Annotated in this window: 56 protein-coding genes and 3 pseudogenes; 15 read left to right on the plus strand and 44 right to left on the minus strand. The window is 59.6% G+C overall.

Features of this window, described 5'->3' with window-relative positions; translation table 11 throughout:
- Positions 1-154, plus strand: a pseudogene (locus tag HV770_RS27870) (IS30 family transposase); the annotation flags it as partial.
- Positions 155-205: 51 nt separating this feature from the next.
- Positions 206-718, plus strand: a complete 513-nt coding sequence (locus tag HV770_RS27875) for a type 2 periplasmic-binding domain-containing protein (RefSeq protein ID WP_175164782.1) — start codon at positions 206-208, stop codon at positions 716-718.
- A 13-nt stretch (positions 719-731) separates the two neighbouring features.
- On the opposite strand, the gene HV770_RS27880 is transcribed toward HV770_RS27875, so the two are convergent.
- The 9 genes from HV770_RS27880 to HV770_RS27920 form a co-directional block, all read right to left on the minus strand.
- A complete protein-coding gene (locus HV770_RS27880) occupies positions 732-1,676 on the minus strand; it encodes an electron transfer flavoprotein subunit alpha/FixB family protein (protein ID WP_175164783.1) in 945 nt (314 codons plus the stop codon).
- A 22-nt stretch (positions 1,677-1,698) separates the two neighbouring features.
- Complete coding sequence (locus HV770_RS27885; RefSeq protein ID WP_175164784.1) at positions 1,699-2,448, minus strand: electron transfer flavoprotein subunit beta/FixA family protein; 750 nt, start codon at positions 2,446-2,448, stop codon at positions 1,699-1,701.
- Between the two features lie 29 nt (positions 2,449-2,477).
- Positions 2,478-3,191, minus strand: a complete 714-nt coding sequence (locus HV770_RS27890; RefSeq protein WP_217468653.1) for an ABC transporter ATP-binding protein — start codon at positions 3,189-3,191, stop codon at positions 2,478-2,480.
- Positions 3,184-3,939: an ABC transporter ATP-binding protein gene (locus tag HV770_RS27895; protein ID WP_175164786.1), complete on the minus strand. Its 756-nt coding sequence runs from the start codon at positions 3,937-3,939 to the stop codon at positions 3,184-3,186. Before HV770_RS27895 ends, HV770_RS27890 begins: the two co-directional genes overlap by 8 nt.
- On the minus strand, positions 3,939-4,943 hold the full coding sequence (locus HV770_RS27900; RefSeq protein ID WP_175164787.1) for a branched-chain amino acid ABC transporter permease: 1,005 nt from the start codon (positions 4,941-4,943) through the stop codon (positions 3,939-3,941). The genes HV770_RS27895 and HV770_RS27900 overlap by 1 nt, the downstream gene beginning before the upstream one ends.
- Positions 4,936-5,808 carry a branched-chain amino acid ABC transporter permease gene (locus HV770_RS27905; RefSeq protein WP_175164788.1) on the minus strand — a complete coding sequence of 291 codons (873 nt, stop codon included), beginning with the start codon at positions 5,806-5,808 and terminating at the stop codon, positions 4,936-4,938. Before HV770_RS27905 ends, HV770_RS27900 begins: the two co-directional genes overlap by 8 nt.
- Before the next feature lie 10 nt (positions 5,809-5,818).
- Complete coding sequence (locus HV770_RS27910; protein WP_175164789.1) at positions 5,819-7,000, minus strand: ABC transporter substrate-binding protein; 1,182 nt, start codon at positions 6,998-7,000, stop codon at positions 5,819-5,821.
- A 53-nt stretch (positions 7,001-7,053) separates the two neighbouring features.
- The gene (gene tcuA, locus HV770_RS27915) at positions 7,054-8,523 is read right to left on the minus strand and encodes an FAD-dependent tricarballylate dehydrogenase TcuA (protein WP_175164790.1); all 1,470 of its coding nucleotides are present in this window, start codon (positions 8,521-8,523) and stop codon (positions 7,054-7,056) included.
- 83 nt (positions 8,524-8,606) lie between these two features.
- A complete protein-coding gene (locus HV770_RS27920) occupies positions 8,607-10,088 on the minus strand; it encodes an aldehyde dehydrogenase (RefSeq protein ID WP_175164914.1) in 1,482 nt (493 codons plus the stop codon).
- A gap of 418 nt (positions 10,089-10,506) precedes the next feature.
- Between HV770_RS27920 and HV770_RS27925 the strand changes: the two genes are divergently transcribed.
- Positions 10,507-11,436, plus strand: coding sequence for a LysR family transcriptional regulator (locus HV770_RS27925; protein ID WP_246291223.1), 930 nt, complete (start codon positions 10,507-10,509; stop codon positions 11,434-11,436).
- Between the two features lie 344 nt (positions 11,437-11,780).
- Here the strand turns inward: HV770_RS27925 and HV770_RS27930 are convergent, their stop codons facing one another.
- Positions 11,781-12,773, minus strand: coding sequence for a zinc-dependent alcohol dehydrogenase family protein (locus tag HV770_RS27930; protein ID WP_175164792.1), 993 nt, complete (start codon positions 12,771-12,773; stop codon positions 11,781-11,783).
- Between the two features lie 17 nt (positions 12,774-12,790).
- Between HV770_RS27930 and HV770_RS39585 the strand changes: the two genes are divergently transcribed.
- Together HV770_RS39585 and HV770_RS27940 are read left to right on the plus strand one after the other, a co-directional pair.
- Positions 12,791-13,030: a winged helix-turn-helix transcriptional regulator gene (locus tag HV770_RS39585; protein WP_343048338.1), complete on the plus strand. Its 240-nt coding sequence runs from the start codon at positions 12,791-12,793 to the stop codon at positions 13,028-13,030.
- 186 nt (positions 13,031-13,216) lie between these two features.
- On the plus strand, positions 13,217-13,459 hold the full coding sequence (locus HV770_RS27940) for a hypothetical protein (protein ID WP_175164794.1): 243 nt from the start codon (positions 13,217-13,219) through the stop codon (positions 13,457-13,459).
- On the opposite strand, the gene HV770_RS27945 is transcribed toward HV770_RS27940, so the two are convergent.
- Positions 13,456-14,094, minus strand: a complete 639-nt coding sequence (locus HV770_RS27945) for a TetR/AcrR family transcriptional regulator (protein WP_175164795.1) — start codon at positions 14,092-14,094, stop codon at positions 13,456-13,458. The genes HV770_RS27940 and HV770_RS27945 overlap by 4 nt on opposite strands.
- A 237-nt stretch (positions 14,095-14,331) precedes the next feature.
- Between HV770_RS27945 and HV770_RS27950 the strand changes: the two genes are divergently transcribed.
- Positions 14,332-15,615: an epoxide hydrolase family protein gene (locus tag HV770_RS27950; RefSeq protein WP_175164796.1), complete on the plus strand. Its 1,284-nt coding sequence runs from the start codon at positions 14,332-14,334 to the stop codon at positions 15,613-15,615.
- Between the two features lie 7 nt (positions 15,616-15,622).
- The gene (locus HV770_RS27955) at positions 15,623-16,123 is read left to right on the plus strand and encodes a DUF4148 domain-containing protein (protein WP_246291226.1); all 501 of its coding nucleotides are present in this window, start codon (positions 15,623-15,625) and stop codon (positions 16,121-16,123) included.
- A gap of 84 nt (positions 16,124-16,207) precedes the next feature.
- Here HV770_RS27955 and HV770_RS27960 read toward each other — a convergent pair whose 3' ends face one another.
- The 3 genes from HV770_RS27960 to HV770_RS27970 all read right to left on the minus strand — a co-directional run bounded on the left by HV770_RS27960 (position 16,208) and on the right by HV770_RS27970 (position 20,177).
- Positions 16,208-18,397: a xanthine dehydrogenase family protein molybdopterin-binding subunit gene (locus HV770_RS27960; protein ID WP_175164797.1), complete on the minus strand. Its 2,190-nt coding sequence runs from the start codon at positions 18,395-18,397 to the stop codon at positions 16,208-16,210.
- Between the two features lie 159 nt (positions 18,398-18,556).
- Entirely contained in the window at positions 18,557-19,504 is a 948-nt protein-coding gene (locus HV770_RS27965; protein ID WP_175164798.1) for an MBL fold metallo-hydrolase, read from the minus strand.
- 265 nt (positions 19,505-19,769) lie between these two features.
- A complete protein-coding gene (locus tag HV770_RS27970; protein ID WP_175164799.1) occupies positions 19,770-20,177 on the minus strand; it encodes a winged helix-turn-helix transcriptional regulator in 408 nt (135 codons plus the stop codon).
- 65 nt (positions 20,178-20,242) lie between these two features.
- On the opposite strand from HV770_RS27970, the gene HV770_RS27975 reads away from it, so the two are divergent.
- Both HV770_RS27975 and HV770_RS27980 read left to right on the plus strand, forming a co-directional pair.
- Positions 20,243-20,584, plus strand: coding sequence for a nuclear transport factor 2 family protein (locus tag HV770_RS27975; RefSeq protein WP_175164800.1), 342 nt, complete (start codon positions 20,243-20,245; stop codon positions 20,582-20,584).
- A gap of 14 nt (positions 20,585-20,598) precedes the next feature.
- The gene (locus HV770_RS27980) at positions 20,599-21,381 is read left to right on the plus strand and encodes an SDR family oxidoreductase (RefSeq protein ID WP_217468658.1); all 783 of its coding nucleotides are present in this window, start codon (positions 20,599-20,601) and stop codon (positions 21,379-21,381) included.
- A gap of 111 nt (positions 21,382-21,492) precedes the next feature.
- Here the strand turns inward: HV770_RS27980 and HV770_RS27985 are convergent.
- Positions 21,493-21,873: pseudogene (locus tag HV770_RS27985) on the minus strand (acetate--CoA ligase family protein); the annotation flags it as partial.
- Positions 21,874-22,504: 631 nt separating this feature from the next.
- Here HV770_RS27985 and HV770_RS27990 point away from each other — a divergent pair.
- From HV770_RS27990 to HV770_RS28010, 5 genes are all read left to right on the plus strand, one after another.
- Complete coding sequence (locus tag HV770_RS27990; protein WP_175164802.1) at positions 22,505-24,001, plus strand: aldehyde dehydrogenase family protein; 1,497 nt, start codon at positions 22,505-22,507, stop codon at positions 23,999-24,001.
- A gap of 26 nt (positions 24,002-24,027) precedes the next feature.
- The gene (locus tag HV770_RS27995) at positions 24,028-24,873 is read left to right on the plus strand and encodes an oxidoreductase (RefSeq protein WP_175164803.1); all 846 of its coding nucleotides are present in this window, start codon (positions 24,028-24,030) and stop codon (positions 24,871-24,873) included.
- Positions 24,874-24,963: 90 nt separating this feature from the next.
- Positions 24,964-25,839, plus strand: a complete 876-nt coding sequence (locus HV770_RS28000; RefSeq protein WP_175164804.1) for an aldo/keto reductase — start codon at positions 24,964-24,966, stop codon at positions 25,837-25,839.
- 312 nt (positions 25,840-26,151) lie between these two features.
- The gene (locus HV770_RS28005; RefSeq protein ID WP_175164805.1) at positions 26,152-27,543 is read left to right on the plus strand and encodes a cytochrome ubiquinol oxidase subunit I; all 1,392 of its coding nucleotides are present in this window, start codon (positions 26,152-26,154) and stop codon (positions 27,541-27,543) included.
- Between the two features lie 36 nt (positions 27,544-27,579).
- Positions 27,580-28,560: a cytochrome d ubiquinol oxidase subunit II gene (locus tag HV770_RS28010; RefSeq protein WP_175164806.1), complete on the plus strand. Its 981-nt coding sequence runs from the start codon at positions 27,580-27,582 to the stop codon at positions 28,558-28,560.
- 296 nt (positions 28,561-28,856) lie between these two features.
- On the opposite strand, the pseudogene HV770_RS38930 reads toward HV770_RS28010, so the two are convergent.
- The 22 genes and pseudogenes from HV770_RS38930 to HV770_RS28115 form a co-directional block, all read right to left on the minus strand.
- Positions 28,857-29,110 (minus strand): annotated as a pseudogene (locus HV770_RS38930) (tryptophan--tRNA ligase); the annotation flags it as partial.
- Between the two features lie 1,947 nt (positions 29,111-31,057).
- Positions 31,058-31,771, minus strand: a complete 714-nt coding sequence (locus HV770_RS28015) for a hypothetical protein (protein ID WP_175164807.1) — start codon at positions 31,769-31,771, stop codon at positions 31,058-31,060.
- A gap of 482 nt (positions 31,772-32,253) precedes the next feature.
- Positions 32,254-33,546: a DUF1173 domain-containing protein gene (locus tag HV770_RS28020; RefSeq protein WP_175164808.1), complete on the minus strand. Its 1,293-nt coding sequence runs from the start codon at positions 33,544-33,546 to the stop codon at positions 32,254-32,256.
- A gap of 22 nt (positions 33,547-33,568) precedes the next feature.
- Positions 33,569-35,239, minus strand: a complete 1,671-nt coding sequence (locus HV770_RS28025) for a type IV secretion system DNA-binding domain-containing protein (RefSeq protein ID WP_175164809.1) — start codon at positions 35,237-35,239, stop codon at positions 33,569-33,571.
- Positions 35,240-35,241: 2 nt separating this feature from the next.
- The gene (locus tag HV770_RS28030; protein WP_175164810.1) at positions 35,242-36,726 is read right to left on the minus strand and encodes a hypothetical protein; all 1,485 of its coding nucleotides are present in this window, start codon (positions 36,724-36,726) and stop codon (positions 35,242-35,244) included.
- An 11-nt stretch (positions 36,727-36,737) separates the two neighbouring features.
- Complete coding sequence (locus HV770_RS28035; protein WP_175164811.1) at positions 36,738-37,337, minus strand: phospholipase D family nuclease; 600 nt, start codon at positions 37,335-37,337, stop codon at positions 36,738-36,740.
- A 222-nt stretch (positions 37,338-37,559) separates the two neighbouring features.
- Positions 37,560-38,222, minus strand: a complete 663-nt coding sequence (locus tag HV770_RS28040; protein WP_175164812.1) for a hypothetical protein — start codon at positions 38,220-38,222, stop codon at positions 37,560-37,562.
- Between the two features lie 44 nt (positions 38,223-38,266).
- Positions 38,267-38,560 carry a hypothetical protein gene (locus tag HV770_RS28045; RefSeq protein ID WP_175164813.1) on the minus strand — a complete coding sequence of 98 codons (294 nt, stop codon included), beginning with the start codon at positions 38,558-38,560 and terminating at the stop codon, positions 38,267-38,269.
- Complete coding sequence (locus HV770_RS28050) at positions 38,550-39,356, minus strand: lytic transglycosylase domain-containing protein (RefSeq protein ID WP_175164814.1); 807 nt, start codon at positions 39,354-39,356, stop codon at positions 38,550-38,552. The genes HV770_RS28045 and HV770_RS28050 overlap by 11 nt, the downstream gene beginning before the upstream one ends.
- Positions 39,343-40,353, minus strand: coding sequence for a P-type DNA transfer ATPase VirB11 (virB11, locus tag HV770_RS28055; protein ID WP_175164815.1), 1,011 nt, complete (start codon positions 40,351-40,353; stop codon positions 39,343-39,345). The genes HV770_RS28050 and virB11 overlap by 14 nt, the downstream gene beginning before the upstream one ends.
- A 1-nt stretch (position 40,354) precedes the next feature.
- Positions 40,355-40,615, minus strand: a complete 261-nt coding sequence (locus tag HV770_RS28060; protein WP_175164816.1) for a hypothetical protein — start codon at positions 40,613-40,615, stop codon at positions 40,355-40,357.
- A complete protein-coding gene (locus tag HV770_RS28065; RefSeq protein WP_175164817.1) occupies positions 40,615-41,868 on the minus strand; it encodes a TraB/TrbI/VirB10 family type IV secretion system protein in 1,254 nt (417 codons plus the stop codon). The genes HV770_RS28060 and HV770_RS28065 overlap by 1 nt, the downstream gene beginning before the upstream one ends.
- Entirely contained in the window at positions 41,865-42,641 is a 777-nt protein-coding gene (locus tag HV770_RS28070) for a TrbG/VirB9 family P-type conjugative transfer protein (RefSeq protein WP_175164818.1), read from the minus strand. Before HV770_RS28070 ends, HV770_RS28065 begins: the two co-directional genes overlap by 4 nt.
- Positions 42,642-42,658: 17 nt before the next feature.
- Positions 42,659-43,048, minus strand: a complete 390-nt coding sequence (locus tag HV770_RS28075) for a TrbG/VirB9 family P-type conjugative transfer protein (RefSeq protein ID WP_175164819.1) — start codon at positions 43,046-43,048, stop codon at positions 42,659-42,661.
- Between the two features lie 22 nt (positions 43,049-43,070).
- The gene (locus HV770_RS28080; RefSeq protein WP_175164820.1) at positions 43,071-43,778 is read right to left on the minus strand and encodes a VirB8 family type IV secretion system protein; all 708 of its coding nucleotides are present in this window, start codon (positions 43,776-43,778) and stop codon (positions 43,071-43,073) included.
- Positions 43,772-44,863 (minus strand): TrbL/VirB6 family protein, encoded by a 1,092-nt coding sequence (locus HV770_RS28085; RefSeq protein WP_175164821.1) that lies wholly within the window; start codon positions 44,861-44,863, stop codon positions 43,772-43,774. Before HV770_RS28085 ends, HV770_RS28080 begins: the two co-directional genes overlap by 7 nt.
- Position 44,864: 1 nt before the next feature.
- Positions 44,865-45,173: an EexN family lipoprotein gene (locus tag HV770_RS28090; RefSeq protein WP_175164822.1), complete on the minus strand. Its 309-nt coding sequence runs from the start codon at positions 45,171-45,173 to the stop codon at positions 44,865-44,867.
- A gap of 189 nt (positions 45,174-45,362) precedes the next feature.
- Positions 45,363-46,013: a TrbJ/VirB5 family protein gene (locus HV770_RS28095; protein WP_175164823.1), complete on the minus strand. Its 651-nt coding sequence runs from the start codon at positions 46,011-46,013 to the stop codon at positions 45,363-45,365.
- Positions 46,010-46,246 (minus strand): DUF3717 domain-containing protein, encoded by a 237-nt coding sequence (locus tag HV770_RS28100; protein WP_175164824.1) that lies wholly within the window; start codon positions 46,244-46,246, stop codon positions 46,010-46,012. The genes HV770_RS28095 and HV770_RS28100 overlap by 4 nt, the downstream gene beginning before the upstream one ends.
- Before the next feature lie 257 nt (positions 46,247-46,503).
- Complete coding sequence (locus tag HV770_RS28105) at positions 46,504-48,594, minus strand: VirB4 family type IV secretion/conjugal transfer ATPase (RefSeq protein WP_246291231.1); 2,091 nt, start codon at positions 48,592-48,594, stop codon at positions 46,504-46,506.
- A 415-nt stretch (positions 48,595-49,009) separates the two neighbouring features.
- A complete protein-coding gene (locus tag HV770_RS28110) occupies positions 49,010-49,294 on the minus strand; it encodes a VirB3 family type IV secretion system protein (protein WP_175164826.1) in 285 nt (94 codons plus the stop codon).
- A gap of 9 nt (positions 49,295-49,303) precedes the next feature.
- Positions 49,304-49,687: a mating pair formation protein gene (locus HV770_RS28115; RefSeq protein ID WP_175164827.1), complete on the minus strand. Its 384-nt coding sequence runs from the start codon at positions 49,685-49,687 to the stop codon at positions 49,304-49,306.
- Between the two features lie 430 nt (positions 49,688-50,117).
- Here HV770_RS28115 and HV770_RS28120 point away from each other — a divergent pair, with 430 nt between their 5' ends.
- A complete protein-coding gene (locus tag HV770_RS28120; RefSeq protein WP_175164828.1) occupies positions 50,118-50,408 on the plus strand; it encodes a DNA-binding protein in 291 nt (96 codons plus the stop codon).
- Between the two features lie 71 nt (positions 50,409-50,479).
- Here HV770_RS28120 and HV770_RS28125 read toward each other — a convergent pair whose 3' ends face one another.
- The 7 genes from HV770_RS28125 to HV770_RS28155 all read right to left on the minus strand — a co-directional run bounded on the left by HV770_RS28125 (position 50,480) and on the right by HV770_RS28155 (position 55,930).
- Entirely contained in the window at positions 50,480-51,472 is a 993-nt protein-coding gene (locus HV770_RS28125; RefSeq protein WP_217468654.1) for a fatty acid desaturase, read from the minus strand.
- Positions 51,438-52,157, minus strand: coding sequence for an autoinducer binding domain-containing protein (locus tag HV770_RS28130; protein ID WP_175164830.1), 720 nt, complete (start codon positions 52,155-52,157; stop codon positions 51,438-51,440). Before HV770_RS28130 ends, HV770_RS28125 begins: the two co-directional genes overlap by 35 nt.
- Before the next feature lie 14 nt (positions 52,158-52,171).
- Entirely contained in the window at positions 52,172-52,435 is a 264-nt protein-coding gene (locus HV770_RS28135) for a hypothetical protein (protein ID WP_175164831.1), read from the minus strand.
- 327 nt (positions 52,436-52,762) lie between these two features.
- Positions 52,763-53,812 (minus strand): hypothetical protein, encoded by a 1,050-nt coding sequence (locus HV770_RS28140; RefSeq protein WP_175164832.1) that lies wholly within the window; start codon positions 53,810-53,812, stop codon positions 52,763-52,765.
- 255 nt (positions 53,813-54,067) lie between these two features.
- Positions 54,068-55,096: a tRNA 2-selenouridine(34) synthase MnmH gene (mnmH, locus tag HV770_RS28145; protein ID WP_175164833.1), complete on the minus strand. Its 1,029-nt coding sequence runs from the start codon at positions 55,094-55,096 to the stop codon at positions 54,068-54,070.
- A 238-nt stretch (positions 55,097-55,334) separates the two neighbouring features.
- Positions 55,335-55,652: a type II toxin-antitoxin system RelE/ParE family toxin gene (locus HV770_RS28150; RefSeq protein ID WP_175164834.1), complete on the minus strand. Its 318-nt coding sequence runs from the start codon at positions 55,650-55,652 to the stop codon at positions 55,335-55,337.
- Entirely contained in the window at positions 55,652-55,930 is a 279-nt protein-coding gene (locus HV770_RS28155; protein ID WP_175164835.1) for a ribbon-helix-helix domain-containing protein, read from the minus strand. Before HV770_RS28155 ends, HV770_RS28150 begins: the two co-directional genes overlap by 1 nt.
- Positions 55,931-57,021 lie beyond the last annotated feature (1,091 nt).

Below are 57,021 nucleotides of genomic sequence, written 5' to 3' on the forward strand. Positions count from 1 at the left end.
AAGGCAGTACTTCCCCAAGGGCACCGACCTGTCAATGTATTCGCAGGCCAAACTCAACGCTGTGGCAAGGCGACTGAACGAGCGTCCAAGGAAGACGCTGGACTACGAAACCCCCGCCGAACGGTTCCAGCAAACTATTGCATCCACCGGTTGAATCCGCCCGTTCAATGCTGCCGGTCTCGTCGCCGAGTCCGCTGCCAACGACGTGTGGGACGTTGCATTCCTTGGAATCGATCCGCAGCGTGCAGCACACATCGCATTCACCGCGCCGTATCTACTGATCGAAGGAACATATGCCGTGCGAAAAGGGACGCCTTTCGTGAGTGTCGCAGATGTCGATCAGCCGGGTGTGCGCATCGCCGCAGCGCGCAACTCTGCCTACGACCTCTTTCTCAAACGTACGCTCAGACACGCCGAACTGGTCTACACAGATACTTCTCAGGCCGTTGTCGACTTGATGCTTAAAAAGGAACTGGATGCGGCAGCAGGCATTCGCCAGCCTTTGATCGCGGCCGTGGCGCTGCACGAGGACATACAGGTGTTGGCTGATCAGTTTATGTCTATCGAGCAGGCGATGGGTATGCCGCTCACCCGCATCGGGGTAGGCCACCGTTTCCTCTGCGATTTCGTGGAGCGGGCGAAGTTCTCTGGATTTGTCGAGGCGACGCTGCAAAAGTACGGTGCGACGGGAGCTACTGTCGCGGCGAGCGCCGAATAGTCCAGCGGCTTGGTTAGCCCCGCGAACGCATTTCGTCGATCCAGCCAGGCACCGCACCAAATAGATCGCCCACCAGACCGTAATCGGCGACGCTGAAAATCGGCGCTTCCGGGTCCTTGTTGATCGCGACGATCACCTTCGAGTCTTTCATGCCGGCCAGATGCTGGATCGCACCCGAGATGCCGACCGCCACGTACAGTTGGGGAGCGACGATCTTGCCGGTCTGGCCGACCTGGTAGTCGTTCGGCACGAAGCCCGCATCGACTGCCGCGCGCGATGCGCCCAGCGCCGCGTTCAGCTTGTCGGCCAGCGGCTCGAGCACCTTCGTGTAGTTCTCGCCGTTGCCGAGACCGCGGCCGCCCGAGACGATGATCTTCGCCGACGTCAGTTCCGGACGGTCGAGCTTCGTCACTTCACGGCTCACGAACTGCGCAATGCCCAAGTCCGCTGCCGCTTCGATTTTTTCCACCGATGCGCTGCCGCCTTCGGCTGCAACCGCATCGAAGCCGGTCGAACGCACCGTGATGACCTTGACCGGATCAGCCGATTGCACCGTCGCGATTGCGTTGCCCGCGTAGATCGGACGCTCGAACGTGTCGGCGCTATCCACTGCGGTGATGTCGCTGATCTGCGCGACGTCGAGCTTCGCCGCGATACGCGGCGCGATGTTCTTGCCGTAAGCGGTGGCCGGCGCGAGGATATGCGTGTAGTCCTTCGCGATGTTCAGCACCGTCGCTTCGACGTTTTCAGCAAGGCCTGCTTCGAGTTGCGGCGCATCGGCCAGCAATACCTTCGACACACCCGCGATCTTCGCCGCCGCATCCGCTGCCGCCTGCGCGTTGTGACCCGCGACCAGCACGTGGACGTCACCGCCAATCTTCTGGGCCGCCGCAATCGTGTTCAGCGTCGCGGCCTTGATCGACGCGTTGTCGTGTTCAGCAATTACCAGATTCGTCATTTCGTCCGTCTCCTTGTTCTACTTAGAGCACCTTGGCTTCAGTCTTCAGCTTCTCGACCAGCGTCTTCACGTCCGGCACCTTCACGCCAGCGGAGCGCTTGGGCGGCTCGGCGACTTTCAGCGTCTTCAGGCGCGGCGTCACGTCCACACCGAGGTCTTCCGGCTTGATCGTTTCGAGCGGCTTTTTCTTCGCCTTCATGATGTTGGGCAGCGTCACGTAACGCGGCTCGTTCAGGCGCAGGTCGGTGGTGACCACGGCCGGCAATGTGAGCGACAGCGTTTCAGCACCGCCATCCACTTCACGCGACACGGTTGCCTTGCCGTCGGCAACGACGACCTTCGAGGCAAACGTCGCTTGCGGCAGATTTGCCAGCGCGGCGAGCATCTGACCGGTCTGGTTCGAATCGTCGTCGATGGCCTGCTTGCCGAGGATGACCAGTTGCGGCTGCTCCTTGTCGACCAGCGCCTTCAGCAGCTTCGCCACCGCCAGCGGCTGCAGCTCTTCGCCCGCTTCGATCAGGATCGCACGATCCGCGCCGATTGCCAGCGCCGTGCGCAGCGTTTCCTGCGACTGCGTCACGCCACAGGACACGGCGATCACTTCGGTCGCCACGCCCGCTTCCCTCAGACGCACCGCTTCTTCAACTGCGATCTCGTCGAACGGATTCATCGACATCTTCACGTTCGCGATGTCGACGCCCGTGCCGTCCGACTTCACCCGGACTTTCACGTTGTAGTCGACCACTCTTTTGACTGGCACCAGGATTTTCATCGTTCCGTCCTTTCCCTTCCATCTCGTCTTCACAGGTAATACTTATGCGCTAGTTCCCGGTGATTCTCACGGAGTTCAGCGCCCGCGCCCTGCGCGATCATATGACCGTCGCGCAGCACATAAAAGCGATCGCTGACACGCGCGGCCATCGCGATGTTCTGTTCGACCAGCAGCATCGTCGTACCGCGCGCCTTCAATTCGAGCATGATCTTGCTGATCTCACCGACAAACAGCGGCGACAGTCCCGCGAGCGGTTCATCGAGCAGCAGAATACGCGGCCGCGATAGCAGTGCCCGACCTATGGCGACCATCTGTTGCTCGCCACCCGACATCGTTTTCGCTTTCTGACCAACCCGCTCCCGCAGACGGGGAAAAAAATCGAACACCTGCTCCATCTCGGCATCGTCGATCCGCGAGCGCGTGACGGCACCCATCCGTAGATTTTCGAGAACAGTCATCTCGGGAAACAGTTCGCGCTGCCCCGAAGCCTGGACCACGCCAGCCGCAAACACCTTATGTGAAGAGCTGCCGCGCAACTCCGTTCCCCCGACCTTGACCGAGCCGCTCCACGGCCGCACGAAGCCACACACGGCGTTGAGCAGGGTGGTCTTGCCGCTGCCGTTCGCCCCCAGCACGGTGACCACTTCGCCTGGCTCGAGTCGAAGATCGATGCCATGCAGTACCGGAAGTTTCGCGTAGCCGGCCGTCAGTCCTGAGATATGCAGCGATGGGGTATCAACCAAGGTAGGCCTCCAGTACGGATTCGTTCGAACGGATCTGCGCGGGCGTACCAGTCGCAAGCAACTGACCATAGTTCAGCACCGCGACCTTGTCCGAAGCCTGCATAACCAGGTTCATGTTGTGTTCGATCATCAGCACGGTGACGCCCCGCGACGTGACCTGCCGCAACACCTCAGCGAGCCGGTCGCAGTCGGCCACCGAAAGTCCCACCGCGGGCTCGTCGAGCATGATCAGTTCGGCTCGTGCAGCGAGTGCCCGTGTAATGTCGACCTGTCGTTGCAAGCCAAACGGCAGTTCCGAGACGAGGCGGTCTGCGTGGGATGCAAGCTGCATGTCGTCCAGGAGTAGCATTGCCCGATCCACCGCTTCGCGTTCGGCCCGGCGTGCAGACGGGAAGCCGAGCAGCGTGCCAAGGAACCCGGTGCCCAGCGTGCCCTGCATGCCGCACAGCACGTTCTCGAGTACGGTCATATCGCCGAACAGGCCGCCACCCTGGAATGTGCGGCGCACACCGGCTTTGGCAATTGCATGCGTCTTTCTGCCCGCGAGTTCAATACCGTTAAACTTGACGCTTCCCTCACTAGGCGTGACGAACCCCGTGATCGCGTTGAACAGCGTTGTCTTGCCGGCACCATTCGGTCCGATCATCGAGCAAACGGTCGCGGCCTCGATATCGAGCGACACATCGGATACCGCGACGAGCCCCGCGAAGCGCACCGTGACGTTATTCACTGAAAGTGCGGTCGTCATCAGCGGTCTCCCGATGAAACGAACAGACGTTCCTTGCAAAACGGAAGCCGTGCCGAAAGCACACCGCCGAGACCTCGCGGCGACACGCGCAGCACCACGATCAGCAGCAGGCTGAAGATGATTTCCTCGTAGCCCGCGAAATTGCGCAGGAATTCCGGCGCGCCAGTAAGCAGCACGGCACCGAGCACCGAACCCCACAGGCTGCCGAGGCCACCAATCATCACCATCGAATATTCGATCAACATCTCGCCGAGGCCGAAATTTTCCGGCGCAATGCGCGACGTCAACATGGCGAACAGGCCGCCCGCGACACCCACCACACACCCGCTCAGAGCGAACGCCAGAATCGTTGCTTGCGCTGGCGCCACACCTACGGACATAGCGGCGAGGCGGTTGTTGCGAATCGCGACCAGCGCGCGCCCGAAGCGCGATCTAAGGATGTTCCGTACCAGCCACAGCATCACTGCCACAGTAACAATGAACGCGAAGTACAGCCGCGTCTGCGAGTCGACTGCCATGCCGAACAGTTCCGGCGTCGGGACGAGAAGGCCGGTTGAACCTTGGGTCACCGTATCCGCGTGGATATAAGCCCAGCGCAGCAATTCGCCAAACGCTAACGTCACGATCGCAAGGTAGTAGCCGGACAGACGTAACGCGGGCAGTGAAACGAGCAGCCCGGCAAGCGTGCCGGCCAATGCGCTGCCCAACACGACAAGCACGAACGAATGCGTCAGATGCGTCGCGACGAGTCCCGCGGCATAGGCGCCCACGCCGTAGAAGGCGGTGTTGCAGAACGCTAGCTGGCCCAGATAGCCAAGCACGAGATTGAAGCCGACAGTCACCAGCACATACACAAGGATCAAATTGATTACGTACTGGATATAGTCGTTCGTGACGACCGGCACCGCGGCGAGCAATGCAACCAGCAGGATCAGCGGCACCGCGAGCAACCTGCGGCTATACCGCGTGCCACGCACCGCGTGACGGGAGGCGAGATCAGACACGGGCAAACTCCTTTCTGCCCAGCAAACCAGACGGCTTGACGGTCAGCACGAAGATAATCACGAGATATGCGCAGATATCGATCATCCCTGTCGACACGTAGCCGCCCGATAGCTGTTCGAGTATGCCGAGCAGGAAACCGCCGAGCACCGCACCGCCCACCGTGCCGAAACCGCCCAGTGCCATCGCCGCGAACGCCTTGATCAGGACCCCCGCGCCCATGTCCGGGTAGAGCAGCGTGATCGGCGCGATCAGGATGCCGCTCGCCGCCGCCATCATGCCTGTGACACCCCAAATCATCCGATTGAAGCCGACCACGTCGACTCCGACCATTGCCGCCCCACGACCGTTTTGCGAGACCGCCTGCGCGAGCCGACCAGGTTTCGAGCGATAAAAGAACAGCAGGAACGCACCGACGATTACGAGTGCGGCGAGCGTGATCACGATGTCCTGGGTGGTCCACACAATGTCCCCCAAAGTCACGGGCGGATACGAAAACACTGCCGGCATCGATATCACGTCGCGGCCCCAGAATATCCGCGCAATGCCGCGCAGCATGAACGACACGGCAACCGTCATCATCACCACCGAAGTGTGCGGCGCGCGCGCCATCGGCTCGATAAACAGGATATTGATGCCGACCGACATTACACCGAGCACGACTAGTGAACAGAGCGCGGCTAGAGCGTAATTTCCGTTGAACAGGTGCATGAACACGTACAGCGAAAAGGCACCGGCCATCAGCATGTCGCCCTGCGCAAAATTGACGACAGTCGTGCATCGAAACAGCAGAGTCATGCCTAATGCGACAAGCGCGTACACACCGCCCTGCGATATGCCGCTGAGAAAGAGCTGGATCAGCATCATAGTCCCCTGGTTACTTCTGAAGCGCTTGGACGACCGTTGCCTTGCCGTTCACGTAGGTCAGCATGCTGCCAGTCTTCAGTCCCGCGTGATCGGTAGCCGTGAAGGTCAATGGCGCCGCCATTACGCCGGTGTCGAAACCATGAAGATTGTTCAGCGCCGCAATGAATCGCTCGCGCGTCAGGTCGCGCCCCGAATCTTTAAGCGCTTGCACGACGGCCACTGCGCCGCCCATACCCAGAAACGTGAAAGTCTCGGGCTGCCCCCCGCTGCCGTAGCGATTGACGAGCTTCAGCCATGGCTGCATCCGCGCATCGTCGAGCGGCGCGACAAGCGGATAGAACACGTAAAGGTTGTCGGCCGCATGCGGATTGCCCGCACGCTGACGCGTGTCGTCAAGCGAGACGCCCTGGCTTCCGAGTACCGGAACCTGAAGGCCGTACTTGTAGGCATCACGCATGAAGATCGCGAGTTCGGCGGGATAAAGCATCGCCAATACCACCTGCGCGCCGGACGTTTTGACCTTCAGCACTTGCGGCGTCGCATCGCTGGTGCCGCGCTCCATCGACAGGTCCGCTACCGGTTGCAGATTGAACTTCTGCTTCAACTCCGCAACGGCAGGATCGCGGTTCGATTTGCCCCAGTCGTCCGAATGGCTGATGATCGCAACTTTGGTCGTGCCCGCCCGCGACATCGCGAAATCGGCCATGCGACGTCCAACAGCATCGGTAGTCGCGACGGGTTGGAAGATGTTCGCGGCAAACGGCGTGGAGATCATCACACTGGCCGCCCCGAGATCCATGAACGGCACGCCGCTTTTGATCAGTTCGGGCCGCGCCGCGAGTACGACTCCACTGCAGACGCCACCATGAATCATGAACACCTGATCCTGCGAAACCAGTTTGCGAACTGCCGCAATGCCTTTCGACGGATCGCAGGACTCATCTTCCCTTACGATCTCGATCTTGCGACCGTTGACACCGCCCGCGTCATTTGCCTGCTTGTAGACGGCCTCGGCGCCATACACCGACTTGCCGTACAGCGACGCCGCACCGGTCATCTCGCCGAACAGGCCGATTTTGATCGTGTCGTTGGTCACGCCTGTTTCTGCGTACGCCGGCATCGAAACGATCGATACGGTGGACACGAAAGCGACGGCAACACCAATCCACCGCACGAAAGTGCGTGTTTTCATGATCGTCTCCTAGATTTTTGTATGAAGTTGGGTGCTGTGACGGGCTGCCTTCGTCAGCGTTCGCGGCTGCGTTGCGCCAAAGCGGCAGCCCGCTCGCCCGCGGTCTTGCCGAACACCGCGCCGCGCATCACCGACGTCGCACCGGTATAGACCTGGTAGTACAGACCCGCAGCCTCGCCTGCGGCATACAGACCCTCGATCGGACGTCCATCGCAATCGACGACCTCCGCGTGACGATTGGTCTTGACGCCGCCGTACGTGAAACAGATGCCAGAAATGATTGGATATGCGGCGAACGGTCCTTTTTCAATCCGGCGCGACCAATTGGACTTTTTGGGGAACAGCCCGTGTGTCGCGAGGCCGTCGACCTCCAGCGCCTTGAACTCGCCCTTCCCACATGCGTCGTTGTAGGCTGCGACTGTCGCTGCGAGTCGCTCGGACGCGAGCCCAAGCTTGTCCGCCAATGCATCGACCGTGTCGGCCGTGATCGCCGGTTGATCGGTCCTGATGCTGCGCTTCCAGTTCGGCACGTCGTCAATGGAGGCGTCGTAAATGACATACGCGATCCCGCCCGGCTGATCGGCAATCGCCCGTGAGATATGGTCGTAGTGAACGTCCACCGGGCCCGGCGCTTCATCTACGAAGCGGTTGCAGTCGCGGTTCACGAGAATGCCGTATGGGAAATTCATCACCAGCGCTTCGGGTTGCGCGGAGCGCGGGTCGAGAGGCTCGGCGTGATACGCACTGAAGTCGCCCGCCGGCGCTGCGCCCGCGTCGAGTGCCATGCGGATACCCTCGCCGCGATTCTGATATCCGCCCCGCGCCACAGGACGCAGGTAGCGGGCCGCACCGCCGATATACTGCGCCAGCATTTCCGGATTTCCCTCGAAGCCGCCGGAGCCAAGCACCAGCGCTGCGCTGTTAAAAGCGATGCGCCCCCTCGCGCCGGAACAGGCGAGCAGAAACCGGTCGTCAGGCGTACGAGACAGCGACTTAGCGGTGGTCTCGTAGAAAATCTGGACGTCGAGCTTCAACGCGTGGTCCCGCAATGCCTCGATCAACGCGAGACCGCCGCCAACAGGCATCAGCCGCGGCGCGGCTGCCGTGATGAAATAAGTCGGCAGCGTGTCGAAGCGCACTCCGAAGGTCTTGAGCCATTTGACCGTCTCAGCTGCGCGTCCTGCCAACTCGGAGATCAGTTCCGGATCAGGCATCCCGTGCGCCTTTACGAACGACGGCCAGAACTGATACGGCTGCGCAACCTGCTCGATGATGTACGGGTCCAGATGGTCGCCCGCGTTTTCGGCGAGCCGTTCCTCAAAGTCGGCGCTGACCTCGTCTTCCGATGACATTCGGAAATACGCCTCCGTCCAGCGGGTGTTGCCACCAAACTCCTCCTCCGGCGCGCGCTCGAGTACCGCGACGCGAGCCCCCGCGCTGGCCGCCGCCACGGCGGCAGACAGTCCTGCAATACCGGCGCCGACTACGGTCACGTCGAACAACTGTTGGTGCGATTCGGACATGGTGTCCCCTATCCTCTTATCGGTTTAACTCCTCGTCCCGCCGCCAACGGGCAGCGGGACGACAAACTGCACCCGTTACGGCTTCAGTACTTGCGGATGAACGGATCCGGCATATCGAGATCGGTCGAGATCCATACGCTCTTCGTTTCCAGATATTCCTTCACCGCGTCGATGCCCCCTTCACGGCCGATGCCGCTGTCCTTGAAGCCGCCAAACGGCGTCGTATAGCTCGTCGACCGATAGTTGTTTATCCACACCGTACCGGCGCGAAGCTTTTCGCTCATCAGCATGGCGCGCTTCAGGCTTTGCGTCCAGACGCCGGCCGCAAGGCCAAAGCGGATATCGTTGCCAATTCGCAGCGCATCTTCCTCGTCCTTGAACTTCATAACCGCGAGCACGGGACCGAACACTTCCTCCTGGGCAATGCGCATGGAGTTATCCACGTCGACGAAAATCGTCGGCTCGATAATTTGCCCGCAACCATATTCCGGTCCCTGTGGCGCACGCCCTCCAGCGATGCAGCGCGCACCTTCTTCCTTGGCGATGTTGATGTAACGCATCACCTTTTCGAACTGTGGACGCGTGGCAACTGGACCGACCTGGATACCTGGTTTGGACGGATCGCCGACCTTCGCGTTGCGCGTGATCGTCAACAGTCGCTCGACAAACTCATCGTGGATGCTCTCCTGAAGCAACAGACGGGAACCGGCCATGCAGGTTTGGCCGCCGGCGGAGAAGATGCCAGTGATCACGCCGTTAGCTGCTTTTGCGAGATCGGCGTCGTCGAAGACGATATTCGGCGATTTGCCGCCCAGTTCCAGCGACACCCGCTTGAAGTGCTTGGCGCCGAGTTCGTTGACCTTGCGGCCGCCCTCGTCGCCGCCGGTAAAGGCAATGCGCGGCACCAGCGGATGCGTGACCAGCGGTTCGCCCGCTTCCTGGCCGAACCCGGTGATTACGTTGAACACGCCTGGGGGGAACCCCGCTTCGACGAACAGGCGGGCGAGTTCGAGGAGCGATACCGACGTAAATTCCGAAGGCTTGGCAACAACGGTGTTCCCCGCCGCTAGCGCCGGCGCGAGCTTCCATGCCGTCAGTAGCAACGATGAGTTCCATGGCGTGATGGTGCCGACCACACCGATCGGCTCGTAGCGCGTGTAGTTAAACACCTTGGGCTTGTCCATTGGGATAACCGCGCTCTGGATCTTGTCCGCGAGACCGCCATAGTAGTAGAAATACTTTGCGACGTACCGCACCTGCCCCGCCACCTCGCTTTGCAACTTGCCGTTGTCACGGCTTTCGACTTCGGTTAGGCGTTGCGCGTTTGCATCGATCAATGCGCCCAAGCGATGCAGCAGCATGCCCCGGTCGCTCGCCGACATGCTTCCCCACGGACCGCGCATTGCTGCGTCGGCCGCACGCACCGCGGCGTCGACATCTTCGGCATTCGCCTGAGGAATCAGTGCCCACGGTTCGCCTGAAAACGGATCGAGGCTCTCGAACCATTTGCCCGAACGCGGTTCGACAAAATCGTTGTTGATGAACAGCCCGTATTTCTCGCTCATTTCACGTCCTTTCGCTTTTGAAATCCTCAGCCTTGGCAAATCGCGCATCTCAGCTTTGCACCGTTTCCGTGGCTTCAGTGGTTGCTCCGGTGACGTCATCCTGACAACCCGATGGATCATCTTCAAACGAAAAATCGTCACAATTTAGTGACTGTTGCTCATGTACCGTTGGCGGTCCAAACGCTGCAAGCCTTGCGGCGCGGATGTTTGACGGCACCCCAACACCGTCATGGGACAGTCTCGGACGAGTGAGTTTCCGCATTGGCACCAGGGTTTATGCCGATCGATGAGTGCGATGCAGTCGTTGCTCTCAGGCGCTGTGTTGTGCATTCCATACGTGTAAAGTAACGCCTGTCGTCAGCCGATCGATCAAAAATAGTTGGAGGTGGAGACAGGAATGCGCAGGAAGATACCGACCTTGGGCGCACTGATCGCGTTTGAAGCGGCCGCGCGGCATGAGAGCTTTTCGCGCGCGGCGTCCGAACTCGCTCTTACGGAGGGCGCAATTAGCCGCCAGATATCGCAGCTGGAAGACTATCTCGGCTTGCCGCTGTTCAACCGCGTGAAAAAACGCCTTACGCTAACGGCGACAGGACGTACCTATGCGACGAAAGTACGTGAAGATTTAAGCCGGATAGAGCGCAATACGATAGCGGCAATGATCCCGCAGGATGTCAACAAAGTCGTCGAGCTTGCGGTGATGCCGACGTTCAGCGCGAAGTGGCTAATTCCTCGCCTCGGCGAATTTCAACAGATCCATCCCGACATCACCGTCAATCTGAACGAGAGACCACATCCTTTCCTGTTCGGCGATTCGCACCTCGATGCAGCGGTTCACTTCGAACATCCCTCCTGGGCGGGCACCGTGCAGGTTCACCTGTTCGAAGAGGAGCTGGTGCCGGTGTGCGCACCAACGCTCAAAAATATCGAGCAATGCGAGAAAGCCGTAGATCTCGCCAGCTTCACACTGCTCCATAAGACCTCTCGCGAAGAGGCGTGGCCTCGCTGGTTCGAGGCTGCGAACGCGAGACGTGATTTCGATTTTTTGCGCGGCCCCCGCTATGACCTGTTCTCGATGCTGATTGCTGGAGCGTTGAGTGGAGTCGGAGTGGCACTAGTCCCGCGCTTATATGTCCAACAGGAGATCGCGGACGGGCGGTTGATCATTCCCGTCGACAAGTCGATCCGAGGTCTGAAACGCTACTGCCTCGTCTATCCGGAGCACAAGGAAATGTCGCCTTCGTTGCGGTTGTTAGCCGACTATCTGCTCGAATGCGCGGCGCAAGCACGCGACGCGTCGTGCGCGATGTCGCTTGACACAGAAAGCGAAAATGTATCAGGGAAGTGAAAAAAGGGGCTGCCGCAAACGCTGAACAAATCTGGATGCGGCTGAAGTCAACCGCCCGGAACATTAGGGTGTTGTCCTCGGCCGGCGCGCGGAGCGCCGCTGTGCGTCGGTGACGACGCCGGTTTTGTCTCGATCGTCGAGCGGCCGTCGACCCACTTCGGCCCTCCAGCTTTCCCGAAAGCGGTCACACGTAAGCAAAAATCGACGATGCCGCCCGAGCCATGCCGCTGCTGTACGTCGCTACCGCGCAAGCTTATTCCGAACTTCAAGCGCGTTCACAGCACGCGTCGGAAACGACGAAGGCACTTCCGGTGCCTTCGTCGTGCGAGGTGCCAGAGGCTCGTTCAGTTCACCGTGACAACGATCTTCCCAACTTGCTCATTCGATTCAAGGAAGCGCGTTGCATCCTGGATTCGATCGAAGTCGAATGTCCGGGAGATCAAAGGCGAAAGAGCGCCGGATTCGAGACCCTCGTTGATAAACGCCTTGGCGCGCTCCAGCAGTTCGTCGTTGCTCGTGACCTCGATGTAGAGATAGCCCTTGAAGGTCAGACACTTGCCGAGCAAAGCGAACTGCGGAAACACCCCCTCGTCGGTGCTCAACGCGCCGTACTCGAGGAGGATGCCACCGAACGACATACACTCCGCAAGTTGAGCGATTCCCGGGCCGCCGATTGGATCGAACACGACGCGCGCTCCCTTCCCATTCGTGATTTCCTTCACTCGGGCCGCCAGGTCCTCCTCAATCGTGGCAATCACGTGGTGAGCCCCGGCATCCTGAAGCGGCTGCGCCTTCGCGCTGGTGCGGGTCGTTGCAATAACGGTTGCACCGACGCGCCGTGCGATCTGGATCGCAGCGATGCCAACGCTGCTCGATGCCGCTGACACGATCACGAAATCGTCGGCGCCCAGTTTCCCTTGCGCAACCAGCGCACCCCACGCCGTAACGTACTGCATCCACGATGCAGCGGCCTGTTCGAAGCTTAGCCGCGCAGGATGTTTCACAACATACTTGGCCGGAATGTTGATCACTTCCCCGTAAGTTGGCCAACGCGACATGTCCAGGGTCGGAATGACGCTCACGGCATCGTTTTCGGAAAAATCAGTAACGGTTGCACCCAGCGTCTTCACGGTGCCCGCGGCCTCGTAGCCGAGCTGGGACGGAAATACTGCTTCTTGAAGATATCGGCCGGAGCGAAACATGACCTCGGCACGGTTGAGCCCAATGGCCCTGACGGTAATTTGAACTTCGTCTACAGCGGGTGCGGGAACGTCCACGTCTTCAATGCGCAGGACGTTCGCATCGCCATATTCATGGAAACGGACAACTCGGGTCATAACCAACTCCTTGTGGGGTGAACTCAGCCTGGATCGCTGGGCATTCACTCCATTGTTTTGCGACGCGCCCGGAACCGCAATACTTCTATTTGCTAACGAAAGGCACCATGAGGTTCAATGAGTTAAAAAGGCACTTGCCCGGCTGCACACCCCGCTTACCTGTGAAGCAACTGCGTGAGCTCGAGGAAGATGCCTTCATTACGCGCACCGTCTATACTGTCGTGCCTCCCAAGGTCGAATACGCTTTAACGGGATGAGGGATGCACGATCGGCGCCATACTCTTGCAACTCAACGAATGAGGAGTGGGTTGGCTTGAACGGCGTGGTTTGCGACAGAAGACTGTCAAAGCGGATTGAACGAACAGAGCTCGTCCAATGCGCCCTCTGCGCCCCATACGAGCTCGGGCGCGCGCGTCCGACTGTGCACGAATCAGCCGTCAGCAATGAGCGACCGGTTTTGGGCGAACTCGGTCAGCGCGTTCGAGCGACCACGCGAGTTCGTTCGCAACTTTTTCTTTCATTTGCACGATCTGCGCGCCCTTCCACTTTTCACAACACACGGAAACCGCGAACCCGACAAAAAAATTGAAAAAGCCGGGCGCAATGAGATCGCAAGTTTTCACGAACCGTGGCAGCGGAGAGAAGAGCTGAGCGTCGGCGACGGGCTCACGCTTGCGCACTGCTAGGCCTTCCCGGTTTGATGAGTGGTTCGATCTGGAGCGGGTATGAACTGCATCGCGTCCGCCACCACTGCCTCAAGCATGGCACGCGTAGCGCCGTCGCGTGCCTGAACGTGCAGACCTTGCAGTACAGTCATCACGAACCGTGCGAGCCGCTCGGCGTCCGTGCCCAATGGCAAATCGTGGCCCTTGACCCCGCGCTCGATGCGCCGTCGAACGCCCGCCTGCGCGTCGATCCGGCGTTGCCGCAAATCCTCCTCAACGATACTTGACCCCGCGGCACAATTCGCCGCTGCACCTGTCAGAAAGCAGCCGCGTGGATGTTCACTCGACGTATAGATCCTCACGGCCTCGAGCAGCATTCGCTCAAGCGCTTCCCGCAAGGTGATTGAGTCGTGGAGAAATCGATAGATCCTCGCCGAGTACTGTTGGGTCCAGTAATCCGAAGCTGCGCGGAATAACGTTTCCTTGTTGCCAAACGCCGCATACACGCTAGGCGCAGTCAGGCCAGTTGCATTCAGCACGTCGGCCATCGACGTTGCTTCATAACCGTGCTGCCAGAACAGGTTGGTGACCGCCTGCAGGACAGCGTCCTGATCAAAGCGACGACGAGCCGGACGGCTGGGTTTAATCTTATCCATAGCGATCATTATACGACTTAGGTCATGTCAAGAGGGTCCGATGTAGCGTTGGGCGTCGCGGAATATCGTTCTTTTAAAGCAAAAATGAGCCGAAGACCATTAGTTTTTCTCGGTGAATCGATAAGAAACAAGAATCGTCAGCTTTTAACGTTTTTCTATAATGATCGTTATAGCTAATTCAAACCGGTCAACGGGGACTTCGAACTGGCTATCCGATCAACGAACATCACCAACGCTATGACGACTACCGAACTTTCAATCAAGCGCCGCTCCTTTCTCAAGGCAGGCGCCGCCGCGGGTGCCGCGGCGCTTGCCAGCGCACTCACCGCTTCAACCCCGGCGCGCGCCGCGGTGCGCGGCATCGAATTACCCGCCGCAACAACCGAGCCGACGCCATTCCAGATTCATGTGCCGCAGGCGCAACTCGACGACCTTCGCAGCCGTCTTGCCAACGTCATCTGGCCGAACAAAGAACCTGTCGATGACTGGTCGCAGGGGGTACCGCTCGCGAGCATGCGTGAACTGACGGACTATTGGCGCGATCACTACGATTGGCGCCGCGTCGAAAGCCGCCTTAACAGTCTGGGCCAGCATCGAATCGAGATCGACGGTCTCGGCATCCATTTTCTGCACATCCGATCGAAGCACGCGAATGCGCTGCCCCTCTTGATGACCCACGGCTGGCCCGGCTCAATCGTAGAGTTCATGAAAGTCATCGATCCGCTGACCAACCCGACCGCCCATGGCGGGCGTGCCGAGGACGCGTTCCATCTCGTACTGCCGACTCTGCCGGGATACGGGTTCTCGGATAAACCGACCACCACCGGATGGGACGATGCGCGGGTCGCGCGCACGTGGAATACGCTGATGGTCAAACTGGGTTACCAACGCTACGTCGCGCAAGGAGGAGACTGGGGAGCGTGCGTGACGACCGCGCTGGGCCAGCAACAGCCGAAGGAACTCGCCGGCATCCACCTCAATTGGGCATTCGTATTTCCAAAGCAAATACCCACGAGCGGCCTGCTGCCGGACGAAGAACAGGCAGTCCGCGACGTCGCGCAGTTCCGCGAAAAGGAAGGTAGCTACTACCACCAGCAGGCCACCAAACCGCAAACCATTGGCTATGCGTTATCGGATTCGCCCGTTGGGCTCGCGGCATGGATTTACGAAAAATTCCACTCTTGGACGGACAGCGGTGGCAAGCCGGAACGTGTGCTGACTCGCGATGAGATGCTCGATGACATCACGCTCTATTGGTTGACCGATACCGCTGCCTCTTCTGCGCGGATGTACTGGGAGAATCAGGGAGATCTCTATGCTGCCGGCCAGGTCAATGTGCCCGCTGCGGTAAGCGTGTTTCCTCACGAAATCTTCCGTGCTCCGGAACGCTGGACGCGCGACACGTTCCCACAGCTCGTCTATTTCAACAAGGTCGAGAAAGGTGGCCATTTCGCAGCTTTCGAACAGCCTGAGATATTCGTTCGCGAGTTGCGTGACGGCTTCCGGAAGATGCGTGCCTGAGCGCGAAATGCACGATTGCGCGCGTTACGGTGCCAGCGCTGGCCGATCAACGCAACGATCGATTAGCGCCGTTTATCAATTGCCGGCGCAGTTCGAATTGGGCGCCGTGACGCGTACTCCGTATATTGCAAAGCAAGGACGCACACTCCCGTTCGCGTCCATCCTTGATAGAGAGTTGAACATGAAATCGCTTATCCTCACGTTGGTCGCAGCGTCCTCATTGATCGCCTCGGCCACCTCGTTTGCCGGCGAGTCGGCACCCCTGACACGCGCGGAAGTTCGCGCTGAACTCGCGGATGCTCGCGCGGACGGTCACGTTGGTGTGGTCGATCGCTACGATCACATCGGCCCTTCGGTCGTGCAGTCGGAAAGCGCGAGCCGCGAGTCGATCGCCAATAGCGAGAAAGAAATCGACCGCAGTGGCTTTGGCGGCGTTCGTTCGCACAATGAAAGTGGAACGGCCGTGCGTCACCCCGCCCCCTTTGAACAAGTCTTCTTCGGCCACTGAGCGGGGCGACACAGAGGCGCCGTGGCGACGCCGCGTAGTCCGGCGATCGCCCCGCTTCTTAAACTGGGTGAACGCAAACGCCGGTCATACCTTCAACATCGCGGGATTGATCGGCAGCTTGCGGATACGCGTGCCGGTGGCAGCCGCCACTGCATTCGCCACGGCCGGGAATAGCGCCGACGTGCCCGCTTCGCCGATGCCGCCCGGCGCCTCGGCACTATCGATGATATGCGTTTCGATCGCCGGAGCCTCGTTAATGCGCATGACCCGATAGTCGTTGAAATTGCCCTGCTCGATGCGACCGTTGCGGAACGTGATCTCGCCCCAGAGCACTGCCGACGACGCAAAGACGATGCCCCCTTCGATCTGCGCACGAATCGTGTCCGGATTCACGGTATGTCCGCAGTCGACTGCGCAGACAATCCGACGGATCCGAACTTGTCCTTGCTCGTTCACTTCGACCTCGGCGACTTCAGCGAGATAGGACGCGAATGCAAACTGAACGCTAATGCCCCTGCCAATGCGGACTCCGCGTTTTGCTGCGGGCAACGGCGTTGTCCAGCCGGCTTCGCTTGCGGCAGTCTCCAGCACACGTTTTGCGCGAGGCTGATGCGCCAGCAGCGCACGGCGGTATTCGAACGGATCCTTGCCGGCAGCATGCGCAAGCTCGTCCATGAAGCTCTCCACGACGAACACATTGTGCGTGGGGCCGACGCCACGCCACTTGCCAATCGGCATCGGCGTTTCGTAACGAACGTAGTTCACCTTCACGTTCGGAATGTCATACAGCAGATTGATCGCGCCGTTGACTGCGTCGGGATCGACGCCATTCTTGAACGTACTTGGCAGATAGCGCGCCATCACCGCGGCGCCGGTCACTTTGTGAGCCCAAGCCTGCGGTTGCCCACTCGAATCGAGAAGTGCCTCAAAGCGGTTCAGGTAGTACGTCCGCGGCAGCCCCTGCTGGATATCCTCTTCCCGCGACCAGACGAATTTGACCGGCCCCTGTACCTGCTTCGCAAAACGAACCGACTGTGTCACGTAGTCCACTTCGAGACGGCGCCCGAACCCGCCACCAAGGTATTGATTGTGCACGCGGACTTTTTCCAACGACAGACCGGTGACCTCGGCCGCAGTAGCCTGCGCGCGCGCCGGCACCTGGGTACCGCACCACACGTCGCAGCCGTCCAGTGTCACATGGACCGTGCAATTCATCGGCTCCATTGTTGCATGAGCGAGAAACGGCAATTCATACCGCGCTTCGATGCGATTTCCCTTTCCGTTCAGCGCATTCGCAACATCTCCGATATGCTGTGCAACCACGCCGTCGTTCGCCGACGCCTGTTCCATCTTCGCGATCAAGGATGCGTTGGAGAATCGTGCGTTGACACCGTCGTCCCATTCGATAACCAATGCCGCCAGCCCCTGCTTGGCAGCCCACATATGGTCGGCGACCACCGCAACCGCGTCGTCGATTTGCACAACCTGCTTCACACCCGCAATCTGCAGGGCTCGCCGCGCGTCTACGCTCTTCAGCCTGCCGCCTACCACCGGACTAGCTGCCACCGTCGCGATGCGCATTCCCGGCACTCTCACGTCGATGCCAAAGCCTGCGCTACCGTCTACCTTGGCGCGCGCGTCGAGCCGCTTGACGGGCGTACCGACCAGCTTGAAAGTACGCGGATCCTTCAGGGCAACGTTGTGTGGCAAGGGGAGCTTCGCTGCAAGCACGCTCAGCGGGCCATAGCTCAACGTGCGTCCCGTCGGCACATGCCTGACTGTGCCATTTTCAGCGCGACAGCTGGCTGGGTCTGCTTTCCAGTTCATCGCCGCGGCGTTGACAAGCAATACGCGACAAGCGGCACCGGCCTGCCGCATCGGTAACCATTCGCTTCGCGTCGATGCAGATGCCCCAGTAATCTGACTGCCGATCACCGGGTCGCGATACAGAACGTCGTTGGCGGGCGCGTGTTCAAGTGCGATGTTGTCGAGCGCGATCTCCAACTCCTCCGCAATCAGCATGGGGATCGATGTGTAAGAGCCCTGCCCCATCTCCACGCGCGGCATGATGAGCGTGACCTGCCCCGAGGGCGCGATTCGAATGAACGCGTCGGGTGCGAACACATTTGCCTCGGAACTATCCGGGACGATCGGCGCCGCATCGACTGCGGTCGGAAAAGCGATACCGAGCATGAGCCCCCCGCCCGCCGCCGAGAACATCTTCAGGAATTGACGCCGCGATAATGGTGCGCGCGCGGGTGACATGTTAGACATACAGTAAATCCCTCGTCGATTGCGGGCAGTCGCTCAGCTGCCGTTGCCGTCAACGGTAGCGTGCGTTACGTCGAGGATAGGCGCCATGAACGCGCAATTGGGGTGAATTCTTGTGAAATGACGTGAGCGGCGCGGCCAGGTCGCGCCGCCGAGGGAACGTCAGTACATCGGCAGATAGTCCACCGGCACCCAGACATAACCTTTGCCCGCTTTGCGCAGATGGCCGATACCCGGGAACGAGACGTGCGCGGTTCCAACCAGGTAGCCACGCTCAGCCGCCTCGTCGAAAATCCTGCGGCGCGACACGATTGCCTCCTTGGAGTCGTTATCGAAGGCGATGGCGATCGACGGATTGTCGAATTGAACAGCGGGCAGATGGATGATGTCGCCGCAGATCAACATCGTCTGACCGCTGCTGTCCACGCGATAGACCGTATGTCCTTCAGTGTGCCCCGGCGCAGGAACGCTACGAATGCCCGGGATCAGTTGAGTTGCGCCTTCGAACGGCTGGAAGTGGCCAGCCTGGATGTAGGGCGTCAACGCCGCGGTTGCCTCCCCAAAGCGGAAGTCGTTGGGCGCCCGCTTCGCGTTTGCTTCATTCAGCCACTCCGCAGCCTCGTGCCGGTCCGCTCGTACGATCGCATTCGGAAAGGTCATTTTTCCGTCGGTCACCAGACCGCCGACGTGATCCGGATGAAAGTGCGTGACGTAGATTTCGTCAATCTGCTCCGGCCGATAACCCGCAGCTTTCAGATTCGCCAGCAGATGCCCTGCTCCCGGGCCATACCCTCGATCAAAAGTTCCGAGCCCAGCGTCGATAAGCACCAGCTTCGAGCCGGTGTTAATCAGGTAGGCATTGATCGACATGTTGATCGGGTTCGAAAGGAACGCACGCTTGAGTCCCTGATTGACTACCGCCGGGGTGGTGTTCGTCATCAGTTTCGCGACCGGCGCAGCGAATGTGCCGTCGGAAATCGTGGTCACCTCGAAGTCGCCGAGCATGATCCGGTAGTAGCCTGGCGCGGATGTCTTGACCATCGACGCCGCCGCATAAGCAGGCACGGTCATGACACCGAGCAGTGCACCGGTCACGACTAGAATTAACATCCTCGAAGACCGTAGAACCTTGTGTTTGTTGAGCATTCATTTTCCCCTTGCTTATCGGTCCGACGCGCGCGCCGGTTGGCGACGTATGCGCCATTCCGCTGCCTCGTTCGTGCGTAGGGCACTGGCGAAGCAACAGAGCTTATCGACGATGCTAAGTGGGCGACGCTGGCTGGGGAATGCTACTAAAGAAGCATGCCGTGGCGTGGACAAGACGGATCAGTCCGTGAACAAAAATTGATGCTTGCGTGGTCGCAGACCGCGAATGTCAGCTTTGTTCCGCGTTAGCCGCAGCAACCGCGTGAGGAAGATCGCGACGCAATTCGGTCCAACGCAGGATTGCATCGAGCGCTGGGCATAGCGCCTGCCCGACCTCAGTGAGGCGGTACTCCACCTTGGGAGGCACTTCGGGATAGACGGTGCGTTGCACGAGACCGTCATTCTCCAGCTCACGCAAATGCTGGCTCAGCATTTTCTGCGATACGCCATGAATTCTGCGCTCGAGTTCCGAAAACCGCAGCACCGGCTCGCTGAACAGATGGAAGATGATGATCATCTTCCAGCGGCCTTCGAGAACACGCAAGGCATCCTCGACACCAGCAGCTGCCGCCTCTGGTGCCCAATCATCGTACTTACTCGCAGGTAAGTACGCCACTTTCTCGTGCGTACTTGTCATGATGTCACTTAAGGAGCGATCCTTCGCATTCGCAAATCAATGCCACAAGGCCGAAAGGAGTGCACTTGCAAGTTCAACTACCGCCGCTGATCGCGGCCTACTTCGATGCCGTCGACGCCGAAGCAATTGAGGAACAGGTCGCCTGTTTTTCGATCGACGCAAATGTCAACGATGTCGGCGAACACAAGACCATGGCGGGACATGATGCGATCCGCAAATGGCTTACCGACACCGCGAAAGCATACCGCTTTACTGTAACTCCTGCTGATTGCCAGGAATCGGGAGAGAACGTCTGGACCGTCCAGACAGAGATCGCCGGCAGCTTCCCGGGCAGTCCGCTTCCCTTTGCATACACCTTCACCGTCGCTGAAGGCAGCATTCACACACTGTTGATCGAGCAAAAATGACCATGCCAGTCCTGATCGAATTATCCCGGGAACTCGTGGGTAAGCGAGCGCTCGTCACTGGGGGCACCAAAGGAATGGGCGAGGCGATCGTGCGGCGTCTGCGCGCAGCGGGTGCCACGGTCTTCACGACAGCGCGCACCGCCCCAGCGACGCTGGAACACGAAGATCTTTTCATTGCTGCAGACATTGGCACAGCGGAAGGCGCGGCACGCGTTGTCGAAGCAGCGCTCGCACGACTTGGGACTGTGGATATTCTCGTCAACAACGTCGGCGGCTCTTCCGCCCCCGCTGGCGGAGCATTGGCGCTCGACGATGCCCTTTGGCAGGCCGCACTCGACCAGAATTTGCTTGCAGCCGTGCGGCTTGACCGCGGGCTCCTGCAACCGATGCTGGCGCAAGGTTACGGTGTCATCGTGCACATCTCGTCGATTCAGCGCCGTCTGCCGCTATACGACGCAACACTGGCCTACGCGGCCGCGAAAGCCGCCTTGACCAACTATAGCAAGGGCCTGTCGAACCAGTTCTCGGGGTCCGGCATCCGGATCAACACTGTGGCGCCAGGTTTCATCGAAACGACGGCCGCTACGGCGCTCATCGAGCGAATCGCCAGTGCATCGAACACGGACGCCGATGGCGCACGTCAGATACTGATGGACTCGCTCGGTGGAATTCCGCTGGGCCGTCCCGGACGGCCGGACGAGGTCGCGGAACTGGTCGCATTCCTTGTCTCCGAGCGCGCTTCGTCGATCACGGGCAGCGAGTACGTGATCGATGGTGGCACGATTCCAACTGTGTAAAGTTAGAAAAATGAGAGCCCCGAACGATTTCGTTCGGGGCTCTTGTGCTGCCGCTCCTAAGATGCCGCGATCCGCATCTTTCGAATTGGACCGGGCCAAACCTCGGTTGCCTCACAACGGTCCAATGACGGCGACACCGTCGGCGGCTAGCACGCTCTCACCGGCGCGCAGAACGAAAACCGGGTTGATCTCCGCTTCGATGAGTCGCTCGCCAAGCTGCGCAGCCATCCGCGAGAGCGCGGCGAGCGCAGAAACTGTGGCATCGACATCCGCTCTCGGTTGGCCGCGATAACCGTCGAGCAGCGGCCACGTCTTTCGCGACTGGAGCATCGTCAATGCCTCCTCGTGCGATAGAGGGGCGCTTGCGGGCAGCAACTTCGTCGTCGTATCCTTGAATAGCTCCGCTGTGACGCCGCCCATTCCCAGCAGGACCGCCGTGCCAAGCGAATCTCGATGCAGTCCAAAGATAAGCTCAATTCCACCTGTCACCATTTGCCGGGCGTCTATCCTTAACGAAGGCTACCCGCATCGCACATCGATCAGCGTCCGCCACGCCAAGGCAGGAAGCAGAGATCACGCGTGTCGCGTTTCGCACCACGATGGACGAGTGGATAGTCCACGGACACTGCCGCGCGACGTGGCAAGCCGGGATCACATCTATCGCAGCGCTGCGACTAAAGCAGGAACCGAGCTACACATTCAAGATCACTTTCGCCAGCGAACATTTCGACCAGCCGCAAATCGAAGTAAATATCGCACCCCTTCTCCCGCCTCTTGGCGAATAGATTCGCAAACGGCTGGCTGCATCCTGCGGCCCAGACGGTGCTCGCTGGAACGTCACATTTCGTCTGTTCCGTAGGCAACCCATCAACTATTTCCTTGACGACAAAAGCGCAATCGCGCTCCAGCCCTGTCCATTGACGTGGACGCGCACGCTTAACGGAAATTCACAACGTTGCACTGTATCGGTTCAGGCCGCACGCGCATTATCAATCTGGTCGATACCTTCGAGCTCGCCTGACCTGTCGTGGCGGCCTCAGCTAACAAGGGAGCCCGCGCCACCCGCGCGTGCTCTTTCAGCACAAGAAGGAATCTTTCCCAACCTTTATGCGGGCTCAGCGATATGAACGCATCCGACACATCATTAAACGGCTCGATTGCCCTCTACGGCGATTTCGATAAGCAGTACATCTCTGGACGGTCCCGCTATGGAAACGGCAACGGCGAAATCCGGGACCTCGATCCATATACGAGTGCCGTCCTCACGGAAATTCCGGTGGCCAGCCGCTCGGATGTCGATGACGCATTTCAGGCGGCCCATACAGCGCAAGTCGAATGGGCTCGAACGAGCGCGGCCGAGCGCGCAGGAGTCCTGTTGCGCGCAGCCACGATCATGGAGCGTCGCAAGGAGGAGATCGTCGGCTGGCTGATCCGCGAGTCGGGGAGCACGCGCATTAAGGCAACACTTGAATGGCAGGCCGTCTACGCGATGATGACGCAGTTCGCCGGCTACCCTTATCAGGCTAAGGGTGAAATCCTACCCGCAGACGTGCCCGGGAAGGAGCATCGGGTGTATCGCCGTCCCATAGGGGTGGTGAGCGTAATCAGCCCGTGGAACTGGCCACTGCACCTGACTACCCGCTCAATCGCTCCAGCCTTGGCACTAGGCAACGCGGTCGTCGTGAAGCCGGCGAGCGAAACGCCCGTGACCGGCGGGCTGCTGCTCGCGCGCCTCTTCGAAGAGGCCGGTCTGCCGCCCGGTCTGCTGAATGTCGTGATCGGCAACTCGTCGGAGATTGGTGATCATTTCGTGACGCATCCGCTATCGCCATTCGTTTCTTTCACTGGATCAACGCCGGTTGGCCGACATGTAGGTTCCCTTGCGATGACGGGGCCGACCCTGAAACGCGCAGCCCTCGAACTGGGAGGCAACGCCCCGCTCGTGGTCCTCGAAGATGCGGATCTGGAACTAGCGGTTCATGCGGCGATTGTCGGCAAATTTCTGCATCAGGGACAGATTTGCGTGGCCACCAACCGGATCATGGTGCATCGCTCGATACATGATTCCTTTGTTGAGGCCTTTGTGGCACGCGCATCCGCACTCAAAGTCGGCAATCCAAACGACGCGGATACGGTCATTGGTCCAGTCATCAGCCAGCGTCAAGCCGACGCACTCAAACGGTTGCTGGCCCGAGGTCTCGAACAAGGCGCCAAGCCCGTACTCGGCGGCCAATTCAATGGGTTGGTTTTACCGCCACAGGTGCTGACGGGCGTGCAGCCTGAACACGAACTCGCACAACAGGAAAGCTTCGGCCCCATTGCGCCAATACTGAGGTTTAACACCGAAGAAGAGGCATTGGAGGCAGTGAACGGCACCGAATTCGGCCTGTCCAGCGCGGTGTTCACCCGCGACCTGGAGCGCGGTGCACGCTTCGCGAGTCACGTGGAAGCGGGTATGACCCATATCAACGACTTCACGGCCAACGACTATCCGAACACGCCGTTCGGTGGCGAAAAGAATTCCGGACTCGGCCGCTTCGGCGGACAGTGGATCATTGACGAGATGACCCGCACACACTGGGTTTCCGTGCAGCACGCACCACGGACATACCCGTTCTAACGCACCGCCCCAAGGAGTACCGCATCATGCCTCAAGACATTCGCAAGACCTTCTTCATCACAGGTGTGAGCACCGGCTTTGGGCGCGCGTTTTCCGAAGCGGCGCTGGCCGATGGCCACCGCGTTGTCGGCACGTTGCGCAACGAGCAGGCCCGTGCGGAATTCGAGCAACTGGCACACGGTCGCTCGTTCGGCCGCCTGCTTGACGTCACCGACACAGATGCCATCGCACCGACTGTGGCAGAAGTCGAAACGAACATTGGTCCGATCGACGTGTTGATCAACAACGCCGGCTACGGTCACGAGGGTACGATCGAAGAATCGCCACTTGAAGACCTGCGCCGTCAGTTCGACGTCAATGTGTTCGGCGCAGTCGCGGTAATCAAGGCCGTGCTGCCGTTCATGCGCGAACGCCGCTCGGGGCACATCATCAATATCACATCGATGGGCGGCCTCGTAACGTTCCCTGGACTTGGCTATTACAACAGCAGCAAGTTCGCGCTGGAGGGCCTGTCCGAAGCGCTTGCGAAGGAAATGAAACCCTTCGGCATTGCCGTCACAGCGGTCGAACCGGGCGGTTTCCGGACCGATTGGGCAGGCCGGTCGATGATCCGCGGCGTACGCAGCATAGCCGACTACGACGCCACCTTCGAGCCTATCCGCAAGACGCGTCAGGAGCGCAGCGGGAAACAGATTGGCGATCCGTCCAAAGCCGCACGAGCCATCCTGACGCTTGTGCAATCGGTCAATCCGCCATTCCATTTGCTGCTCGGTAGCGACGCACTTGGTTTCGTGCGAGAAAAGCTTGCGAGCCTCGATAGCGATATTAAAACGTGGGAACCACTCACGCTGTCGACCGACGTTGACGCTTAGATTGCGTCAACGCCTGATATAGGCATGCCCTGGCCAGGCCTGGAAGCGCACCTGTCTCCGCCCTATCCCGTCAAATTGAAGGATTTCACCATGTCGAATCACATTTCCGCTGCACATGCCGGTCAGTTCATGGTCGGTGGCGATATTCCCGTCAACCGTCTCGGCTTCGGGGCAATGCGCATTACCGGCCCCGGCATCTGGGGCGAACCGGAAGACCCACAGGGCGTCCGGGACACGTTGCTGCGCTTGCCAGAGATAGGCGTCAATCTTATCGACACCGCCGACAGCTACGGCCCATTCGTCAGCGAAAATCTGATTCGCGAAGTCCTGCATCCGTACACCAACATGTTGATAGCGACAAAGGGCGCGCTCACCCGGCCTGCCGCGGACGCATTCTGGGAACCGGTTGGACGCCCGGCTTACTTGCGGCAATGCGTGCGGATGAGCCTGCGACGATTGAACGTCGATCGCATCGATCTCTGGCAACTGCATCGAATCGATCCAAAAACACCTCGTGAAGAGCAATTCGAGGTGGTCGCCGAGATGCGCAAAGAAGGTCTGATTCGCCACGTGGGTCTAAGCGAAGTTAGCGTCGAGGATATCGAGACCGCCCAAAAGTACTTCCCGGTAGCAACCGTGCAGAACGAGTACAACCTCGTCAATCGAAAGAGCGAAGCCGTGCTGAATTACTGCGAGCAACAAGGTATCGGCTTCATCCCATGGTTTCCGCTCGCCGCGGGCGATCTTGCGCGGCCCGGCTCAGTTCTGTCGGATATCGCGGAGCGGCTCGGTCTCACGACGTCGCAAGTCGCGCTGGCCTGGATCCTCAAACGGTCGCCAGTGATGTTGCCGATCCCGGGAACATCACGCGTGAAACACCTGGAGCAAAACGTGGCGGCGGCGGCAGTCCCGCTGGCCAAGGCCGACTTCGACGCGCTCGAAAAGGTGGCGCAAGCAAGCACGTAGAACAAGCGCGGCCTCAGCGCACGCCGAAGTGATCCGGACAGCGGCGACCGGTGGCATGGCAGGTATGTGTGCCGATGGTGGCAGCACAGCCTGAGTTCGGACAAGCAAACATCACCGCAAGGCGGGACGTCGCTATGCGGCGCCCGCCGCCATTATTGCTTCTTGTACGGCTGCGCCGATCCCCTCGCCACGCTCTAGACGTTCGTCCTGCTTGACCGCCGTCGGGCAGCGCCGAGTACGGCTCGAGGTTCGCATTCGCGGCGATCAATCCGTTCACGCGTGCTTCGTGCGCTTAAACTGGGGATACCCACCATGGATTTTAGTGACGCAGTTGATCTGTCACGCGTGCAGTTCGCAATGACAGCGATTTTCCACATTCTGTGGCCAATCCTGACGATCAGCCTAGCTGCCTTCCTCTTATTGATCGAGCTGCTATGGCTTAAAACTAACGACGTCATGTACTACCGGCACGCGCGATTCTGGAGCAAGCTGCTCCTCTTGAACTTCGCCGTTGGCGTGGTAAGTGGAATTCCGATGGAGTTCCAGTTCGGTACCAACTGGGCAGGATTCTCGAAATATAGCGGCCAATTCGTAGGCAACATTCTCGGATTTGAGGGCGCGATGGCTTTCATGCTGGAAGCCGGCTTTATCGGTGTGATGCTGCTCGGCTGGGGACGCGTGCCTCGCGGTGTGCACCTGTTCGCCACCGCGATGGTTGCGTTGGGCTCCAGTCTCTCCGCGTTTTGGATCATGGTTGCCAACTCATGGATGCAGACGCCCGCTGGTGTCACGGTAGTGAACGGCAAAATCGTCGTGACGGATTATGTCGCCGCTATTTTCAATCCGGACATGGCATGGGGCGTTTCGCATATGTGGATGGCCGCAATCGAGACCGGCATGTTCGTGATCGCCGGAATTTCCGCCTACAATCTGCTGCGCAGGCGGCATACCGAGTTCTTCGTCCGCTCGTTCAAAATCGCATTGCTCGCGCTGCTGTTCGTCGCTCCGATTCAAATCTGGCTGGGCGACTCGAGTGGCGGAGCCGTGTTCGCATCGCAGCCCGCAAAGGGTGCCGCTATCGAAGGCCATTGGAAGACTAACAAACCCGGCACTGGCGCCCCATGGTCGCTGCTGGCGTGGCCGAACCAAAATGAGCAACGCAATGACTGGTCGATCGAGGTCCCGGGTCTATTGAGCGTTATCGCCACACACTCTCTGGATGGACAGGTGAGGGGGCTGATGGAGTTCCCCGCTACGGACCAGCCGCCCATGTTGCCGTTGCTTTACTACGCATTTCGTGTGATGGCGGGAGTCGGCTTCGTAGTTATGTTACTGGCCTTCTGGACAGTCTATGGGCTCCGCAAGATGCGTGGCAGTCTCGATGGGCTATTGGCTCAGCCGAAGCTTCTGCTCGCATGGGTCTTATGCATCCCGCTGCCCTACCTCGCTGTGGAGTGCGGATGGATCGTCCGTGAAGTGGGAAGGCAACCATGGGTGGTGTACGGTTTGCTTCGTACCAGCGCCGCGGCGTCACAAGTCGGCGCATCTGCGGTGTCCGGAAGCATCTCGATGTTCTTCGCGTTTTATCTTGTGCTTTTGGTCACCTTCTTCGCCTTGGCTCGGGCGTGGCTACGCAAAGGTCCGGACCTCACAATCCTTCCGCCGACTATCGTCCTCACACAGGCCGTAGTTACAGTCGACTAATCTTAGGCGGCCACTTTTCGCAAGCGAGGATGTCCCATGGAAAGCACCACTCATACAATGCTCGCGATCACCTGGTTCGGCTTACTGGGTCTGATGCTGGCGTTCTACGTCGTGACGGATGGCTTCGATCTCGGGGTTGGAATTCTAAGCCTTCTTAGGCGAAATCGCGAAGACCACGACGTGATGGTCAAGACTATCAGCCACGTATGGGACGCCAATGAAACCTGGTTAGTCGTGCTAGGTGGCGCGCTGTTTGGTGCGTTTCCCGCCGCATACGCATTGTTGCTCCAAAACCTGTACATGCCGGTGATGGCGCTGATCGCCGGATTGATCATGCGCGGTGCGGCAATCGAATTCCGTCACAGCGTGGAGCACGGCCGACTGTGGGATACGGTGTTTGGCGTCGGCAGTCTCGTCGCGGCGGCGGCGCAGGGTATTGTGCTCGGGAAAATCCTGACTGGCCTGTTACCTGGTGGTCTCAGCGGGCTCTTCGTGACCGTTTCGGCAGGCGGCGTGGTTGCGGGCTATTCGCTGCTCGGCGCAACGTACCTCATGAAGAAGACGGTCGGCTCCATCGAACGATGGGCGCGGCGCATAGCGCTGATATGCGCCTTGCTGACGGTCGCGGCCGCGCTGCTGATGACGGCGGCGACGTGGTTTTTCAGTGGCATCGGTCACATTCGCTGGACTCAGCCTGGAGTCTTCCACCTGTTGATCGCACTCGGTTTCGCAGCAACACTATGCTTCGCTTATCTCGTCGTTTCGCTCAATAGTGGCAACACATCCGGACCATTTCGCGCGTCGGTTGCCTTGTTTCTCTTCTCGTTCGCCGGGCTCGCCATCAGCCTGTTTCCCGATTTCATTCCCGGTAAGCTAGGCATTGTGGATGCCGCGTCCGATTCGCCGACGCTGATCTTCATGCTCGTGGGCATCGGACTGATTTTTCCGGTGATGATCGGCTATAACCTTTTTCAGTACTTCATCTTCCGTGGGAAGGTCACCCGTAGACCGCATTGAAACTGTCATCGTTGCGTCGATACGGTGTCAACAGGCGACCATACGAGTCCCCAGGGGCGGCAGAGCCTTACCGGGCAATCGTTTGGAGCGTGAGAAATAATTCGTCACCGGCCTGCGCCAGGGGCGCCGATTCCTCAGGTGGAAGCCGAATCTGCGGACGCGGACGTAGCCGACGGTACTCGGCCGTCTGAGGCAGTTCATGCACGCTCCGAGTGCGACGCCCATCCGGCCAAGTTCCGCCGGATAGCAGTCACTGGTCACCGCCTCCGGCAGGACGGGACAAGCCGGACCGCTCTTCAACGCTCGAAGTAGATCAAGCCCAAAGCGCTTTTCACCTCGGACAACGTCTGGCCCGCCACATCTCGGGCGCACACCGTGCCTCGTTTCAGGATCGCAAGCACCGCCGCCCTGTCTCTCGCTAGCTCGCGACAGCGTGCACAAATCGGTTCAATAAGCGATTGGAGGCGCTCGTTCAGCACTCGGTTGACCGCGCTATCACCCAGTCCAACTAGCCATACTTCAACTTCAGTTCGTCCACCTTGGGCGCGTCGTTCGCCTCTTCCTCGGTTTGTCCGGAAATGAAAGGGGAGATAGCCGCAATTGTGTACCCTTCATCTATGGCCTGAAGCAGCGATTCGATGGTTCTGAGCGACGTCGGCAAGTTGCACCCTCTCGCCGCCGTCCCTCACGGATACGCAGTGCAGTCGTGCTCACTGCTCCTAAATTGGACCCTCGCACAGATCCAACGTCGTGCCTCGCTGCGGCGGCGCAGAGCCCCGCTGCGGACCTTGGCATCCACTTCCCGGGCAGCCGCGCGTCTTCTATCGCGTCGACGCCTTTCTCGATCAATTGCTTGAGAAAAACGACTAGCTGCGCCCCGTGACTTCTGCCAGCAGTCTCAATCGCTGCTCGATCGCCGCCTCGACGCGTACGGCGATGACGTGCGAGCTGTTCCCTGACTTCCTTCTCAACCTCTACTACTGATCGCATGTGCGCCGCGGACCGGCGCATTCGCGCGCTGTTTTACCACAATCCTACCGAGTGGCGTCCGGGAGCGCTGATCGCTGCCCGGACTCGCGCCGCGTCGACAGACAACGGTGCTCCACGCCAGCTCTCATCCCCGCGCCACGGTGAGTAATAGAAGCTACCGACTGTACGTCAATGCGGACACCGGCCCATCCATCACAACAGTGCCACGCCCCAGTCTGTGAAGATGCATTTGCGAAAAGCGCATCTGAGATCCGGCTAATTAGATAAGTTTTCCTATATTCACAGCTCCCTATGCCCGCAACTCCTATCCTTCGCGGAGCGGGCTGTCCTTCCGCCCGGGCAACCGACTTGTGTCGGACCCAAGACAGAAACTTTTGGCTACCCCAACGACCTCCTATGAGGAACAACAGCCAGGTACGTTAGGATTACGAAATCTCGCCGGGGAGGTCTATTGCCCCGCCATCCAACACCACATTTTGTGACAGCACGACTTATCGCCATTGAATTTAGTGGCCGAAATTGCGGAATCGGCTGTATCCGGACCCGCTCGAAGGGCCGATGGAAGTCGAAAGTACGTGAAGGTCAGGCTTCGTTCTCTCATGAGCTCACGCGCCCGCCCGTCGCTGCGGAACTGCTTTGATGTTCGGCTTGGTTGCCGGAGAGATCTGGCAGTTAGTTGCGTCTAGTCCCCTTTTGCCGATCGACAACGGTGAGCTTTTCCCGGATCGGACACGAGTGCACCACATTCATAGCGTGGTTGATCGGGCCAACGACTTGCGGAACTCAACAATTCCGCGTTCCCTTTCCAAGCTGCAAGCTGGTACGCGGCATCGAGTCCGTCATCGGCGGATCAATGCCGTCATCAAGCAGTAGCGCATCGGTGACGGATTCGAGATGAGCCTTGCGCGCCTATGTAGGGGCAAACGCGTCGCGTCCATCGTTGACCAGCCGGCGCACGTGGGCATTTTCGTACGCAGCCACCGCTTATCGTGTTCGGGTCATCAAAACGGCGGCGATTACAGATCACCCGCCGCATTCTGAGCCGCGTTCTACGCGGGCCCTCCAGTGGATCCCGAACCACGATTTGCGGAGTGCAGGTAGGCAGCAGCCCCAATTCGTCGTTTTCCTGCAATTGCTCGACGCGCCTCCAATGCCGCCCAAGGTCAGCGTCGATCGCGTGACAGACTACCGCAACCGTCAGACATCACTCACCAAGCAAGTCTTTACGCGACTGATCGCTATTGCCCGTTGGAGAGTAGTGAAAAGAAACGGTGATTAAGAACCGACACTTATTGCTCGATCGCCCCGACACTTATTCGACTTTGCATGACTGTTGATGTGGACAAGGTTGCCCGACGACGCGTGCAAACACCGCAATGCTGCGGATTTCTGCGTTTGGATGTGCTGGATGCGCGCTCACCGTGCCATTCGGCCGCTGCACGGCCCATCCGGAAGTGCCCGTTCCTCGCGGCAAGCGGGTCGTCAGAGAAAACACTTGAAGATAGAACTATCGGGCAGGTACCAGCTGCTGGCGCGCAAGCCTGAAACAAACGTCACGGTCGAGAGAAGGATCGTTCTGCTTGATCTGGCCGGCCCGGATCTGAACCTGGCGCTCGAACTCGGCGGCAAGACCGGCGTCTCCGTCATCCGGCGCCGACCGCGCCGGGTCGGGGCATTTTGAGACGCGATTTTTCAGGCTTTCGAGCCACAATTGGCCACGGGCATATTCGCGCGTGTTGCGACGGCACTGTTTGGCGTCAGCGGCTCTACGCAGTTGCTGGCGCAGCGCAGCCTTGCTGCGCTCGTGCCGCAACCACTTGGCGAGGCCGAATGCGCCGAACAGTGCTTCCGGTAGATATCTGATTGCGGCAAGCCCTTTAAAGCTACCGTCCTCCCCGCGCTCGCAGCGTGATCGCGCCGAGGTCAACCCCGCTGCCTGCAGGTCACGCGTCGCGCGCTCCGCACGACGCATATCAAGCCCGGCTTGGTCGGCGAGAAAGCGCAGCGTCAAATTCTGCATCCCGCGTCCCGCTGACGGGACACCTACGCGCATGGTCACCAGATCGAGGTATTTGAGACTCGCGCGCAGCAGCTGCACGCAGGCAACGCTTCGTTCAGTACGTTGCTGGCGTGTCGAGCCGTTTGCCCGGTTCAGACTCGGCAACCAGTCATCCGGCGCGTCGAGATAGCGTCCAAGGCGGTGCATGAGTTCGCTAAGCACACGTGGAATCCCGCCCGCCCCTGTCCTCGGAGGGGTGGGTAGCCCGGGCGGGAGTGCCGCGACCCGACGAGCATGCAGGTGACCGGACATTCCGGGGCAGATGCAGCGTAGGCTCAGAAAACCGGGCAGCGAAACGCCCTTCGCCTGCGTCGCCTCATCGAGCGTAGTGTCGCAGACATTGCGTCAGGAACGGAAAGGAACCGTCTGGCCCCTTTGGGTACTCGTCGATTCATGGGGTCACTCATCTTTTGCGATCAAACGCTCACCGACGACGCTTGACACCGAATGAGTAGTTGCTAGAATCGACTTCGCTCACTGAAGTTGATGCATCTAGCACTCTTTCCTGTGCTGGCTGTCGTCAAGAACGACCCTCGCTGCCAGGCGAGGGTTTTTCTTTTGTGAGTTCCGTTTTGTCGTGCGCTATGCACTCCTGCTGAACATAGAAAAAATTTCCAGTCGATGCGGAGTCAGTAAGCCGCTTCTCACCGTGCAGTCTCCTGCTTCGATGACGATGCGGCCGCAGACGCACAGACTTCGTCCAACGCGTCTGCGGTACGGGTCCATGGTTTCGCAGCCCGACCCAACGACGGCGGCGGCAACTCTGGCATCTCCTCGCCCGCACGCCAGATCCATGACGGCATATCGCTGTCGTCGATCAAGCTCGACAAAGCATCCTCGTCTTGCTGTTCGACGCCGGGCGGCTGCACATACAGCGCAACGGGCTTCGGTAGCACATCAGCCAGCACCGCGCAGGCGAGCGGCTTGTTTTCCGCCAGGTTGTAACGAAGGCCCTTTACGAAGCGGCGCTTGTGCGCCGTGAGCGCATCGAGCATCAGCTTGTCGTAAGCGTGCTCGAATGGAATCCAGTTGGACGACACGACCATGAGGGCCAGCGTCTCGATCGTTGCGATCCCGGTCGGACTCAGCCCGAACGTTGCAATGAACACGAGGTGCGCCTCCTCAATGCTGTCCCACAGTGCCAGTTCATTCGCAAAGCGCTTCTGCAGTCGCCGATGCAGATCCTCACTCAGCAAGAACGGAAAGTCAGGAAGGTGTTTTGCGACGATCTTGAAGCCATAGCGCGACTCCGTAATCTCCTTCACTTCTCCGATCGCGATCATCAGTTTGCGGGCTTTCCTTTTGATGGCCAGCTCTGCCATGTGAGCGATGCGGCGCTGTGTAATGCCAGCCGCATGCTCCAGCGAGAACGACTCTGGCACATACAGTGACCGCCCCAGCGGCTCCCCCCTGGACACCTTGCCGGCCGCAGCCTGCAGCAGGAATTTGCGCACGACGTACCATCTGCGCTTGCCCTCCATCGCCGGATACCAGCGATTCAGCCCAGCTTCTTCCCAGAGGTAGTGCAAGGTGCCGCGCAACGTCAGCTTTGCGCCGTCTGTGCGAACCGTGTCGGCCGCTACGCCTGAAGGTGCCGGCGCCGCTTTACCACCGGACTTCGACAGGCTGAAATCGAGCCTGAGCGTGGTAATACCGTCCTCGATGTTCTCCCGAATAGCCTCACCTTTCACCTCGCCCAGTCCGGAGAGTTCCGCCGGCGGCTCGTAGGACGCACAGTCCGGCGCATGTGCACCTCCCGTATTCGGCATGCGCTTGATCACATAGTGTTCGCCGACTTTTGCGACATACATCGGGACGCCGACCGGCGTACACATGCACAGTGGCCGAACCTTCTCGCCGTGCGCATCGGCAAGATACGTCTGCATGTCGCCGGCATTAGCCGCAACAATCACGTCGTCGAATCGAAACTGGCTCATGGCGTTACCTCTATCGATGTCTCTACGACTGCGTTGAAGGAAGGGTCGCGCCGATGATGATTGCATTCGCCCCGGGTTCGCCCTGCGAAGCAGGCGCTGGATTAACAGCTTCCGGAACAGCGGTTGACGGAAGAGCGTCGCGCCGGAGTGCCTCGATGTAAGCAGGCACACGCACCGGATAGTCGCGCACGCCGAATCGGATCTTTGCAAGAGGCCAATCCTTGCCGTATTTCAGGTAGCCGTTCAGGTCGGGCAGGTTCGATATCTGCGACGACGTGACGACATGCTCCGACTCTCGCCGGCGCTCGCGCGTATTGATACGCAGCTGTCCCTGTACGCCGATCGGGTGGCGCTCCACTTCGTGCGTGCCGATCATCTCGGACATGCGTTTCGTCGTCAGGGCATTGGCGCCGCCCATCGCAAGCAGGCTACGGAAGCACGACAGCACGGCCTTCGCGGGAAGTTCGCCCAGCTGCATGTCCATCTGGACGAGATCTTGAACACCTCCAACCACACACAGTCCATGTTTGCGCCCCTTCGAGACCGCAGCCTCGAAACTGTAGAGGCGGCCGAGCGAGGCGAGTTCGTCCTTGTATACCCACAGTCGCCGGTCGAAAGTCGGCGCTTCGCTGAGGATCATCGCGTAGATCAGATCGAGCCAAACCGGGATCGTCGGACCCAGCGCCGTGCGCTGGTCCTCACGCCACGTAAGCCAGATGTTCCCGCCGTTTTCATTGCTCATCCAGCGCCGGATTGAGAAATCGCCATCGGGAATGCGCCGCAGTGGCCGGATGTACCTGTTCAGCGTAAAGATGATGCTGGCCGTCGCCCGGTCTGCATCCTTAGCGAAGAACCCCACCGAATCCGTGTCTTCGAGATACTTCTGCAACACAGGGCGCTGCTCACGCACAAGCAGATCCGTCAGCGTCACCATGTCGCGCATGTCGTCCTGATCAAGCTTGTTCATCGTGTCAGCGAGCACTGCACGCGCATACCCTGCCCATTCTTCGGCCTGATCCCCGTTCTGAGGCGGAATCGCCGAATGCGCGAGGCGTTCGAAGTCGAAGCCGTGATCGACCTCGTTGAACAGCGACCAGCCGACGCATCGAGCGTCGTACGGGTTGATCACCACATCGCCAGGCAGATAGAAACGCGACATGAGCGAACCGTTCGGATCGACCACCACCATGCGGTCATCACGGCGCAGTGCCGACGCGACCAGGCCATTGATTGCCTGACTCTTCCCGGTGCCGGGCGCGCCCACGATGATCAGGTTCTGCGTTTCCAGATCGGTCGGCATCTCGACACCACACACCGCGACTGGCGCGCGCGGTGCATCGCCATGCTTCACGGCCTGTTTGCGGTACTGGTTGTTATGTCGCGTGATCCGGTTGCTCAGCTGATGCCGGTTTTCCATCTTCGTGCCACGGATGAATCTGGCGTACCGGTAGCCTTCAAAGCCGTTGAACAGGTATTCATGACACGCCCATGCGGCACCCGCTGCAAGCGCCACACCCGGCACAGCACCCCAGAAAAGCAGGGGATCACGCACGGCCGCCATGAAGCCATTGATGATTCCGGCCGGGAACGGAAACGGCGAATGACCTGCCAGGGTGAAGGACACGCAAAGGCCAAGGACAAGCGCGAGCACTGCGCCGGTCAACTGCATCATCACGACCTCGTGCTTTTGCATGATCAGCCTATTCCGTGTCCTTCACGTTGCTTTCCCGGCCGGACGGCCTCCTTCGCCCGCTCAGAGACTGCCTGCTTGCCGTCGCGCGTAAAGCCCGCCGACTCGCGCAGGTTTCCGAAGAACTCAGCTCGACGCTCGAGCTTTTCATGCGCATTCAGCTCCGAAAATTTCTTCCTTGGCCCTGCCTCCGCACGCACGGCACTGGCCCCTTCCGCCTGCTGCGTCTTGCCCGCGTCAGCCGGCTTGCCGGCAGCTGGAGCGCCCCGGTCGGCGGCATCCTTCGTTCTGTTTCGGCCAGGTTTCCTGAAACCCGCCACCCCGTCGGCGGACTTCCTTGCCTCCGGTGTCTCGCCACTGTTCTCAACTGGCGCAACGGACAGCGTTCGCTTTCCGGCGCCCATTTCGATGACGTTCGACTTTTCCGCCGTCGGTTTCTCCGCGGCCTTCTCGGTTACCTTCCCGACGGGCGCCGCCATACTCTCCCCACTGCCGCGCGCGAAGAACGCGTTGCGCGCCGCATCGATCGCGGCCTTGTCAGACGTCGCCGCTTCTGGCGCCCTGCCGGCGTGGGCCTCTTTCGTTTCACGCAGCATTTCGAGCGTGGCTTTGGCCTGTTGAGCACTAACCCCCGTCGTCTTCGCAACCGTATCGACCGTCGCTGCAAATTTGGCCGGATCTTTCAATGTCTCCAGAGACGTATCAATACTGATGCTCTCTTTCGCGGCCCCGGCCGCCGCGTCACCCACGCCCGCCGCCACCTCTACCGTACGGTCTGCGGCCTTCTGCGCGGCCTGCTCCGCGACGGGCTGCGCCGCGGTCTTCTCCGGCCCCTCGATCGCACGGCGCACCTGCGCCCGTAATGCCTGCTCCTGTGCATCGAGCTTGATCTCGGCAAGCTCCAGTTCCCGACTGCGGGCTTCCAGCGATTTCGCCCAGCCATGGAGCGTCTTGGGGTAGGTGTGAGCGGCGCCCTTGTCGTCGACGCGCGCCTGCGCTTTCGCGAACATGTCGGCAACTTCCTGCCGGCTCCATTCGCGCGCCACATTCAGATCCTTGTTCGCATGCAGGATCTCGGCGGTCTTCTTCGCATCGATCAACGCCAGCTTGTTCAGACCCGATAGAAGCGACGCCCGATCGGTAATCTGCTCGGCCCGCTGCACCTGCTCGACTTCTTTTTCGGCTAACGCATGTTCGAGCGCGCCGCGCATCGCGGCCGTGTCGATCAGCTCACCATCTTTCAGACCGAAGCGTGTCTTGAGCGCATTTGCATCGGTCGCGAGCTGCCTGTCTTCACGGCGCTGCTGGTCCTCGCGCTCGACTGCCTGCGCGACTGCGTGCGGGTCCCTTTTAAGCCAGTCCTGCCGGTACGCAAGATTTTTCTGGCGCGCTTCGAGGCTCGCCCGGCGCGCTGCGAGCGCCTGTTCCTGTTCCGCGAGCTGTTGCTGACGCTCCTTGTCGCTAAACCGCAATACGGTGTCTTCAAACATAAAAACCTCCGTCAGTTCGACGCCTGCCCGGACCAGGGGCGCCCTTGGTTAAACCGGCTTTGCCAGTGCTGCTGATACGCCTGCGCGACCACCGGCACATGCCACATCACCACGGCGTTTTCGCTGTTGTACCTGGCGGCCGACGTCGTGAAATTGAAACTGCCCGTCTCGACCGATTCACCGTCGATCACCATGAATTTGTCGTGATGGATGGGATAGATATTGATCGTGCGCACTGGAACACCTGCGCCGGATAGCAGGGTGAGCGCCATGCGACCTTTGCCGCTGCGATCCTCAACAAGATTGCTTTTCTCATCCGCGACCACGGCCACATCGACGCCTCGCCCGTGCGCGGCGATCAACGCGCGAACTATCGCTGGCGACGTGAAGCTATAGGCCGCGACGCGGATCGAGTGGCGTGACGAACAGATGGCATCGAGCACCAGCCGCTCGGCAGAACCCTCCGGCGAAAATCCCGTGTCGATCTCGGGACCGTCAGGCGCTACGCATGCGGCCCGGGCACTGCTCGAGTAGGTCAGAAGGGGAAAGACAAGAACCGCAAGGGCCGACGTGATGGCTGCAGATCTGAGAGAACGGTAGAGTCTGCTCATCCTCACCCTCACCGGCCCTGACCCAATAACTCGACGTGCTTCGCCACGGCAACGTCAACACTACGAAAATTGCCCTGCGTCTCGCCACCGTGCCATAGGATGTGTCCAGGTTTACCCTGAATAATGCAGCTGGCAATCCGCCAGCCAGTCGGATGAACCAGTTCATACCGACCCACCCGTGTCCAACCATGCGCTGCCGCGTAAGTCATCCCCACCACCCGATCAGTAATGAATGCGTGTCTGGAACTGGCCGGCCTCGTACACGTCGACCGCATTCGGCGACTGTGGTTGTTGCCAGACGATGTGGTCATACACAGTGACGGTGACGGGATCGCCGTCGTCTCCGCCACCGTCACGCCCGCTTCGCCCATCTCGCCTGCTCACAGCGGATGCATCACCCGAGGGATCGCCGTACACCTGATACGCACCGACCTGGCTGCCCACACAGGCCTGCGGCCCGTAATACGCGTTATCGCTACTGAGATCCGCCACTGAAGGCCTCGGCGTTCCGACCAGTGCGAAACCACTCGTGCCACTATATGGACGAGCTCCGGCCTTGCGTTGCCCTTCGGCCACCCAGGCGCCGGCCGCCGCGGCCGTCGTGCCCGCAGGGCATGGATCGTACGGCGTGTTGTCCTGACGGACGGTCATGTCCGAGTCTTTACATTGCGGCCAGCCACGCCCGTGGCGGAGATCGTTCATCAGATGATCCATTGCCGCCCCGCAGGTGGTGGGTGCCCACGGCCCGCCATTCGATGACGGGTTGCCCAGGCAGATCACAATGCGGCATCCGTAGTCGTCGTCGGCACGGGCCATACTGGCGTGACCGCCTGAAGCGAGAATCGACATGACCAGCATCAGCCTGCTTCCGTTTTTCATCGTCATACCCCACCTCCTTCCCAGGTAAGCGCCTTGCGCCCGACCCTCATCTATCGCCAGGCACCCCACGTGTTGCGCACGGCCAGACCCAGCAAACAGAACGGCGACGCGGCCACCGCACCCAACCACATCAAGACAAGCACGGGCGGCAGCAGGATCCAGACACCGCTCTCCCGCATCAGTCGCGCCATCAGATAAAAAGACATCGGCACCATGAGCGCCGCGAATTGCACTCCGGCCCCAGGCAAGTGACGCCACCATTGCGACGCCGCCACGGCCGCCGTGACGGCATAGCCGTCCAGCACCAGGGCCGCAGCGAGTAGCCGATGCCGGTTATTGATCATCAACCGCTCCGGTTGCCCGCACTGCCTTGCGCGTATCGCTCACCTGGCCGGTGAGCTGGCCGCTGATCTGTCCAGTGACCTGTCCATTGGGCTGACCGTCTTCGTCATCGTCCCCATAGGTCGTGAACCAGTCGTCTTTGGCCGCAGACTTTGCGGCGCGCTCCGGCCGTGCGGCCGCGCGTCGTGCGGATCCACCTGCAGGGCGAACGTCTGGAACAACCTCGATCGGCTGCGCCCCCTGCACACCGGACGCCGGGACGGCAGCCGCCACCTTTTGTGCATAGGCGGCGCCCCGCGTCAGATCGCCGCTGTAATAGCAGGACAGCGCCGCACGTACCGCGTCATCAGCCTGCGCAAATTGCGGCTTCGCGCGGGCATAGCACGCCTTGAGAATCGCGGCGCCGGTCCTGAGGTTCGTGCATGGCTCGAAAATGCTCTCTGCGGTCTGTCCGTAACGCGCCAGAGTGTGTACGTTGACCTGCACCAGTCCCATGCTGTAATTCCAGCCACCGGCGTCAAGCGCCTTGACGGTGGCCAAGGCTTCCGGAAGGTTCTTTGGCTGTCGCGCAAGATGTCCACCGACGACGCCGATCGCGAACGGATTGCCGCTGCTCTCAACGGTGGCCACACGTCCCAGCAGCGCGTGATGAACGTCAGGGGCGCACTCCTGGGCCAGAGAGACAAAGGACGCCGGAACCGATGAAGACGCGGCCTGCGTATCCGCTTGTGACGCCTGAGCGGACAGCAACATCAGGCTTAGCGACAGAGGTGCAACAAGCGATTTAATGGGCGACATAGAGCACCTTGCTGATTCCCCGCACCCCGTCGTCATAGCGATGCATCTGCACCACGACGTCGATGAGACTGCGGGCATAGTCAATAATCTCGGCGCGCCGCAAGGTCGAACCAAAGCGCATGACCATCTGCGCGAGCCGTTCGAACATGTGCTCGGGGCTCGTTGCGTGCAGCGTCGTCATCCAGCCACCGTGACCGGAATTGAGCATTTCGAGTGCGACGTATGCTTCAGCGCCGCGCAGTTCGCCCGGGATCACGCGATCAGGCGACAGCCGCAATGCCCCTTCCATCAATTCAACTGGCGTTACCTGTGCCGTACCCTGATTGCCACGCGAATACACCAGGTGCACCACATTCTGTTGCGGCGGCCTCAGCTCGAGTGCATCCTGAATGGTGACGATCCGTTCGTGCGGCGAGATCTCCTTAAGGAGCATGTTGATGAGCTCGGTCTTGCCGGCGAAAGTCGGCGCGCTCACCACAATGTTCTTTTTCGTCTGGACTGCGAGCCGCAGGAAGGCGGGCCAATCTCCGTCGCGATACAGCATTGACAGCTTCCTCGCCGTGTCCTCGGAATCGGGCAATGGTTCATTGACCCGATCGAAGGCTCCCGTGTCGATGTAGTGCTGCATCGTCAGATCGAGCGTCGACGGTTTGCGGATCGCGATCGCGATCGTGCCGGGCGGCACAGCGGGCGGCTGAACCACCTGAATCCGGAAGTCGCGATTAGCTTCTCCCGTCAGTTCCGAGGGGATCGAGGCCGCAAGCAGCGGGCGCCTCGCGTCCGTCTCCTGATCCGAGTGATGCGCGACCAGCTCGGCAAAGTCCCGCAACGTGCTCTCAGTCAGAACGGGGGTGTCTACCCGTTCCATGAAGCGCCTGCCCCGCCTGGACACCCATACGGCGCCCGGCCCATTTACCACGATCTCCGAGACATCGGCGTCATCGAAGAGTGGCCGGATAGACGCAGTGCGATTGAAGAATGCCGGCACGATCGACATGTCAGCGCCCCCGGATGCGTTCAGCGCGAGCCACCGCGCCGGCCTGCTGCACGGCCGGTCGATCGAGGCACACCTGCGCATCGAAACATTGGCGGGCGACGGCCTTAAGCTTCGCCTGTGCGAGCATCAGATACCGTCCGCCATCCCGGGTGAAGTCCCTGAAGATCTGTGCCTGCAACGCGTCGGCAACCGCGCCGTCCAGCTGGCGGCGCAGTTCGTTAGCTGCGGCCTCACATTGAACGTGCGAGAGATCCGTTGCCATCAATCCTCCTCGCCGCCCGGCTTGCAATAGTCGGAAAAGTCCAGTTCGTGCTCCACCTGAATGCGCACGCGCGTGCCCTGGTCGTTTTTGAGTGTCGGCCGGATATTGACGTAGCCCCCCAACAGCTGCTGCGAAGACTGGGCCATCGACGACTGGACGTTCTCGCGGTACATCGCAGATGAGTTATTGCGGTCGGAGGACGACACCCCGTAATTCGATGCGCCCGCGCCAAGGATCGCCAACGCTGCGCTCATGCCGAGGATCTGGCCGACGTGGTTATCCACTTCGGCATCGATGCCAGCCGATCCGAGCTGATCGGCAACCGGTGAGTCAACATGGATCTTGACGCCGTCCGGACGCAAGGCGACGGCGCTCGCGATAAAGGTACGTTCCTGCCCCTTGCGCACGGACGAATTGGGTTTGCCTGTAATGCGCGTGCCCCACGGCAACAGCGGAATCCGGCCCTGCTCCCCATAAGCATCCCGATCCAGCATGATTGTGATTGAGCCAGGCAGGTCCGAGATAATGCGTGGCACCAGGTGGCCCTCGAGGATCGCGCCCGGCTCCATCCTGCATTGCAGGTTGTCGACCTTTTGCGCCTTCGACGTCGAATCGCCCGCGCTCGAAACACTGCGCGCGAAGGCCGAATTCGGGTCGTTCGGCCCGTCGCCGCCAGAACGACGGCCTACCCCTGTCTCACTCTGCTGACCATCAGCGGAAGCAGAACCTGCATCGTCCGACCCATCGCCCCCCGTGTCTGACCCAAACAGACCCGATTTCATCCGCGCCTCGTGCATTGCCTCCGCTTTTCTGCGTGCCTGCTCAGCTGCTGTGGCCGCCTGACGCTGACGCTCCGCAGCCCGTCGCGCTTCGTCCGGATCAACGCCCGAACTTGACGCTGGTGCCGACGAGGCTGCCGCCATCGACGCCGGAAGTTTCTGCCGGCCAGCATCCAGCGGCGCGGCCTTCGTTGTGTCTTCGTCAATCTTCGGCTTGTCGGAACTGCGCGACGGCGTCGGCGCGTCATGCTTCATCGCGTAGAACCCACCGGCACACAGCAGGAACAGAATCACGCCGGCGACCGTAAAGAAGGTCTGGCGCCGGCCGCGCGCAGGATCGGCCGCGAGCGACGTCTGCCGCAGCGCATCAGCTGCGCGCCGGCGCTCGCTCAGGCTGTCGCCTGCACCGCCCGGCTCGCCGCCTGGCGGCCCGCTGTCATGCGGACGATCATTCGGGTTGTCAGGCGTATTCAATTTCCGCCTCCCCAGGGTGAACGCTGCGCCTGCGTCGCCTGAGCCTGCGTCGTGCGCGCCACGCACAATGTGCGATCGCCGTCGCGCAGCGTGAATTTGTCAGCCATCTGCTCGACCACCAGGTACGGCCCTTCCCTGCGCATGGGCGCAAGCGCCTCGGTACCGTCCCGGTCCACTACGTAGATGCTCGGCTTGGGCTTGCCGATCGTGGTCAGAAAGTAAGTGAACTGCCCATCGTCAAACACACGCTGCAGCCCGAACGAACTTTCGTCACCCGACACCTGATAATTCCTGTTGACCATGCGAGGTTGCGCATAGGATGTGTCGGAGACACCGCCCGAGTCGTCGCTCCACCCATCGTTTCCGTCAGCCGGATAGATGAAGCGCACCGCATAGGTCGCGCGGTCCGGATTCTTCGAACTGGACAGACGGAAGTAATAGACGTGATTGCTGGTCGTAACCGTCAGATTGGTTCTCGCATCCGGCTCGACCGGTTTGAGCACAAGATGATTGCGAAACTTCAGAACCTGCCAGCCGATAGAATCGCCGATCGCCTTGTTAAGGATCTTCTCCCCCGGCGCGAATTCGATCGTCGTCGCGTATCCATAGACACCGGTGATTTCATACACCTGGTTCGGATCGAACTGAAGCTGGCATACCCGGTTGTCAGTGATCACACAGCGCGGATTTTTGGCCGCTTGTGCATTCACACCCATCAAGGCGCTCGCAAGACCAAGCGACCATGCCAGCATGCCGTGACGAATCGTTTTCATGTCGTTCCCTATCCTGTTTAATACGCCGAGGGCGTCACAAAATGCACGATATGCGCGGCCCGCAGCGCATCGTCAATCGACACAATCTGCAGGTGGTAAGTACCGCGCGTCGTAGTGACATTCGGCCTCATCTTTTCGCCCGGTCTGTCTGCCGTCACCTGCCACGTGTCGCCCGTCCGTCGAACATGAAAAACCGGTGCCGTGCTCTGCGCGAAGGTCTTGATGTGTTCGTCGCACGGAAAGGCAATCGCCAGCAAGGTTCTGTCAGCAACCGCCAGGTCGTAGATCTGGTCCGGTATGTACGGCAGGCGCTGCACATTGCCTGCCGTCCCGCGCAGAACTGGATCAGCAGCCGTTACTGCGTGCGCCACGGTCGACAACGCCGCTGCTATGACCACTGCCGTCAAGGCGCTCCCGACTGTTCGCATCTCACCCTCCAGATGAAGCCGGCGCACCCGGCTCTGTGTTCGGCTCGAAGCCGGTCACCGTGAATCCCGTTCCGTTGATGTAGCGGTTCTGGGGCGTCAACGCCTGTTTCACGAAGTCGTAGCGGAACAGCACATGCCAGTACACCGTCTTGTTGTCGCCGTTCCCGTCGTTGTAGGTCGTGAATGTTGCTTCGGCCTTGTGATCGTCCCGGTCGAGAATGCGCACGCGAACATCCTTGACCCGGCGCACCGTCGTCTCGGCGATGTTGTAGTACGGGTTGTCCCTGTTCTTGGCGTCCATCTCGTGGTTGAAGCTGTCCGCAACGTTCGATGCAGAATGCAGCCTGACATAATCAATATGGTCCTGGCGAAACGCGCGATCGAGCGTGTAGCGTTCCGTCACGTATCGGGCAAGTTCGCTTTCGATCACGGCATCTTTCGAACTGAGCACCGCAGGTGTGCCGATCTCGCTTTTTGCGACGTGGTTGTGCGCGTCAAGGGTGAGCACCACGGGCGGCACATACGCCTGATTGGCCTTGTCGTAGGCCATCGAAGCCAGCGCAAGGCCCGCGATCGGCCACGCTACCAACGCAAGCAGGTATGCCCGATTCCGGGATAGGCGAATCGCTTCATAGGATTCGGCTGGCGGTGCGTCAGCCGCTGCCGCATTCCGTGCCCTGGATGATTTCTGAAGAATCGCGCTCACCATTGACCTCCATCAGATGCGCCGCGCGAAGGTCCTGTGCCTCCTGGGCCGCCCGGTTGACCGGCACCCGATGGGCTCGACACGCCTGAAGGGCTCGTAGCGCCGCCCGAGGACAACGCCCGCTCGATTCGCGCAAGCTGGGTGCCGTGAGCAGTCTGGGTGTTGCTGATACTGGTCAGTGCAGTCGCCGCGCCTGGATTCGCGCCGGCGCCGCCTCGCCCACCGCCCGAAAACTTCGACATGATTTGAGACATCATGAAGCCGCCGATCATGTCCGCCATGCCGCTGCCGGCGGCGCCGCTCGATGTCAGGGCGGACGCCAGCGGGCGAATGGTAAAGGCCATGAAAAGCGCTATTGCGCCGGCGATAATGATTGCGGCGAATGCATCTTTTGCCGTCATCGCATTGGGGTCCATCTTCGAGACAAACTGGTCGGTGATATCGAAGCTGAATTTCACGATGACGCCGAGCAGGATGCCGACCAGTGCAAACTTCGCCATTGCCGCGAACCAGCTCATTCCAAATCCACGCGTACTGTTCCACATCAACGTTGGCACGAACAGCGGGAACAACAGCATCGTGACTGCAAAGCCCATGTCGGAACCAACCTTCAGGACGAGAGCAATCAGGACCATTGCTGAATTGACGATCTGCAACGCCAATCCAAGAAGAACGATGCCGATATTGAGCATGGACTGCTTCATCATCTGGCCCGATGCGTCTGAAAACTTGTTGTAGTCGTTTTCGAGATACTGTGTCATCGACTGTCCGCCCATCAGCGAACTTACGGTGTCGTCGCGTAGCTCCTGGAATGAGTGAAAAATCTGTCCGGCCAGCCCGCCCCAGTTCAATGCTGCAAACACGAACATGATCGTGAGCAGCATCCTCACCAAAGGCCATACGTCCGCCGGATCGCGCCCGGAATGAACCCGCATAACCTTCACCGCTACCCAGATCATCGCGAGGTACAACGCGGGTTGCGTGACCGCGTGCCCCAGCACCGGGTAGTTGGTCGACAGAAACGCTTCCGTCCGCGAGGGAATGCTGTCGAACAGCGTCTGGATGAATTGATCTACCGGATCGGCCATGTCACTTGCTCGCGCCGAAGAACCTGTCGTTAACCGCTGCGGCTGCCGCCGTGCAATCCCTTGCTTCCGGGGTGTCGGCGCCGACGCCGATACCGTGGTTCTTGCATTCAGCCAGTCGCTGCTTCATCTCGTCCTGATGCGCGAGGTAATACGCTTCGGTCTTCGGCTCGAACGCCGGCACAGTCTGCGCGGGGGGTTCGGTAGTGCCGTGACCCGTGCCACTGGTATGCACGACGTAAATGATCAAGCCGCCGAAACCAACCGCTGCTACCGCGAGAAGGAACCAGGTGAGTTTGCCTGTCCACGTCATATGTCTGTCTCCCGTTTCAGTCACCCTGTGCGCCGGCAGGCTCACGGTGCACGAGTTACACCTGATGGCCGATCGGATGAAAATCGCACGCGCACGGCGATTTCGATATCGCGCCGGAATGCGCACAACCGGCGAGACACATGGCCCCTGCCATCAGAAGGGAAAAAGCGATGAGTCGCATGTCGTTCCTCACTTCGATACGTTGTGAAAGAACTTCGTGCGAGCCGCCGTCGCCTGATTACTTTCATTCACCTGGTTCGCCGTCAGATTCGCATTGATGGCCTGCAATTTCGTTTGTGCGGACTGCGCCATGCCCAGCTCGGCCGACATGCGGTTCTGCAGATCGGCTGCGTCCTTGACGTTCTGCGTCGTGTCGACCTGTTGCGACAGGTTCTGGAAATTACGCAGGTGCGTTTGCGCCTCGTCGTACAGCGACTCTCCACCAGCCAGCGCCGACCGAACCGAATCGGTGCTCATCCTGTAGTTCGCGCCCTCGCCCTTGTCCGCGAAGTCATCGGGTGACATCGTGTTCATCACCTTTTCATACGTCGCCTGTCGGCTGCCGTAGATGCCGCTCTTCTGCTGCGATACAACGTCCTGCCAGCTGCCAGGAACAATTGACGACGCGTCAATTGCATCGGTCAACCCCTGGCCGCCGCGCCCGTATGAACCGGTTACCGCGCCGTATTGCTGCTTGAGCGTGTCGTATTGCTGCTTGAGCTGAGCCAGTTGCGCGGCCAGCGCGGTCCACGTCCCGGCGTCACCGACGGGAACGCCCGCTGCGAACGCTGACATCGATATGGCCATCGCTGCGGTGGCCGTCACAAATGCACCTTTCATCTCTGCACCTCCGCATCCTGTTGCACAGTTGACACCCGCACGAAAGCGCGCAAAGCATCGCGCTGCAGGTCGTCGAGTTCGTTATCTGCCACCACGCGATGGTCAGCGATCGTCTCGCCGTAAAGTCGCGCCAGCGCACATCCCACGGCGCTGCCGGCAAACCCGGCATCCGATGACGCGCGCACACGCCACCAGTGGATTGCCCCTTCGATTTCACCGAGCGTGAACCGCATGCCGCCGCTCCTGGTTGTCCATGCAGTACATCCTGAAGCCTCGCGCCCACGACCACGCATACACAAAACAAAGCGCGAGTACGCCGTACTGCTGCGATTCCCACGCCATCCAGAACCAGAACGGTTGCCCTGCAAGTCCACAGATGCAGGCCCACTTCCGCCAGTGTTCGCGCCGGTCCTGCGACAGGAAAACGCTCGCGGCACCAAGTACGCCGATTGCAATCTGTCCGATCACAGGGTCACCTCCACGTCTCAGGTCAAACGTTGTGCGTCCGTTCAGCTAGAGCCCGCGCCATGAACACCGGAACCCACCGGCTCGGGTCCGTTGTGCCCAACTCGGCGCGAACACGATTCATCAGTTCAACCGACCTGTCATTCGACGACAGCACGGCAACGAGCTCAGGCATGTCCGACATATCAAACGAGGCGCGCACACTGACTCCGTTGCCCTTCTTGATAAGCACCTTGAACTCCTCCGGCACGGCGCGCTCGATAAACTCGAACTCGCTCTGCGAAAAGTCGAGGTTATCGATGTAGTCCCGTCGATCGGCCTTGTCGTTCGCCAGATAGAAACTCGTCACCGCCTGGTTCTTCACAGCCGCCACGGGTCGATAGAGCGCGCTGGGCTCCGGCGTAATGAAGAGCGTCGCACAGTTGCGCCGGCGGAATGTTTCCCGGTATGTTTCGATCTTCTGTTGCCAGAATGCGTTGCGGATCAGCATCTGGGCTTCGTCCCACACGATGATTGCGGGTGATCCGTCGAGCGACTGTTCGATACGATGCGTCAGATAGTTGAGCAGGACAGGAAGCTCCGGCTTCGCTTCCTTGTCCTTCATCAGCTCCCGCATCTCATATCGGTAGTGACGGTGCGTTGTCACGTCGAGCGTGTCATGCTCGTTGTCGAAGACTGGAGCATTCGCGCCACCGCTGTGCCATACCGCAATCGCCTGGTACAGGGCTGAATTCTTCGCGCCGAACCGCCAGGCGAGATTGCGCAGGCGCCGGTCTTCGAACCTGGTCAGGTGGTCGTTGAAGTTGTCATTGACCGCCGTGGCAATGCGTTCGATATCATCGACAGTAAGCACATAGCCGTAGCACGTCGCCATCATCTGCAGCAGCTCGCGCAGCATCGCGCGATTCTGTTCGGTGTCGGGCATCTTGCAGGGATTGCCAAGGGACCGTGACAGGCTGAGTACGATGTCGGCGGCGCCCATCGCCTGCATGAACACGGTGCTCCCGTTCTCCCGGTCGAACCAGTGCACCCGTGGCTCGAACTTGTCGGCCTGGCTGGTGATCGTCGCGACAAGCAACGTTTTGCCGGTCCCCGTTTTCGCCCCGAAATTGCCGTGCGCGGGCACCATTCCTGGACGCTCTTCATGCAGATTGAGGAAGTAGCCGGTCTGACCTTCCGTCGGCAGAACCATGAGGCATTCGCCCCAGAGGTTTCCGTCGAAACGCCCTTGCGGAAAGCTGTGCAGCGATGCAAAGCAGGCGAACTCGATCGTCTCGACCTTGCCGACCCGGCCGTTATGCCGCTTGCTGGCACCCGGTATCTGCGACCATACGGCACGCTCCATGCCGGTCGTCTCGACAACCGGCTTCACGCCCCAGTTCTTGAAGCACTCGCCCGCCTTTCCCACGGCATCGTCCAGCGCCTCGAGCGCCTTCAATGCGGCTTCCTGCGAGCGCCCTTCTACCGGCACGTGAACGAGAACACTCATGTGATGCGTGCCGAGCACGGCCTTATTGGCCGCCTGCCGCATACGCAACGCGGTGATTTCCGCCGACATGCCGGCAGTCGTCCGGTCGTGCGACAGCCGGGCCTCACTGGTCGACGTCGCCATGCTGGCGTCAAGCTTGTCGATCGGGAAAAACTTCTGCGTGACAATCAGTTCGGCGGGCAGCCGCTGGAACCGGTCAGCCATCCCGGCGACAGCGCCATCGGGCCAGCGCGACATGGCGAGCACCTGTCCGATGCGGCGATGGTTGAGCCCGTTGACTTCAAAAACGTCTTTCCCCAAGATCGGGTTGCGGCCGAAATGCAGATACGAACTCGCGATCGCCTGGGCCAGGTTGTACGAGTCAGCGAGCACGGGGCCGTCTTCCTGCGTGAGCAGATAGCGCAGGAAGCGCGCCATCTCGCAACATGGTCCGATTTCCGTTTCGACGCGGCCCAGCCGGCGAGGCGCGTAGTGTGCCAGCGATTTCATCAGCGAGTTGACCTTCTCTTCAAGGTCACGCGCCTGCCGCGACTCCGTTTCAAGCCTGTCGTTGGCGCCAGAAGGATTGATCGCATTGAATACGCGATCGAGCCGCCCCACTACCCCGCTGTAGTGCCGGTAGCGCACGATGGCGATATAGATTTCGTGCTGATACAACGACCGCATCTGGAAACGCGCCTTCAGCTTTTCATTGAGGAAATTCGGAAACCAGTTCGAATACTTACCGGCGGGCCACCGGTTGGCCTTGCGCCGGATCTCGTACACGTAAATGCCCACGTTGCTGTCAGCAATCGACTCCAGCGCGGTGTTTCGCTGATGCTTGTACGCATCGACGCCGATGTCATCCAGCATTTCCGCGTAGAGCCCCTGGAGACGCACTATTTGCACGAGTCCGCTGTCGAGCGTACGCAACGTATGACCGTTGTAGTACGCGTTCAGGCCAAACGGAAGTTCGCGCGAGGCGTGGAGATCAGCCGCATCATCCTTGTCTGCCTCGCTACGCTGAACGAATGGCGACGCACCGAAATGACGATTCAGAAAGTCACCGAGGGACATAGGTCTTCGCTCCGCCCCAGTATTTGAGGCTACGTGGCTTCGCCGTCGCGCCAAAACTCTGATACGCGACCGAGAACGCGAACATGTCTTTCGCGGTGATCAGATAGGCGCCGATGACCATGAAGGGCACGGCGAGCATCACCGGCCACCATTTGAGGAACATGAAGACAACCGCGGGCAATACGAACGAACCGAGGAACAGCTCAGCTAGGCAACCCCATATCATCCAGGGTTGCACCATACCTTTCGGGATTTCGTGTACTTCACGCATGACCTCACCTCAAATCTGCGAGGAAGCGACCGACGCCGCATAGCGGACGATAGAAGGGACCGCAAAGAACACAAATGAGCAGATCACTGCGATCACGGCACCCTTCATCGGAATCCAACCCTTCGGCACCCCGAGCACACAGATGCCGAGAATCGCCATGAAGACATAGGGACCCGCGTCTACGAACAGCCAGCTAACGAAATCGCGAACCAGGCCAGTGCCGGTGCTGTAATCCATCGCATAGGCGTATTCGGGGAACACCACAGCAACGAACAACAGGGCCAGCATGGCCGCCGACTTTGATTTCGAGCGCGTCAGCGGGGGTGACTTGCCAAGCAAGAAGTGCTGAATTGCAGGGGCGAGCGTGAGCGCGCCTATAATGACGGTAGCCATGGTTAGTCCTCACAGGGTTGCGAAATGGCTAGGTTGGTGTCAGTGTTGGTAGCACCGACATCAACCGCTCCTATCGCTCTCCGGGCGCCATCAACAGTCTGGCCGGATCGCGCTTGGAGCCAAATTAATCTCCCTCTGACACCTCCTCTCGCAACATTGGCAACGTCGGCGCATCCGATGCGCATCCCTTGCAGACGGCCTCATCTTCCAGTTCGGCCCGACGAGTACGAAGCTCAACAACGAGCTGCGCATTTTTCGACCGTGCCTCCTGCTTTGCTCGCTCGATGAGCCACTCATTTAGCTCTCGGGGGAGTCGACACTGCGAGCGAACGATGTCACCCATTCCCTCTCCTCTGGTGCTTTTTGGTCACTACTATATAGTGACACAGTGTCACTATATTCCAGCGCCACCATAGTGTCAAATGTCACTATGAAAGACAGCTACCGCTCACAATTCCGGCTACCGTGGTCCCTCTACTACCAGTTGAAGGAATCCGCCACGATAAATCGGCGCCCACTCAACGCTGAGCTGGTCGCTCGTTTGGAGTCGACCTATCCCGGACTCAGCGTCGTACGCGACGATACCGATGTCGACGAAATGCGTGAAACCGTCACTACAATGTCTCTCGCCGAGCTCATGACCCCAGACGAGATAACGATGTTCGCGGAACGCATGCTCGCTATTGCCGCACGCAAGCGCACTACCAAGACAACACCGTAGTGACACTTTCCGACAGATGGTGTGACGAATTCAAGAGGCGCACTTAGCCTTGCGGTCGCCGGCGTTTTGTGCTAGTCGCTTGCCTTTGGCAGCCTGTGGTTCATGACCGAGAACCAGAGCGGTGGAATTAACGCTAGGGCGAACATGTGCAGATAGCCGCCAGGAAGCGCTCTCCCGGCCTGAACCAAGCGATCATAGGTACGCGTCTGCTCTAGATGGTGGTGAGTGTGAAGACCGTTATTTACAAGTAACCGGTTGGACAGCCAGAAATTAACATCCCATGCGACCTGATCGCCCAATTCATCAGGACTGCCACACAGACCATAGTGCTGCAGATAGCCGACCGTTTCTACGACGAAAACGGCGAATATGCCCTGCCCCAAGTAGAAAAGGGCCCCGCGCCAACCACCAAACCACGCGAAAAGAGCCACTACTGCTACGCTGACCAGGACGATTTGCAGCAGCCTGTTTTCTCTCCAATGGCGGGCCTGCCCAAGCTCGTAAGCGATAGCGGATCTCAGCGCAGCGAAGAAGGAGCGGCCGACATGACACCAGACCGACAGGCCAGCATGAGCCGTTGAGCCAAATCGCGGATCGCCTACATGCCCGTGATGGAGTTGATGTACGAATCGGTAGTGAGGGTATCCAGCGACTGCTAGCGCTACGTCGGAGATCAACCTCGACCGACGCCCACCCCGGTGCATTACCTCATGAATGTGCGCCATTGCGAAAGCACTCACCACGCCGGAGGCAATCACCAGTCCGGCGAACTCCAGCGGTCTCGCGGTCACCGCTCTTTCGAGGGCAACAAGCACCGCGATGCCCCAGACGCAAATGTAAGTGACCGGAATTGTGGGGCCGCCCGGCGCGTGGCTCGCCCTTCGGTTTGTGACCTCCACATCCTGGCCGATAAGCGCGTCAGCAGCCGGAACCACTGCAACCAAGAGAAGCAAAAACAACCAGGGATACCCGAAAAAGAACAGTGCCGCCGCGGCCGCCGGTAATAGCGTCGACAGCCAGAACCCACCTTTACGGTTGCGCAAAGATGTCATTTTCTTCTGCAAACCGCACCGCCGCCGTAATGTGCGATACGCCAATCTTCTCGTTGATGCGCTGGAACTGCCTGTAGACAGTCGTCGAAGACACCTTCAGTTCGGCGGCGATTGCACCTGCATTGAAGCCAGATCGCACGAAGCCAATCAACTGCACGTCCTGTTGCGAAAGACCGCACTTTCTGATCGCATCTTCTCGCACCGCTCGCGATGACCAATCAAGAAGCTCCAGTGCCAAGGCCCGGAAAAATGCCCTTCCCTCCCTGAGCTTCGGTTCACCCTCGTCGCGCCTCGTGCTCGAGCCAAGGTAGAGAGCTCCAATCCGCCCTTTCTCGCTGGCATGCGCAGGAATGAGGAATGCACTGAGAAACCCGTGTTCTGCGGCCACTTCAAGCATCCGCTTTTGCCCAGCAGTCCGGATAGGCAACTCCGAGCCTAGCACTGGCGCCGTGTTCGATCGCGCGTAATCGAGGCAGGGGTCCGTCAGATACCATCTGTTTGCGTTGTACAGTTGACACCATTCGGGGCGGCAACCGATCAAGAATCGATGGGTGGAACGACTAGCTGAATGATCGGTAGGATGCAACGAAACGAACACGAACCATTCGGCCCCCTTCGATCGAATCGCGTCCCTAACAAGAGGTATCAACTCTAATTCATCCGCTGCGTTTATAACGGCATCAAAGCTCAGTTCCATTATGATCGATCCGTCTAGATTACTTCACCAATTCCACCTTCCCAGACAATGTTTTGCACTTCCATATAAAGTACCCGCATCGCCGAATGATGCGGATCCGAAAGCGCGAACTTTTCAAACTCGGCTTTTGATGAAACGGGCAAAATCTGAACCAGCATAAGTTCGTCACCCTGGATCAGATACCTTTCCGCAATGAAGCCGTTTGGCACCTGATAGAGGCGAATTCCCACCTGCTCGACATCGGCGCTAATGGCTCTCTCATAGACCAAGTTCTTCATGATCCTCGCCTTCGATCTCGGAGCGATGTCCGCACACGCGACACGTTCGATCCTTGACTTCATGCTCAGATAGAGACGAAATCACATTGTCTGCCACACATCTTTCGCACTCGAAAATCGACATGAAAAATTCAGCATGACAGGCTTCGCACTTCATCCGATGGACTTCGTTTTCCTGCAAGACTTCCCATCCATCATCACCGTGATCGACCCCACAAGACGGGCACACAATGCTGATACATTCGCTCATAGCTTCCAATCCAACTAATCCTCTTCACTCCGGCGAATCGCCGGGCCACCTCATGCGCTAGAGTGCTGCGCCAGCCTTCAGCCCGTCCGTGCTGGATACGTATCGCGCGTTCGACTCGAACGCAGGCTTTGCACGTAATTGACGAACTGGTCTATCTCGGACTCGGCCATTCCGAGCCATGCGAATCGTTTGGTTCCGGGCTCCCGCCGAAAAATTAAGTCAACGTCGATGCCGTGATGCTCGAGATACTGAAAGAAGACCGACAGATCATCGTCCTGCAACTGCTCCAGCCACGTGCGCACGCGCTCCAACTCGTCGCTGGTCAACTCCGCCGGCGATGTGTTCAGAACGCTCAACGCGAAGCGCGTTGGGCAGGGCGCTCGCGGGACGTAGTAAAGATCCCAGTGGTCCTGGTGCGCTGTGCGGGGATCGACGCCCAGTATGGGAAACGAGAGACCCAGCTTCTTTGCATCCTTGGCGCGCCGAACCCACGGCCGACCGTCAGGGGAAGTTAGCCAATTGCGCTTCAGCTCATCAGCCCGGTACTTCTCGCGGGACGCCCAGATCTCTCCTAGCTCGCGGTACTCCCTAGATTGAGCGACCCGGTAAGCCGCATCGACAAGCGGACTGTCGTGCCAGTGCGCGAGCGGCCTGGTGCGCTCCGCTGCATACATGCGCTGATGGTCATCCTCCAGATTTACGCCCGACTCCTCGAACAGTCGGCGAAATAGCACCAGTGATCTGCGGAAATACTGGAATGCGCCATCTGACTGCGCATACAGGCGCTCCGGAAATGTTTGCGCGCTATCCGGCGCAACATGGCCGTTCGCCGCGTCCGTAATGCCCGTGACAAGCCAGAAAGCATAGTGTGGGAAAAGCCGCGCCAACGCCTGGATCATGTCGGGCGTCGGCCGTTGTCGGCGATGAAAAACCTTGCGCCAGCGCTGAACGGAAATACGGGTGTACTCCGTCAGCCGCTCCAAGTAGCCCCGGCCAGGCTCAGGCCGCAGGAGCAGAGAAGCGGACGCTCTGCGAAGTGCCCCCTTCGTCCCTTCGTCTTCAATTGGAGCGAGGCGTGCCTGCTCATTCAGGAGCAAGATCATGCGGTCTTCGATCGTCGTGGTCATTTTCTGAAGCAATCCGAATCAGTCAATCTGTCCCGATTAGATCAATTCATAAGATATGAACATACCGTCCTCCCTTCGCCTCCGCCAATTCGGTTACAAACAGAAACACAGAGAAATGCGCCCTGCATTAAAGGAGGAAATCTTTCTGCATCCCGGAGTTTCTTCCAGCGACAATCTGGAAAATATGCCGTACTCCACTCCTATCGCGGGCGATTGGCGATGGAGCGGTTTTAACAAACTTGCGATAAGGGCCGTTTAGCCGAAGCGCTCAATGAGCCCATGCGCGACGGCGCGAAGACTGTCTGGCGACAGTTCCTGCAACTCAATGACCGGTGCGTCTGCCAGTGCGGGATAACTGCGCCTTGTCGAACGCGCATAGGCAGGGTCGTAGTGCGCGACCATGACCCGCTCGAACAATTCGGGTACTTGCCGTGATCTGGCCATTTCCTGCCACACCTCAAACTCTTTGCCGCCGACAAGGTCCCGTAGAGGGGCGAGCTTCGATACGAAGGCGTCCGGATCTTGCTCGAAATGGTGATAGTCCTCTCGCCACAATATGACACGCTGGGCCATCGGCGTATTCACGCGGACAAGCTTGCCCTTCATATGCATCGTTTCGAGCAGCGCCGGCGGTAACTGTACGTTGCCAATCTTCTTGCTCTCTGCTTCGACCCACACCGGGCGACCGGGTGAGAAGGTACCAAGCTTCTGTTGCAGCAGGCTATCAAAGTATTTCTGTGTCGGCTGCGGCGTACCAGGTATCGCGCCGATGACCGAGCCCCGGTGAGACGCGAGCGCCTCCAGATTCAACACCTGCGCGCCGGCGGCTTCGAGTTGATCGAGCAAGCGAGTCTTTCCACAACCAGTCGAGCCTGACAGGACCACATACGAGAACTCACGCGGCCGCGTTGCCAGTTGTTCGTTGACCCACCGTCGATAGCCCTTCCAGCCTTCAGGCAGACGGTCCACCTTATAACCGATTGTATCGAGCGCATCAAACCAAAGTCGACTGCGCTTTCCGCCGCGAAAGCAATATACAAGCACCCTGCCATGACGCGGGCGGCCCGCAATTACAGTGTCAAGGTGACGCGAAATGTTTTTCAGCGAATAGGACACGCCGATCAGATATGCCCGCATTTTGTCGGTCCGATGCAGGGTGCCGACCTCGGCGTATTCGTCATTGCTGACCACGGGTAGGTTGATTGCCCCAGGGATGTGATCCACGGCGTATTCGCGTTCGCTGCGGGCGTCGATGATAAGGTCGTAATCGTCGAACCGGTACATGCCCACCTACCCTGTGATTTTTGACGTACAACGAATGTTCTCTACGCCATCCGGGTAAGACTCAACGCGTCGAGCAATTGAGCGCCGGCGATGATGCGCGTGTGCTAAAGGCCCGTCGGGCATATCGGATGGTTTCAAGAATTCTTTATGTCACTCCGACGACGGCCCAAACAACTAACGGGAGTGACTCCGCCAATATAGTTGTTGTGCAGTCTGGCGGGGAATCTCTCCGGCAGAGTCAGGAGTCGTCGGTGTCAGCCAGCAGGACCGTCTCGTAATCCTGTCCGCCGTAGAAAATGCCGATCACAGAGACCTGCTCCGGGTCAACGTCGAAGGCTATCACTACCCTCTTCCGGTAATTCGTGACGCGCAGGCCCTCACGAATGTCATCCCGACGATTGCCTCGATGCGGAAAAGTCCGCATCTCTTCGCAGTACGTAATGATCGAGCTAATATAGCGTTCTGCGATCACCGGCGAGCCGACGGCCGCGATGTAGCGATAGAGCTCAAGCAGCTGTTCCTGCGCTTCCGGTGTAAAGACGACGGTATAGGACATTACGCTTTTTCGTTGGCCTTGCTATGTTCCGCGGCGAGCGACGCGCGCAGCTGGTCGACTCCGACGGCGCGAGACGGGTCAGCCTTTAGCGCATCATAGGCGGGCGCGACCTGCTCGCGCAGCCAGCTTTCCACTGCGCGGTCACGCGCGAGGAGCGCCCGGAGTCCATCGCGGATCACTTCGCTTTCCGTCGCGTATTCGCCAGCGGCCACCTTTGACCTGACTGCCTCGGCCATTTCGTTGGGCAGCGTGATACTGAATTGTTGGGTTGAGCGCACGGGAAGTCTCCCTTCTGAGTGTAGGATTTAATCCTACGCCTTGCCCTCGATACCTGCAAGGCTTCCGCGCGGCGACAGGTATCTGCAGATGCGTCTTCGTGCGGGAGCAGCCAGCAAACGGTACACACAAGAGGTTCTTCATCTGGACAAGCCGTTCGCCTGCCACCCTCGGTGAGGATCCAAAGCATCCGCCTAAGTGTGTTGAAGATGCGGTGCCGCCTGAGGGTCATCTCCTCCGTGCTGCAGCGTGCCTTTGAAAGCCACCGGGGAACCGGGCTATCACTGCCACACTGGACATCCGGTATCGGCAAGGCTGAGTCGCATTGGCTTGTCGAAGGCAAGTACCCCTCTGATAAGAATCGGGGCATGCACTCTAACCGGGACAGAAAACGCCGCAATGGCGACATCGTAGCAGCTGTGTGCCATGAGAAAGACCGACCGCTGTGGTACGGAAATCCATCACCATGCTTTTTCCAGATGTCGGTTGCATGTGGGCCATCACGGCCGACTATCTCCCAGTCGCCCCCTGCTGCCAGACGCGCCAGACAGTACTCGAGGACAGTGCCGGCGGTGGGCTGGCGAAGCAGGCGTAACTTTTAGCGAACCACGCGCGGCCGTTGCGCACTTCCGCGGCGAAATGGATCTCGTTGTAGAAAACCGTCGAGGCCGATACCTGCTCTCCTGCCGTTTTCGTCCTGTCGATATGTTGTCCACTTTCTTCCTGAAAGCAGTGCGGTTGGATCGCTCGTGGACCTCCCGCACCATATCTCGGCACCGCATTATTGAATGGCTCTCGGCTTCGCAAAAACAGCACTGCTTTTGATTTTCGTCTGCTCGATGCAGGCACGCTCCTGTCCTGCTTCGTAGTGGCGTTCGCGTGTCGAATAGATCCGTCCGGGCATGGAAGGTCCGTCCGCGGGGCGGCTATGTCACTTTTTGTTTGGTTCCCCGAGGCATGAACCAAGTTTCCGGGCAGTCCCATTCCTAAGGAGGAGTCGATGTCGTTCGCAATAGAACAACTCGCGGTGGTCGGTGTGACGAAACTGTTATTCCGGCGGAGCGAGCAATATGGCGGTGTGGCGTAGATGCTG

The sequence above is a fragment of the Paraburkholderia fynbosensis genome (assembly GCF_902859935.1).
Classification (GTDB): domain Bacteria; phylum Pseudomonadota; class Gammaproteobacteria; order Burkholderiales; family Burkholderiaceae; genus Paraburkholderia; species Paraburkholderia fynbosensis.

What these genes read in the sequence shown, in the direction of transcription:
- HV770_RS27955 (WP_246291226.1), top strand. Translation starts at nt 15,623, where the DNA reads ATGCACGATTGCGCGCGTTACGGTGCCAGCGCTGGCCGATCAACGCAA.
- HV770_RS28025 (WP_175164809.1), bottom strand. Translation starts at nt 35,239, where the DNA reads ATGCAAAAGCACGAGGTCGTGATGATGCAGTTGACCGGCGCAGTGCTC.
- HV770_RS27990 (WP_175164802.1), top strand. Translation starts at nt 22,505, where the DNA reads ATGAACGCATCCGACACATCATTAAACGGCTCGATTGCCCTCTACGGC.
- HV770_RS28095 (WP_175164823.1), bottom strand. Translation starts at nt 46,013, where the DNA reads ATGAAAGGTGCATTTGTGACGGCCACCGCAGCGATGGCCATATCGATG.
- HV770_RS27905 (WP_175164788.1), bottom strand. Translation starts at nt 5,808, where the DNA reads ATGATGCTGATCCAGCTCTTTCTCAGCGGCATATCGCAGGGCGGTGTG.
- HV770_RS27885 (WP_175164784.1), bottom strand. Translation starts at nt 2,448, where the DNA reads ATGAAAATCCTGGTGCCAGTCAAAAGAGTGGTCGACTACAACGTGAAA.
- HV770_RS28035 (WP_175164811.1), bottom strand. Translation starts at nt 37,337, where the DNA reads ATGAGCAGACTCTACCGTTCTCTCAGATCTGCAGCCATCACGTCGGCC.
- HV770_RS27930 (WP_175164792.1), bottom strand. Translation starts at nt 12,773, where the DNA reads ATGACCCGAGTTGTCCGTTTCCATGAATATGGCGATGCGAACGTCCTG.
- tcuA (WP_175164790.1), bottom strand. Translation starts at nt 8,523, where the DNA reads ATGTCCGAATCGCACCAACAGTTGTTCGACGTGACCGTAGTCGGCGCC.
- HV770_RS27920 (WP_175164914.1), bottom strand. Translation starts at nt 10,088, where the DNA reads ATGAGCGAGAAATACGGGCTGTTCATCAACAACGATTTTGTCGAACCG.
- HV770_RS28140 (WP_175164832.1), bottom strand. Translation starts at nt 53,812, where the DNA reads ATGACCACGACGATCGAAGACCGCATGATCTTGCTCCTGAATGAGCAG.
- HV770_RS27995 (WP_175164803.1), top strand. Translation starts at nt 24,028, where the DNA reads ATGCCTCAAGACATTCGCAAGACCTTCTTCATCACAGGTGTGAGCACC.
- HV770_RS27950 (WP_175164796.1), top strand. Translation starts at nt 14,332, where the DNA reads ATGACGACTACCGAACTTTCAATCAAGCGCCGCTCCTTTCTCAAGGCA.
- HV770_RS28010 (WP_175164806.1), top strand. Translation starts at nt 27,580, where the DNA reads ATGGAAAGCACCACTCATACAATGCTCGCGATCACCTGGTTCGGCTTA.
- HV770_RS27880 (WP_175164783.1), bottom strand. Translation starts at nt 1,676, where the DNA reads ATGACGAATCTGGTAATTGCTGAACACGACAACGCGTCGATCAAGGCC.
- HV770_RS28130 (WP_175164830.1), bottom strand. Translation starts at nt 52,157, where the DNA reads ATGGAACTGAGCTTTGATGCCGTTATAAACGCAGCGGATGAATTAGAG.
- virB11 (WP_175164815.1), bottom strand. Translation starts at nt 40,353, where the DNA reads ATGTCGATCGTGCCGGCATTCTTCAATCGCACTGCGTCTATCCGGCCA.
- HV770_RS28005 (WP_175164805.1), top strand. Translation starts at nt 26,152, where the DNA reads ATGGATTTTAGTGACGCAGTTGATCTGTCACGCGTGCAGTTCGCAATG.
- HV770_RS28045 (WP_175164813.1), bottom strand. Translation starts at nt 38,560, where the DNA reads ATGATCAATAACCGGCATCGGCTACTCGCTGCGGCCCTGGTGCTGGAC.
- mnmH (WP_175164833.1), bottom strand. Translation starts at nt 55,096, where the DNA reads ATGTACCGGTTCGACGATTACGACCTTATCATCGACGCCCGCAGCGAA.
- HV770_RS28080 (WP_175164820.1), bottom strand. Translation starts at nt 43,778, where the DNA reads ATGGTGAGCGCGATTCTTCAGAAATCATCCAGGGCACGGAATGCGGCA.
- HV770_RS27970 (WP_175164799.1), bottom strand. Translation starts at nt 20,177, where the DNA reads ATGACAAGTACGCACGAGAAAGTGGCGTACTTACCTGCGAGTAAGTAC.
- HV770_RS28110 (WP_175164826.1), bottom strand. Translation starts at nt 49,294, where the DNA reads ATGCGTGAAGTACACGAAATCCCGAAAGGTATGGTGCAACCCTGGATG.
- HV770_RS28120 (WP_175164828.1), top strand. Translation starts at nt 50,118, where the DNA reads ATGAAAGACAGCTACCGCTCACAATTCCGGCTACCGTGGTCCCTCTAC.
- HV770_RS28115 (WP_175164827.1), bottom strand. Translation starts at nt 49,687, where the DNA reads ATGGCTACCGTCATTATAGGCGCGCTCACGCTCGCCCCTGCAATTCAG.
- HV770_RS28060 (WP_175164816.1), bottom strand. Translation starts at nt 40,615, where the DNA reads ATGGCAACGGATCTCTCGCACGTTCAATGTGAGGCCGCAGCTAACGAA.
- HV770_RS27910 (WP_175164789.1), bottom strand. Translation starts at nt 7,000, where the DNA reads ATGAAAACACGCACTTTCGTGCGGTGGATTGGTGTTGCCGTCGCTTTC.
- HV770_RS28050 (WP_175164814.1), bottom strand. Translation starts at nt 39,356, where the DNA reads ATGTCGCCCATTAAATCGCTTGTTGCACCTCTGTCGCTAAGCCTGATG.
- HV770_RS28070 (WP_175164818.1), bottom strand. Translation starts at nt 42,641, where the DNA reads ATGAAAACGATTCGTCACGGCATGCTGGCATGGTCGCTTGGTCTTGCG.
- HV770_RS27960 (WP_175164797.1), bottom strand. Translation starts at nt 18,397, where the DNA reads ATGTCTAACATGTCACCCGCGCGCGCACCATTATCGCGGCGTCAATTC.
- HV770_RS28020 (WP_175164808.1), bottom strand. Translation starts at nt 33,546, where the DNA reads ATGAGCCAGTTTCGATTCGACGACGTGATTGTTGCGGCTAATGCCGGC.
- HV770_RS28090 (WP_175164822.1), bottom strand. Translation starts at nt 45,173, where the DNA reads ATGACGTGGACAGGCAAACTCACCTGGTTCCTTCTCGCGGTAGCAGCG.
- HV770_RS28150 (WP_175164834.1), bottom strand. Translation starts at nt 55,652, where the DNA reads ATGTCCTATACCGTCGTCTTTACACCGGAAGCGCAGGAACAGCTGCTT.
- HV770_RS28030 (WP_175164810.1), bottom strand. Translation starts at nt 36,726, where the DNA reads ATGTTTGAAGACACCGTATTGCGGTTTAGCGACAAGGAGCGTCAGCAA.
- HV770_RS27965 (WP_175164798.1), bottom strand. Translation starts at nt 19,504, where the DNA reads ATGTTAATTCTAGTCGTGACCGGTGCACTGCTCGGTGTCATGACCGTG.
- HV770_RS28135 (WP_175164831.1), bottom strand. Translation starts at nt 52,435, where the DNA reads ATGAAGAACTTGGTCTATGAGAGAGCCATTAGCGCCGATGTCGAGCAG.
- HV770_RS27945 (WP_175164795.1), bottom strand. Translation starts at nt 14,094, where the DNA reads ATGGATAAGATTAAACCCAGCCGTCCGGCTCGTCGTCGCTTTGATCAG.
- HV770_RS28000 (WP_175164804.1), top strand. Translation starts at nt 24,964, where the DNA reads ATGTCGAATCACATTTCCGCTGCACATGCCGGTCAGTTCATGGTCGGT.
- HV770_RS28100 (WP_175164824.1), bottom strand. Translation starts at nt 46,246, where the DNA reads ATGCGGTTCACGCTCGGTGAAATCGAAGGGGCAATCCACTGGTGGCGT.
- HV770_RS28040 (WP_175164812.1), bottom strand. Translation starts at nt 38,222, where the DNA reads ATGACGATGAAAAACGGAAGCAGGCTGATGCTGGTCATGTCGATTCTC.
- HV770_RS28085 (WP_175164821.1), bottom strand. Translation starts at nt 44,863, where the DNA reads ATGGCCGATCCGGTAGATCAATTCATCCAGACGCTGTTCGACAGCATT.
- HV770_RS27940 (WP_175164794.1), top strand. Translation starts at nt 13,217, where the DNA reads ATGAGCGACCGGTTTTGGGCGAACTCGGTCAGCGCGTTCGAGCGACCA.
- HV770_RS27895 (WP_175164786.1), bottom strand. Translation starts at nt 3,939, where the DNA reads ATGACGACCGCACTTTCAGTGAATAACGTCACGGTGCGCTTCGCGGGG.